The sequence below is a fragment of the uncultured Pedobacter sp. genome, assembly GCF_913776295.1.
Lineage (GTDB): Bacteria > Bacteroidota > Bacteroidia > Sphingobacteriales > Sphingobacteriaceae > Pedobacter.
Genome location: NZ_CAJYOJ010000022.1, coordinates 1 through 57,671 on the forward strand (window position 1 = coordinate 1; position 57,671 = coordinate 57,671).

48 protein-coding genes (1 of these 48 running past the window's edge) are annotated in these 57,671 nt (G+C 38.9%); 24 read left to right on the forward strand and 24 right to left on the reverse strand.

Annotated elements, in window-relative coordinates; all coding sequences use genetic code 11:
* Positions 1–522: 522 nt before the first annotated feature.
* Together QZ738_RS04425 and QZ738_RS04430 are read right to left on the reverse strand one after the other, a co-directional pair.
* On the reverse strand, positions 523–1,362 hold the full coding sequence (locus QZ738_RS04425; protein ID WP_293785049.1) for an aminotransferase class IV: 840 nt from the start codon (positions 1,360–1,362) through the stop codon (positions 523–525).
* 3 nt (positions 1,363–1,365) lie between these two features.
* Positions 1,366–2,394, reverse strand: a complete 1,029-nt coding sequence (locus QZ738_RS04430) for an RluA family pseudouridine synthase (protein WP_293785170.1) — start codon at positions 2,392–2,394, stop codon at positions 1,366–1,368.
* Positions 2,395–2,488: 94 nt separating this feature from the next.
* On the opposite strand from QZ738_RS04430, the gene QZ738_RS04435 reads away from it, so the two are divergent.
* Positions 2,489–3,517: a DUF6588 family protein gene (locus tag QZ738_RS04435; protein ID WP_293785051.1), complete on the forward strand. Its 1,029-nt coding sequence runs from the start codon at positions 2,489–2,491 to the stop codon at positions 3,515–3,517.
* A gap of 65 nt (positions 3,518–3,582) precedes the next feature.
* Positions 3,583–4,452 (forward strand): 1-aminocyclopropane-1-carboxylate deaminase/D-cysteine desulfhydrase, encoded by an 870-nt coding sequence (locus QZ738_RS04440; RefSeq protein ID WP_293785053.1) that lies wholly within the window; start codon positions 3,583–3,585, stop codon positions 4,450–4,452.
* A gap of 14 nt (positions 4,453–4,466) precedes the next feature.
* Here QZ738_RS04440 and QZ738_RS04445 read toward each other — a convergent pair whose 3' ends face one another.
* Positions 4,467–4,856 (reverse strand): helix-turn-helix domain-containing protein, encoded by a 390-nt coding sequence (locus QZ738_RS04445; protein ID WP_293785055.1) that lies wholly within the window; start codon positions 4,854–4,856, stop codon positions 4,467–4,469.
* A 97-nt stretch (positions 4,857–4,953) separates the two neighbouring features.
* Between QZ738_RS04445 and QZ738_RS04450 the strand changes: the two genes are divergently transcribed.
* Complete coding sequence (locus tag QZ738_RS04450) at positions 4,954–5,484, forward strand: NAD(P)H-dependent oxidoreductase (RefSeq protein ID WP_293785057.1); 531 nt, start codon at positions 4,954–4,956, stop codon at positions 5,482–5,484.
* A 33-nt stretch (positions 5,485–5,517) separates the two neighbouring features.
* Here the strand turns inward: QZ738_RS04450 and QZ738_RS04455 are convergent, their stop codons facing one another.
* From QZ738_RS04455 to QZ738_RS04500, 10 genes are all read right to left on the reverse strand, one after another.
* Positions 5,518–6,375 carry a polysaccharide deacetylase family protein gene (locus QZ738_RS04455; RefSeq protein ID WP_293785059.1) on the reverse strand — a complete coding sequence of 286 codons (858 nt, stop codon included), beginning with the start codon at positions 6,373–6,375 and terminating at the stop codon, positions 5,518–5,520.
* On the reverse strand, positions 6,368–8,167 hold the full coding sequence (locus QZ738_RS04460) for a biosynthetic peptidoglycan transglycosylase (protein WP_293785061.1): 1,800 nt from the start codon (positions 8,165–8,167) through the stop codon (positions 6,368–6,370). Before QZ738_RS04460 ends, QZ738_RS04455 begins: the two co-directional genes overlap by 8 nt.
* Before the next feature lie 2 nt (positions 8,168–8,169).
* Entirely contained in the window at positions 8,170–9,123 is a 954-nt protein-coding gene (locus QZ738_RS04465) for an HlyD family efflux transporter periplasmic adaptor subunit (protein ID WP_293785063.1), read from the reverse strand.
* 35 nt (positions 9,124–9,158) lie between these two features.
* Positions 9,159–11,384: a peptidase domain-containing ABC transporter gene (locus QZ738_RS04470; RefSeq protein ID WP_293785065.1), complete on the reverse strand. Its 2,226-nt coding sequence runs from the start codon at positions 11,382–11,384 to the stop codon at positions 9,159–9,161.
* On the reverse strand, positions 11,384–12,730 hold the full coding sequence (locus QZ738_RS04475; protein ID WP_293785067.1) for a hypothetical protein: 1,347 nt from the start codon (positions 12,728–12,730) through the stop codon (positions 11,384–11,386). The genes QZ738_RS04470 and QZ738_RS04475 overlap by 1 nt, the downstream gene beginning before the upstream one ends.
* Before the next feature lie 40 nt (positions 12,731–12,770).
* Entirely contained in the window at positions 12,771–13,850 is a 1,080-nt protein-coding gene (locus tag QZ738_RS04480; RefSeq protein ID WP_293785069.1) for a hypothetical protein, read from the reverse strand.
* A gap of 30 nt (positions 13,851–13,880) precedes the next feature.
* Positions 13,881–15,056 (reverse strand): lanthionine synthetase LanC family protein, encoded by a 1,176-nt coding sequence (locus QZ738_RS04485; RefSeq protein ID WP_293785071.1) that lies wholly within the window; start codon positions 15,054–15,056, stop codon positions 13,881–13,883.
* A gap of 9 nt (positions 15,057–15,065) precedes the next feature.
* A complete protein-coding gene (locus tag QZ738_RS04490) occupies positions 15,066–18,302 on the reverse strand; it encodes a lantibiotic dehydratase (RefSeq protein ID WP_293785073.1) in 3,237 nt (1,078 codons plus the stop codon).
* A 171-nt stretch (positions 18,303–18,473) separates the two neighbouring features.
* Positions 18,474–18,674, reverse strand: a complete 201-nt coding sequence (locus QZ738_RS04495) for a class I lanthipeptide (RefSeq protein ID WP_293785075.1) — start codon at positions 18,672–18,674, stop codon at positions 18,474–18,476.
* 113 nt (positions 18,675–18,787) lie between these two features.
* Complete coding sequence (locus QZ738_RS04500) at positions 18,788–21,142, reverse strand: outer membrane beta-barrel family protein (protein ID WP_293785077.1); 2,355 nt, start codon at positions 21,140–21,142, stop codon at positions 18,788–18,790.
* A 370-nt stretch (positions 21,143–21,512) separates the two neighbouring features.
* Between QZ738_RS04500 and QZ738_RS04505 the strand changes: the two genes are divergently transcribed.
* The 4 genes from QZ738_RS04505 (at position 21,513) to QZ738_RS04520 (ending at position 25,555) form a co-directional block, all read left to right on the forward strand.
* On the forward strand, positions 21,513–22,250 hold the full coding sequence (locus QZ738_RS04505; protein ID WP_293785079.1) for a LytTR family DNA-binding domain-containing protein: 738 nt from the start codon (positions 21,513–21,515) through the stop codon (positions 22,248–22,250).
* 241 nt (positions 22,251–22,491) lie between these two features.
* Entirely contained in the window at positions 22,492–23,592 is a 1,101-nt protein-coding gene (locus QZ738_RS04510) for a sensor histidine kinase (RefSeq protein ID WP_293785081.1), read from the forward strand.
* 227 nt (positions 23,593–23,819) lie between these two features.
* Positions 23,820–25,151: an L-lysine 6-transaminase gene (lat, locus tag QZ738_RS04515; protein ID WP_293785083.1), complete on the forward strand. Its 1,332-nt coding sequence runs from the start codon at positions 23,820–23,822 to the stop codon at positions 25,149–25,151.
* 2 nt (positions 25,152–25,153) lie between these two features.
* A complete protein-coding gene (locus QZ738_RS04520) occupies positions 25,154–25,555 on the forward strand; it encodes a hypothetical protein (protein WP_293785085.1) in 402 nt (133 codons plus the stop codon).
* A gap of 530 nt (positions 25,556–26,085) precedes the next feature.
* Here the strand turns inward: QZ738_RS04520 and QZ738_RS04525 are convergent.
* The 4 genes from QZ738_RS04525 to QZ738_RS04540 all read right to left on the reverse strand — a co-directional run bounded on the left by QZ738_RS04525 (position 26,086) and on the right by QZ738_RS04540 (position 29,690).
* On the reverse strand, positions 26,086–27,447 hold the full coding sequence (locus QZ738_RS04525) for an acyl-CoA dehydrogenase family protein (protein WP_293785087.1): 1,362 nt from the start codon (positions 27,445–27,447) through the stop codon (positions 26,086–26,088).
* Between the two features lie 385 nt (positions 27,448–27,832).
* On the reverse strand, positions 27,833–28,549 hold the full coding sequence (gene bshB1, locus QZ738_RS04530; RefSeq protein WP_293785089.1) for a bacillithiol biosynthesis deacetylase BshB1: 717 nt from the start codon (positions 28,547–28,549) through the stop codon (positions 27,833–27,835).
* Positions 28,550–28,556: 7 nt separating this feature from the next.
* On the reverse strand, positions 28,557–29,069 hold the full coding sequence (locus QZ738_RS04535; protein WP_293785091.1) for a glutathione peroxidase: 513 nt from the start codon (positions 29,067–29,069) through the stop codon (positions 28,557–28,559).
* A 6-nt stretch (positions 29,070–29,075) separates the two neighbouring features.
* On the reverse strand, positions 29,076–29,690 hold the full coding sequence (locus tag QZ738_RS04540) for a DUF4294 domain-containing protein (protein ID WP_293785093.1): 615 nt from the start codon (positions 29,688–29,690) through the stop codon (positions 29,076–29,078).
* A 109-nt stretch (positions 29,691–29,799) separates the two neighbouring features.
* On the opposite strand from QZ738_RS04540, the gene QZ738_RS04545 reads away from it, so the two are divergent.
* The 6 genes from QZ738_RS04545 (at position 29,800) to QZ738_RS04565 (ending at position 36,206) form a co-directional block, all read left to right on the forward strand.
* Complete coding sequence (locus QZ738_RS04545) at positions 29,800–32,007, forward strand: bifunctional (p)ppGpp synthetase/guanosine-3',5'-bis(diphosphate) 3'-pyrophosphohydrolase (RefSeq protein WP_293785095.1); 2,208 nt, start codon at positions 29,800–29,802, stop codon at positions 32,005–32,007.
* A gap of 183 nt (positions 32,008–32,190) precedes the next feature.
* On the forward strand, positions 32,191–32,685 hold the full coding sequence (locus QZ738_RS04550; protein WP_293785097.1) for a Fur family transcriptional regulator: 495 nt from the start codon (positions 32,191–32,193) through the stop codon (positions 32,683–32,685).
* 38 nt (positions 32,686–32,723) lie between these two features.
* Positions 32,724–34,004 carry an adenylosuccinate synthase gene (locus QZ738_RS04555; protein ID WP_293785099.1) on the forward strand — a complete coding sequence of 427 codons (1,281 nt, stop codon included), beginning with the start codon at positions 32,724–32,726 and terminating at the stop codon, positions 34,002–34,004.
* A gap of 335 nt (positions 34,005–34,339) precedes the next feature.
* Positions 34,340–34,567, forward strand: coding sequence for a hypothetical protein (locus QZ738_RS04560; RefSeq protein ID WP_293785101.1), 228 nt, complete (start codon positions 34,340–34,342; stop codon positions 34,565–34,567).
* A gap of 60 nt (positions 34,568–34,627) precedes the next feature.
* Positions 34,628–34,867, forward strand: a complete 240-nt coding sequence (locus tag QZ738_RS21290; protein ID WP_367268562.1) for a type II toxin-antitoxin system RelE/ParE family toxin — start codon at positions 34,628–34,630, stop codon at positions 34,865–34,867.
* An 82-nt stretch (positions 34,868–34,949) separates the two neighbouring features.
* Positions 34,950–36,206: an anthranilate synthase component I family protein gene (locus QZ738_RS04565; RefSeq protein ID WP_293785103.1), complete on the forward strand. Its 1,257-nt coding sequence runs from the start codon at positions 34,950–34,952 to the stop codon at positions 36,204–36,206.
* Between the two features lie 420 nt (positions 36,207–36,626).
* Here QZ738_RS04565 and QZ738_RS04570 read toward each other — a convergent pair whose 3' ends face one another.
* The 4 genes from QZ738_RS04570 to QZ738_RS04585 all read right to left on the reverse strand — a co-directional run bounded on the left by QZ738_RS04570 (position 36,627) and on the right by QZ738_RS04585 (position 39,569).
* Positions 36,627–37,433, reverse strand: coding sequence for a M48 family metallopeptidase (locus QZ738_RS04570; RefSeq protein ID WP_293785105.1), 807 nt, complete (start codon positions 37,431–37,433; stop codon positions 36,627–36,629).
* A 98-nt stretch (positions 37,434–37,531) separates the two neighbouring features.
* Positions 37,532–38,179, reverse strand: coding sequence for a glycerol-3-phosphate 1-O-acyltransferase PlsY (plsY, locus tag QZ738_RS04575; RefSeq protein WP_293785107.1), 648 nt, complete (start codon positions 38,177–38,179; stop codon positions 37,532–37,534).
* Positions 38,180–38,228: 49 nt separating this feature from the next.
* Positions 38,229–39,071, reverse strand: coding sequence for a carboxylating nicotinate-nucleotide diphosphorylase (gene nadC, locus QZ738_RS04580; RefSeq protein ID WP_293785109.1), 843 nt, complete (start codon positions 39,069–39,071; stop codon positions 38,229–38,231).
* Between the two features lie 132 nt (positions 39,072–39,203).
* Complete coding sequence (locus QZ738_RS04585) at positions 39,204–39,569, reverse strand: DUF4783 domain-containing protein (protein WP_293785111.1); 366 nt, start codon at positions 39,567–39,569, stop codon at positions 39,204–39,206.
* Positions 39,570–39,774: 205 nt separating this feature from the next.
* Between QZ738_RS04585 and gpmI the strand changes: the two genes are divergently transcribed.
* Both gpmI and QZ738_RS04595 read left to right on the forward strand, forming a co-directional pair.
* Positions 39,775–41,298 carry a 2,3-bisphosphoglycerate-independent phosphoglycerate mutase gene (gene gpmI, locus QZ738_RS04590; RefSeq protein ID WP_293785113.1) on the forward strand — a complete coding sequence of 508 codons (1,524 nt, stop codon included), beginning with the start codon at positions 39,775–39,777 and terminating at the stop codon, positions 41,296–41,298.
* On the forward strand, positions 41,298–41,846 hold the full coding sequence (locus QZ738_RS04595; protein WP_293785115.1) for a hypothetical protein: 549 nt from the start codon (positions 41,298–41,300) through the stop codon (positions 41,844–41,846). Before gpmI ends, QZ738_RS04595 begins: the two co-directional genes overlap by 1 nt.
* Before the next feature lie 35 nt (positions 41,847–41,881).
* Here QZ738_RS04595 and QZ738_RS04600 read toward each other — a convergent pair whose 3' ends face one another.
* Complete coding sequence (locus QZ738_RS04600) at positions 41,882–42,502, reverse strand: tetratricopeptide repeat protein (RefSeq protein ID WP_293785117.1); 621 nt, start codon at positions 42,500–42,502, stop codon at positions 41,882–41,884.
* Positions 42,503–42,818: 316 nt separating this feature from the next.
* On the opposite strand from QZ738_RS04600, the gene lon reads away from it, so the two are divergent.
* Both lon and QZ738_RS04610 read left to right on the forward strand, forming a co-directional pair.
* A complete protein-coding gene (lon, locus tag QZ738_RS04605) occupies positions 42,819–45,290 on the forward strand; it encodes an endopeptidase La (RefSeq protein ID WP_293785119.1) in 2,472 nt (823 codons plus the stop codon).
* Between the two features lie 83 nt (positions 45,291–45,373).
* A complete protein-coding gene (locus QZ738_RS04610; RefSeq protein ID WP_293785121.1) occupies positions 45,374–46,324 on the forward strand; it encodes a lipid A deacylase LpxR family protein in 951 nt (316 codons plus the stop codon).
* A 184-nt stretch (positions 46,325–46,508) separates the two neighbouring features.
* Here the strand turns inward: QZ738_RS04610 and arfB are convergent, their stop codons facing one another.
* Positions 46,509–46,916: an alternative ribosome rescue aminoacyl-tRNA hydrolase ArfB gene (gene arfB, locus QZ738_RS04615; RefSeq protein WP_293785123.1), complete on the reverse strand. Its 408-nt coding sequence runs from the start codon at positions 46,914–46,916 to the stop codon at positions 46,509–46,511.
* 74 nt (positions 46,917–46,990) lie between these two features.
* Here arfB and cmk point away from each other — a divergent pair, with 74 nt between their 5' ends.
* From cmk to QZ738_RS04645, 6 genes are all read left to right on the forward strand, one after another.
* A complete protein-coding gene (cmk, locus tag QZ738_RS04620; protein WP_293785125.1) occupies positions 46,991–47,671 on the forward strand; it encodes a (d)CMP kinase in 681 nt (226 codons plus the stop codon).
* A gap of 266 nt (positions 47,672–47,937) precedes the next feature.
* Positions 47,938–48,768, forward strand: a complete 831-nt coding sequence (locus tag QZ738_RS04625; RefSeq protein WP_293785127.1) for a DUF1080 domain-containing protein — start codon at positions 47,938–47,940, stop codon at positions 48,766–48,768.
* A gap of 48 nt (positions 48,769–48,816) precedes the next feature.
* A complete protein-coding gene (locus tag QZ738_RS04630) occupies positions 48,817–50,310 on the forward strand; it encodes a YgcG family protein (protein ID WP_293785129.1) in 1,494 nt (497 codons plus the stop codon).
* 185 nt (positions 50,311–50,495) lie between these two features.
* On the forward strand, positions 50,496–51,479 hold the full coding sequence (locus QZ738_RS04635) for an SH3 domain-containing protein (RefSeq protein WP_293785131.1): 984 nt from the start codon (positions 50,496–50,498) through the stop codon (positions 51,477–51,479).
* A 541-nt stretch (positions 51,480–52,020) separates the two neighbouring features.
* Positions 52,021–53,955, forward strand: a complete 1,935-nt coding sequence (rpsA, locus tag QZ738_RS04640) for a 30S ribosomal protein S1 (RefSeq protein ID WP_039482263.1) — start codon at positions 52,021–52,023, stop codon at positions 53,953–53,955.
* A gap of 378 nt (positions 53,956–54,333) precedes the next feature.
* Positions 54,334–56,001, forward strand: coding sequence for a beta-N-acetylhexosaminidase (locus QZ738_RS04645; RefSeq protein ID WP_293785136.1), 1,668 nt, complete (start codon positions 54,334–54,336; stop codon positions 55,999–56,001).
* Here QZ738_RS04645 and QZ738_RS04650 read toward each other — a convergent pair.
* On the reverse strand, positions 55,998–56,924 hold the full coding sequence (locus tag QZ738_RS04650; protein ID WP_293785138.1) for an AraC family transcriptional regulator: 927 nt from the start codon (positions 56,922–56,924) through the stop codon (positions 55,998–56,000). The genes QZ738_RS04645 and QZ738_RS04650 overlap by 4 nt on opposite strands.
* 332 nt (positions 56,925–57,256) lie before the next feature.
* Between QZ738_RS04650 and QZ738_RS04655 the strand changes: the two genes are divergently transcribed.
* A protein-coding gene (locus QZ738_RS04655) for an aldehyde dehydrogenase family protein (protein WP_293785140.1) crosses the window boundary here: on the forward strand, positions 57,257–57,671 show its beginning. 1,091 nt of this gene lie beyond the right edge of the window; only the first 415 of its 1,506 coding nucleotides appear in the window; its start codon is at positions 57,257–57,259; its stop codon lies off the right edge, out of view.

Consider the following 57,671-nt stretch of genomic DNA (forward strand, 5'->3'; position numbering starts at 1 on the left):
TCAGCCGGTGTTTTTTGTTTCTTTTTGACATCAAAAAGAAAGAGCCCTTCGGCGGCGGCGAGCCGAGGCAAGGCTTAGCCCTGGGGCAAAAAAAGAAATGTATACGTCATTTATATTGATTTTTATAAAATAAATTATCCCTCAGAATGACAAACGATCTACGATAACCAAAGAACCGATGAACGATTAATCACGCTAGAATCATTTTGGAAAGCAGCAACGATAGCTTTTGGGTTAATACAGCCCCGCTCCCGCTTCTGCCAATTTGAAGGAAATTGGCATCCCGCTTTGATCGGGTTTAGGTGGTGCTGTCTGGGAATGGTCCAACGTTAAATAAACCCGACCGGCAGCATTATCCCGATCAGGAGTTTTTCTCTGTTAGATAAATTTTATCGGGATTAAGCAAAGGGCGGGACTAGCGCAACCGAAGCAGCACAAGCTTTGCTTTCCAAAAAAATAATGAATGCTACACTAAATAAACAACCAAATACAAAATGAATCAATAACTAAAAAACTTATAAACTAAATGGCGTTCAACTTCTCCGACAAAAACTTCGAAACCTCATTGAAATAACGTTTTCTACCGTAACCCATCACCCATTGTATACCTTGCGTGGCATTGGTAATAAAAACTTCTTCAGCTTCTTTCAATATTTCCGGATTGATCTGCGCCTCGATTAAAGGCATATCGTTCATTTTGCACAATTGCATAACCGCTATCCGCATTACACCACTGATGCAGCCTTCAGCCAGGGAAGGCGTATAAATCTGTTTGTTGTACACGACAAAAACATTTGCACTGATGCTTTCGCAAAGAAACCCATATTGATTGAGGATCATGGCCTCATCCAGGCGATGCTGGCTTTTAAAAAGTCCGGCCATCACATAAAGCAAAGCATTGGCGGTTTTAAAATTAGAGAGTTTATTAACTGGTTTGGTCATATCGTCAAAAACATCAATGATTAAACCTTTGCTGTTTAACTCATATCTAGAAGCTTTCAGCGGAATACCCTCCAGAATATAACCTGCCTTATTGATTTCGGGTGTATAAACGCCGGCCCCTCCCCTGTAAACAGAAAGGCGGAACCGTACATTACCGTTCCATTTGTTGCGTTTCACCAGATCAGCAGTTTTTTGTCGCAGAAAATAATCGTCCATTAATGCATGACCATCAATTTTTAGCGCTTTCATTCCCGATATTAATCTATCAGCATGCAAATCAGCAAATTGTAATTTATTATTGATCATCCGCATGCTTTCAAACAATCCATCTCCAAATTTGAAACTTCTGTTAGAGGCTGTTAAAAGCGGGGCATCAACCGCCTGCAATTCATCATTAAATAAGAGGTACTCTTGAAGCATATTTTATGATGTTGCGATATAATTTTCCCATTTGGTTAAACCAGCCATAAAATCGGGCGGTAATGACGATTCGAAATGCATGTATTCTTTAGTCGTGGGGTGTATAAAACCCAAACTTTGTGCATGTAAAGCCTGCCTTGGCAATAATTCGAAACAATTATCTACAAACTGTTTGTATTTATTAAACGTAGTGCCTTTTAAAATCTTATCTCCACCGTACATGGCATCATTAAACAGCGGATGGCCAATATGTTGCATGTGGGCTCTGATCTGATGCGTACGACCGGTTTCCAGCTCACAACTGATTAAGGTAACGTAACCCAAACGCTTTAACACTTTATAATGTGTTACCGACCATTTGCCTTTTTCTTCGTCATGGTAAATATCCATTACGCGGCGATCCTTAACGCTACGGCCAATATAGCCTGTAACCGTACCATCATTTTCAATATCGCCCCAAACCAATGCGATATACTTACGGGTAATACTATGATCAAAAAACTGACGGGCCAAATGTGTGATTGATTTTTCATTTTTACTGATGAGCAATAAACCTGAGGTATCTTTATCAATACGGTGTACCAGGCCCGGCCGGCCATCATTGCCAGGTAACTGAGGAAGTTGTTCAAAGTGAAATGCCAGGGCATTAACCAATGTTCCGGTATAATTGTTAAAACCAGGGTGTACCACCATCCCCGCAGGTTTGTTTACCACCAGTAAATCGCTGTCTTCGTAAATGATATCCAGTGGAATATTTTCAGGGTAAACTTCTGTATCTCGAGGCGGATGGGGTAAAACGATAGATATTTCATCAAAAGGTTTAACTTTATAACTCGCTTTTATCTGCTTCTGGTTAACCAGTACATTTCCTGCATCAATTGCATTTTGAATTCGGTTTCTGGAGGCATTTTCTACACGCACCATCAAAAATTTATCGATACGCAGCAAAGACTGCCCTTTATCAACAATAATCTTTAAATGTTCGTATAATTCCTGTTCTTCTGATTCCTGCAATCCGGCCACATTTTCCATGGTGCAAAAATAAACTTTTAACTTCAAGAATTTTTTAATGATTGCGGTTTTGCAAAAAACAGTTTTATCTTTACTCTTAATCAAATTATTACATATGAAAAAATGCTACGCTTTAAAGGCCGTATGTGCCTTATTTTTATGGGTAATGGCTCTAAATGCAAGTGCTCAACAAGATGTTGGAGGACTATTTGTTGGAGGACCGGCCGATGCGACCAAACTGGTTAATGCCTATTTCGACCCGTTATACAAAGGCCTGGGCTTAGGTTTAACTGACGGCTGGTCGAACACGGCCCAATCTAAAGGATTTTTGAAATTTGATGTCCGTGTGTCTGCTTCTGCAGCATTTGTTCCGCAATCTGCCAGAAGCTATGATGTAAATACATTAGGTTTAAGCAATGTTAAACCAGCACCTGGATCATCTTCTATAGGCCCAACTGCATTTGGCGACGACAGAGAAGGTGGCAGAATGCAGATTTATACCAGTAGCGGAATCCCTACCAATAAGTTTTTTAATCTTCCTCAAGGTTTGGGTTTCCATGTGGTACCGTCGGCACAGATACAAGCTACTTTGGGTTTGCCCAAAAACATTGATGTTACCTTAAGGGCCATGCCAAAGATTAAACTGGGAAATGATCTTGGAAGTTTATCAATGATCGGCTTCGGTGCCAAAGTTGAACTGTTACCACTTTTTATGGGCTCAACCCCGGAGAAATTAATCCCGGTTGATATTGCAGTGGCAGGAGGATTCACACAGTATAAATATAATCTGCCTCTGAATATTAATAATACCGCCAATTCAGATCAGCGCATTGATGCTAAATTCAATGGTGTAAACTTTGATGCAATCGTATCTAAAAAAATAATGTTTTTCACCCCTTTTGCCAGCATCGGTTATCAAACTTCGAACACCAATTTAAAAGCACTTGGTACCTATAGATTTGAAGATGGTGCAAACAATGCCACTTATGTTGATCCTATCTCCGTAAAACAAACTGATATTGATGGTATAAGAGGAAGTTTGGGTTTTCAGTTAAAGTTTGGTTTCTTTAAATTTTACGGGTCATATACTGCTGCTAAATACAGTATGGTTAATGCTGGTATAGGATTGGGCATCGGGAAATAAGGACACCCAATACATTATATTTCTTAAAAACACCTGGAATATTCAGGTGTTTTTTATTTTTACACGTGTTCGAAGAAATATTTAGTCCGGTACAAAAAATAGCATTTACACCTTTTAGCAACTTATATGTGAAAAGGGATGATCTTATTGATCCTTACATTTCGGGCAATAAGTGGCGGAAGCTTAAATATATACTGGCCAAAGCAAAAGCCAAAAACAAAACGCACCTGGTTACTTTTGGTGGTGCTTATTCTAACCACCTGGTGGCTACAGCCGCTGCTGCATCGCGTTCAGGACTTAAATCAACCGCTTTTGTACGTGGAGAAGAAGTAAAAAATGAAATGTTGCTGCTGTGCCATTTATTTGGGATGAAACTCATTTTTACCGACCGTGAAAGTTACCGGAAAAAATACCAACTGTTTGATATACATTTCAAGAATGATGACCAGGCATATTTCATAGATGAAGGCGGGGCATCAGTAGAAGCCACTTTTGGCTGCGCGGAAATAATCAGGGAGCTAACCGAAACATACGAGCACATTTTCTGTGCTGCCGGAACGGGAACCACAGCCGCAGGTTTGTTGAGCGGGATTCAGAAACAGGGATTAAATACGAAGTTGCATATCATTCCTGTACTAAAGGGAGCTTCTTTTATCCAAACAGAAATAGCAAAATATACAACGTTATCCGGTCATCTAAAACTGCATCTCGATTACCATTTTGGAGGCTATGCCAAAACCACTCCCGAACTGATTAGCTTTATCAAAAACTTTACGGCAAAAACCGGAGTGCTTCTAGACCCTGTTTATACGGCAAAAATGTTTTATGCCATCCATGATTTAACAAAACAAGGCATTATCGGCAAAGAAGAAAAAGTATTGGCTATTCACACCGGGGGGCTAATGGGCCTTTTTGGAATGATGGATAAGTTCTAGCAGATCTTCTCCGTTTAATGGCTTTTGGTCATGTTTGAACGGTTTGCAGCATCCAGCGCCTTATGCTTATCTCCCCAACTTTCCAATTGTTTGATAACGGCTTTAAGTTCGTAACCGATTGGGGTGAGTTCATATTCTACACGTGGTGGCACCTCTGCATAAATAGTACGTGTAATAATTTTGTTTTCTTCCAGTTTTCGAAGCTGAAGGGTCAACATGCGTTCGGTAATATTGGGCAATAGTTTTTTTAGTTCACCAAACCTGAGCTTGCCATTGATTAACCAGGAGCAGATGACCAATGCCCACTGCCCGCCAATAATATTGGCAGCATAAACTTCTGAACATTCATCAGCCAGCGCCTGTTTATTAGCGAAATTGGTTGATGTTTCCTTTATTTTCGACATTACTTACATTTTTTATAGTACCACACAATTGGTAGCCAATATACCTTTTTCAGGCAAGCTATCTTATTTTTGTACCTGATTATTTAAAACTGCTAGAATGAAAACACTCATTATCGTTATTCATCCCGATATCAAAAACTCTATTGTTAACAAAAGATGGGTTGAAGAACTTCATAAATTCCCTGAGAAATTCCAGGTGCATCAATTGCATGAGGTTTATTCTGACGAAAAAATTAATGTGCCTGCTGAACAAAAGCTGATAGAAGAATATGAAAAAATCGTATTCCAGTTTCCTTACTACTGGTTTAACTGCCCGGCCTTTTTCAAAAAATGGCTGGATGAGGTACTAACGCATGGCTGGGCATATGGAAGCAAAAGCGGCTACAAAGTTGCGGGAAAGAAAATTGCGTTGGCCATTTCATTAGGTGTAGATCAAGAGGAACTCAGTTCTTCCGGTGTTTATAAATATCCCCTTGAAGAACTCACACGTCCTTTTGAGCTTTCCTTTGAATACATTAAGGCCGATTACAGACCATTTTTTGCCTATTATGGAATTGAGCATAATACGTCAGAAGAATGGGTTGAAAGAAGTGTTCCGCTGTACCTGGATTTCCTTGACAAATTGTGAGGTGTTGAAAAATCATCTTGTTCAGGCTACAGTTTATACAATAGGGGGAGTTTTAAAAGTGAATCCATTCTTTTTTAAATACATGATCAATAGCTCCAGATCGGCCTGCGCTTTTTTTCCGTCACCAGGCCTAAATGCACGATCGTGCATAAGCAATACTACATGGTTAGTGGCCGCCTTTGCCATAATCCTATTGGCAAGCACAAACCAACGTTCTGTTAAACGCTCCTCACCGGAATATTTTAGTCCGTAACTTGTAAAGTCAGGGTATAACAGTTTTGAATCGGTGTAATCCATACCGCCCTTTTCGATAATTAATTGTTTTTCTTTCATTATCCTATTGGTTATATTATAATCCATCTTCCATTCTTCATTCCAACCCAACAAGATATAACCGTTTGCCCTTAAAGCCGTTCGGGTATCAGTAGCATCATCTTCAACCAGTGTGGTTTCATCAGCTTCGGTATCTAACCATGTAAATGGCAATGCCGAATTTCTGCCCGGTAACCTGGCCAGATGATCCAGGTAAAACAGCGGATCACCAGCCAATGTATTTTTAAAAAACTGCGCATTTTTTAAAAAATCTTCTAACACAGTCATCCTGCCACCTTCATTATTAATCAAAACACCTTTACTATAATAACTGCTGTAAAAGCCATTTGCATGAGAAAAGCTATGGTTGGCCGCTGTATGTTGTTCGGTTATTTCTTTCAGCACAGCAAATGCTTTTTTTTTATTTCGTTTTATCGAATAAAGTGTATTGACTCCGGTAAGAAAAAATGTCGCATTCACCTGCTGTCGTCTTAGCACTTTCAAAACTTCTTCGGTCCCCGCCTCTACACCATCGTCAAATGTTAAATAAATAATTTTCGATCTTTCTTTGCTAAACATATAACTGTATTTTTCTGGAAAGATCAAGAACTGGAAAAGGTTTTGCAAATACGATCTTTCTGTCGATTTCAATTAAAGGATCAAATGCGGGATGCTGCGAACGCTTGAGTTTAGATTCCATTTCTATCATGTATTTTGAAAGGTTGGTATGGAGCTGGGCTGAACCTGCAAGCAGGGCGTTGTAGAAATGTAGCGGGCGCGGAATGATATAGGTCATTACCACCAGTTCGCTGAGGGAGAGATCATCCGGAGGCTTTGAAAAATAGAAATCGGCCCCCTCTTTCCAGCCATAAACCCCAGGGGCAAATTCTATAATGTTAAGATAGGCCTCCAGAATTAAAGCTTTATCCTGATGAAAAACATTTTCGATCAATATTGAAATAACGGCTTCTTCAAGCTTTCTGAAAAGACTAACTTCAGAACTTAAATAGATATTTTTAACCAATTGCATGGTAATAGTGCTTCCCCCCCTTAATATACGCCCGTGCAAAATATTGGTCGCCAGAGCCTGCCCGAGAAAGTATTGGTCAACACCAGGATGCAAGTAAAAATTAGGATCTTCACAAAGTATGGTAATGGCTTTTATTTTTTCCGGTATGAAATCAAACGACATGTAAGAAGTATTATGGCAATCACCTACTTTGACAGTCCTTGCCATACTTACGCTATCATCAGATTTGTATTCCAGCCCATTCAGTCTACCATTAAAATTCTCTGAAATATTTTTTATTCCAAAGCTGCTGTGCTTAACAGTAACTTCAAACTGTTGCCTGGAAAGATCAAAAATTTCAAATCTCCAAATCAGTCCAATATCAAATTCTGTCTGTTCATCCAGTTCAAACAGTTTATTTACAAAATTAAAGCTAATATCATTTACTGATTTTTTGTTTAATGTTGCAGAAAAAAGAAGAGCCGCCAATGGCCATGAGCTACCAAAAGAAAAAACTCTAAAACTAAAAGGAATGTCCCAAAAAGTACCGCTGGATGACTTAATCTCTATCTTTTTTTTATTCAGGTCAAATTCAATATCCAGTAGAAGTTTTCCGGTGTGAATTTCTGAACTGCTGATCTTTTTCGAATCAAACACTAACCCTTGAATTTCGACTTTCAGCGAAGCATTAAATTCGAATTGTGTTTGGGCAGACAGCAATAATAACTCCATCTTAACTGAATCTGCCCGAACAGCTTTTTTGAATGAAAGCACACTCGCCTCTAGATCTAATCTGCCTGTTAAAGTGTCGACATTCGCATTAATTTCTTCAGTTTTAAACCCCAGATTGACATAACAGTGGATTTTGCCGTTTAAAATACTCAGTTTTTTTACAAGAGGCTCAACCTTCCCAAAATAGTATATTTTCTCAATGGCGATGTTGGGCAAGTTTCTTTGCAATAATCCTCTCGCTTTCACACAATATAACAATAACCTATTAAAGTAGTTAGCATCTTGATGCCCATCGGTATCATCCTTTTTTCGGGCATTGGCATTTTCATCACACCTAACTAACCGCAACGTATCTATATTAAACATTAACCAACCAAAATGGTTATTACTTATCCATTTTTTAAGGGAGAAGGAAAGCAATACGATATCGGATTCCATCCGGTATTTTCCGTTACCAATACGCAGGTCTTTGAACAATAAACCTCTCCACGAAATCCTGATAGCGGAAAAAAATAATGACAGCTTAAATCTGGATCGAAAATTTTCAAATTTTTGATGTAGAAGTGCTTTTACCCTGCCATTTGAACCGAACAGACCTAGTAAAAATATTCTTATGAGCTCCTTTGTCATGTTTAAATCCGTTTAATGATCCGCTGCAACACACTTTTATTCTCAACAATAATTTCTGCATTGCCCAACATCTGTAATTTAGGTTCTACACGGTAACCCTTGGTTGTATGAAGTCCATTTTTCAATTGGAGCTGCAAAAGATAGGTGGTATCTAATGGTACTACAGTGATCTGATTGATCACAGCCCTGAGCATACCGAATTCCTGATAAGGATAATCCTGCAAACTAATCATGGCTTCCTGTCCCTTTTTTAATTTTCCTGCCTTTTTTACCGAGATGGGTACACGCAGAACATAATCTTTTGACTGTGGTACGATCATGGCAACGATACTGTTTGCAGGAACATATTGATTTTCGTTCCAGACGTCAAAAAGTACCACCTTGCCAGCTATGGGGCTGCGTAGAACAAAACGGTTTTCCCAATTGGCAATGAGTCCGCGGATGCGTTTTATTTGCCCATGAAGCTGGGTTTTGCCTTTTTGCGGATGTTCTAAATAATCAGAAACATGCAAATAAAGATCTGAATATGCTGCCTGTACTTCCCCTACCTGAAGATCTCTTTTAATAAAATCCCCAAGACTGCCTTTGTTATTTAGCGCATTCCCATCCCATTGTTCTGTTTGCTTTTTAAGGTAGAACATATCATCAGCTAATGCTGGGTTATCTATGATGCCCAATACCTCATCCTTATTTATGATTGCTCCATCTTTAATATCAAATGCAGTTAATCTACCAGAAGTATTCGAAACTACTTTAACTGGGGGCAGGCTGGAAGAAATATAAACCGGTGCAGAGATAATATCCGGATATTTGATGAGCCATGCAGCTACAACAATCAGGCAAACAATTGCAGCGATGATCATATTTCCTCGCCTAACGGCCCATTTTGGCAGTCGGCCGATAATATCCTGTACCTCTTCGCTATGTACTTCGTCCAAGTTGATTTCCTGCGGCATATTATTCTAAATATTTAAATTGATGCTTCATAGTGCTACTGCCCCAATTCCAATTGGTTTTTCACCAGTTCATAGTATTTTCCTTTTAAGGTAGTAAGTTCCTGATGGTTCCCCTGCTCCACTATCTTTCCCTGCTCCATCACTACAATATTATCCGCATGTTTTACGGTACTAAGGCGATGCGCAATAACCAATACAGTTCTGCTATTAAAGAAATGATTAAGATTTTCAATAATCACCTTTTCATTGTTGGCATCAAGCGTGCTTGTTGCTTCATCAAGAAAGAGGAATTTAGGATCTTTGTATATGGCTCTTGCAATTAATATGCGCTGCCTTTGACCAGAACTCACCCCATTACCGGTATTGCCAATTTTGGTTGAAAGACCCATCGGGAGACCATTTATGAATGGACCTATATTGGCAATGCGTACAGCAGAAAGCAGTTTTTGCTGATCTGTTTCTTCCTGTACGGAGATATTTTGCATAATCGAGTTCGAAAAGATATAACCATCCGACATCACTACACCGCATTGTTCACGCCACCATTTTGGCGACACGGCATTTAACGGAGTTGCCCCAAGATAAATTTCACCGTCTGTAGGCTCGTAAAACTTGAGCAAAAGTTTCATTAAGGTTGTTTTGCCACTACCACTTGCACCAACTACGGCGGTTGTTTTCCCAAATGGAATATCTAGATCTATGTGATTGATCACTTTTGGAGATTCAGGCCCGCCATAACTAAAAGAAACATTGCGCAAAGAAATACTATTCCGTTTTCCTGGCAAATTGTAGCCATTGTCAAAAAGCGTTTCTTCAGGGCTGTACTCTTCTTTCTTTTCTTCCTCTTCCCGGCTATGGATCTCGGCCAAACGTTCTACACTGATTTTCGCGTCCTGTGCTGTTTGAAAAAAGGAAAGGAGCTGCGCAATAGGCGAGTTTAACTGTCCGGTAATGTATGATATACTCAGCATCATCCCTAATGAAATATGTCCATTGATGACCTGTTGTGCCGCAATATACGAAACCAGTATATTTTTAAATTGAGTAAAAAAAGTAAATCCGATGCTCTGATACTGGGCCAAAACGAGCCCTTTTACACTCACTTTGAATAATTTGGCCTGTGTACGTTCCCATTGCCACCGGTGTGCCGTTTCGCTATTATTCATTTTAATTTCCTGCATACCCGTAATAATTTCGAAAAGATTATTTTGATTATCACTCATCCGCTGAAACCTTGCATAGTCCAATTCTCTACGGCGTTTAAGAAAAAAGAATATCCAGGCGATCGATAAAGCAGAACCAATCAAAAATATCAAGAGAATGGGTATACTGTAAATGCCCAATACTATAGAAAATACCAGCAGGTTAACCAATGAGAATAGGGTATTCAAAGATGTCCCGGTTAAAAATTGTTCAATCCTTACATGGTCTGAAATGCGCTGCGTAATATCGCCAACCATTTTGGTATCAAAAAAACGGATGGGTAGTTTCATCAGTTTGATTAGGAAATCGGAAATGATGGAAATATTTACCCTTGTACTCATATGCAATAAAAGCCAACCTCTAATCATCTCAATTGCGGTATTCCCAAAAAATAACATGAGCTGGGCCACCAGAATAAGGCTTACAAAATTTGCATTCTGCAGGTTAATGCCATAATCTACCAAACTCTGTGTAAGAAATGGTGCGATAAGTGAGAGCAGACTGGCCACCACCATCCCGGTAAGCAACTGAACAATATAAGATTTATAGGGACGTAGGTACTGCAGGAAAAATTTAATATTTTTCCCGTCCGATTTTTCCTCTTCCTGTTCGTAAAAAGCGGGTGTGGGTGCCAATAACAGGGCGTGGCCAAACTGATTGCCCTCTCCCAACCATGATTTGATAAACGTTTCTTTGCTTACGCTCACCATTCCATGTGCCGGATCGGCAATCAGAATTTTTCCATTCTTTTTTTTCCTGTCGTAATCCTGTGGTGGCAACACTACGAAATGGTTCTGGTTCCAGTGGAGGATGCAGGGCAATACCGCCTCTTCATCAAGCTGTTTAAAACTTAATTTCGCACCCAGGGTTCGGAAACCAACCTTGGTTGCGGCCTCGCTTATTCCTTTTAATGACACCCCCAAACGTGTAATATGCGATGATTCGCGCAATGTATGCAGCGAAAAATGCTTCCCATAGTGTTTGGCGATCATCCTTAAACAGGTGGGGCCACAATCCATCTGGTCGAGTTGCCTGTATGTGGTAAATTTTCCGGCCATTATAATGCCTGCTTATCTAAGTGAGCGGTTTCATTTAAATCTACAGTAGCAACCAAATCAGAAATCTGCTGTACCAGTTTAATACGGAGTTCGGGATCGCGATAATCTTCAGCGCTAAAAAACGTTTTATCCGCATGGGCAATTTGATCTTTGATCACCGCTTCGTTGTGATTGAACAGGAGTGGAAAACCTAAGGTTTTATAGCTGGTTGACCTGGAAAGCAAAAGCTCAACAGACATCTCTCTATCTAAAGAAAGGTTTTCGAGTTTATGAAAAAGACTTTTAAAAATAACCAGTACCCCTGGGTTACTAAAGCTACTTAACCATATCTGCCCCGGATGAATGGGAATTGCGATGTCGAAATTGGTAAGTCCGCAGCACAAAATTTCGGCACCCACCTGGTAAGCAGACCGGATGCTTTGCATCAAGGCTTTAGGGGTATAATCTGACGAAAAAACATAATCGTCCCAGCAAAGCACAACCATTTCTGCACTTTGAGATTCTGCATTTTTAATTGCAGTTTGAATGGCCCGCCATTGCTCATTTCTTGTGTTAAAATCTTTAAAAAAATCAACGTTTACTTCAAATTCCTTCTGCTGGCTAAAATGCCTCGCAACTACTTCTCTATTATCGGTTTTGTCTTCCCTATTCAGAACCAATAACGGGATTGGCTTTTGCGAAAAAAATAGATGATGGCTTACCTTATATTTTGTTCTTTTATAATGATTGGTAATATAACTAACGGCACCCGCCTTAATGCGGCTATTAACAAAAAGTTGTCCAACCCTTCCCACGTAATTATTTCTGACCGTTACATCCGAATAGCCAAAATCTTTTTGCACAGAGGTAAATGGGAACATGCAGTACTTATTTTTGGTTAATTGCGATATTTTGGTGTCGGCAGCATCTCCGTCCGAAAAATGGGCACACAGCAATTTTTTAAAAAACCGCCTGAAAATAACGGTGAATTGTAATCCAGAAAAACGCTCTACCCAGATTAGCTCGGGCGAGATACCAAGGCCATTACTAAACCAGCTTACCCCACCACAAAGAATGTCGGCTCCCAGCGCATCGGCTTGTTTTATAGACCGATAAAGTATTTCATCTGTATAGTCGGCAGAAAACATGTGGTCATCCTCGCATAGAATAATATAATCTCTATCATTTTTCTCCTGCTGCTTAATCACTTTGATAAGCGTTTTCCATAATCCAAAAGCCCCTGTTTCATGTTCGATAGCATTGGTTAAAACAGGCAAAAATGCTTTCCGTCCATCAAATTCATTCAGGACATGTGCCTTTCGATCTGTCCGTTTTGCTAAATTGATAATATAAGTAGGAATTGGCATGTTAAACTCAGATTTGACGATATGGACGTAAAGTGTAGGATCATAGCGCTTGTATGGCTTCAACAGGTGTCGCGTTTTCGAGTACGACCAAGTTTATTGCGCTTATATCTTTTTTCAAAAACTCTTTTACATTCAGTTCCTTCTCCATATAATTATTAATTGCATGAAGCAGTGCTTCTGATTGGAGATAATGGCTTGTTTTAAGCAGTTCCCTTACCTCAATAAACAGGGATATTTTGAGAATATCGTATTGTCTGCTCAGCGGATCTTGCATAAATAATATAAATTCCCTTAAGAAATCCACATGCTTTCCCTCACGCGACAGGTTGAATAAAAATATCCACTGTGAAATAATCTGCCGGTCGGGAGTATCCATTTCAAATTCGAGCGTGCTAAAAATTTTGCTGAACACATCAACATTCTTCTTTTCCCAACGCTTTTCAAAATGGATCATCAAGGAAACGATGGCCCTGAAACATTCGTAGGCATAGCCTTCCCGTACATAGGGAATTTCTTTCCAGATCGCTATCTCACCGAATATTTTACCGTATAATCCTCCTTTATCCCCATTAAAAAGATAAGAAAGCAGATCTTTGGCCAATGATGCCCCTTTTTCCCAATCTCCATTCCTGAAAAAAACCCTGACAATATTTTTATTTTGTTCGGCAGTTCTAAAAAGTAACGTAAACAAACCTTCCCTCACCAGGTATTCGTTAAGAATGATACATTCGAGGGAGAAATCGAAGGCCTTCTTATAATCTCCTTTTTTGTAAAAATAAAGTGCTTTAACAGAGAGTCCCCATTGTTTCGAAAAAATATAAGGATCTCCACTTAATTTATCTTCAATTTCCTTTTCCAATGCTTCATAAGTATCGAGCGTTAGCCCCTTTGGTCCACCGCGTACAATATCATGGGCAATGTCGCCAAACTGTGCCGAAAGTTTATGTGCAGCATCAATCTGATCCTGATTGCCAATCAGTTCAAATAACTCCTTTTTCTGTAGAATGTTCATCAGCTTATTGTAGTTATAAACCATTGTCGATTCGTTGGTTGAAGCAGGGAAGCGATCACATACTATTAAAAGCTGATCAAAAGCATCATTTATAGAGAGATTTTTCATGACTTTATCGTTTATTAAAAATTCTTTGTTTTAGGCCACCGAAAGAAGGGCATCTATTGGGGGCAGTCTTTCGTCGATACTTCGCATCAATGATATACCGATACCAATAATGCCCCAGCCGAAGCTTACATTCCATAAGTCTCCTGCGCCAACAAGTTTGGTCCGGTAACCTGCAAATTTGTTTTCGTTCACGGCATAATCGGGTATTTTCTGGTACCAGTAATCTGCAGCAGCTTTAAAACGTTTATCTCCGCAAAGCCTGTACAGCTTATCAAAAGTTTCGGCCAGGCCGGCTGCACCGTAGGTTAAACTCGCATCGAAAGTTAAACCATCTTCTTTTTTGCGGGTTAAACAGTCTTCCAGGATTTCTTTTGCCGACCCCATCAACTGTCTGTTGTCTAATAACACCGCCGAACGATAGAGCGCATAACCTATACCTAAATCGCCATAGCAAAGTGAAAATTGCTTGAAATCGGGCTCACTATCACCGATATAGTTGGGAAACAATCCCTTTTTATATCTCATTTTCTGTTTTAGCAAAAAGTTGGACGCCCTCAAAATGATCTCCTGGCAACGGCCGGGTTCGATACCCCTTTCGTAAGCATTGGAAACAAATGAAATGATCAGTGCGCTGCCGTGTGATATGCCCAGGTAGACTTTATTGGCGAGTGTGGGGACATCCCAGTAATAATCTCCATCAGCATCAGTTTTAGCCTTTGCAGCTATCGCCCTGATCAAAATGGAAAGCTGCTGATTTACCGTTTCAATTGGTGGTCTGCTTAAAAAATAATAGCCTGCTGCAAGTGCGCCGCTATTAAGGTCGAAATTCCCCATGGCTATTTTACTGGCCATGAGGTCAGAAAGGATCTGATCGATTTTTAGCAGGTAATCCTCCGCATCAAGTTCGAGCAGCTTATAAGTCTGACAAAAACCGATAAAACGTCCTAAATGCGACAAATGGCAATCAAGGGAATCGGTTTGATATACGCGTTTAAAATTACCCAGATCCAGAGATGCCAGCGCCTGCGAAAAACACTCATTGGCATGATTGAGATACTCCTCCTCCCCGGTATACTTTGCATAGTAACAATAAAAAAGCGAAAGTCCCAATAAACCAGTTTCATACGAAACATTTTTAATTGATCCTGTTTGATTGGCCAGTGCCAGTTTTATATTTTCGATATGTGATGAAATATTGTGCTGCATTGCGGATAGCTAATGATTAATGGTTTCCATGGCCTGAGCGTTGAGAACATACTTGCCCTGTGCCAACGCAGAACGATAATACTTAAACAGATAATGGTAAATTACCAGCTCATGCGCACGTTGCCTGGAAAGAAAAAGCCTGTTTAAGAACATATGAACATAACTTTTGATCAATTGCTGAAGAAACCTTGATCCATCAGTCAGTTGTGCTGTTTTGGTGATAATCGACTCTACAGTTGCGCTATTGATTATACTTCTGGCATCAAAATATAGTTTAAATTCACCGATGCTATTGTTCTCCTTATTTTCCAACACCGATTTAACCTGATGGATACTGATTCTGAATTTATCGTTAAGCGACTTTTCCAATCTCGAAATATCCTCCTCGTTACCACTACCAAACTCATCAGTAAAAAGCGTTTTTAATTCACTGATGATTTCGAGTTTTCCAACAAGGGATAGCGAAAAATCTTCTAAGAGCTTGTTAACGCCATAAATTCCAATTTGCCAACGCAGCTCTTCACCCTCATCGCCTTTTAGCTGATTCAAACAGTTACTTACGGCTATACTATCAGCATGGAAAAAGCTCTCACTTTCTTCTATAGTGGAAGCACCATATCGCTCTAATTCCCTCGAATAAGTATCCACACTGATGTTACTGATTTCTGCATTTTTGAGATATGGATCGAGCAATACGGTCAGATCAGGTAAAAGTGAAAGCCACTGTAACAGGTTAGAGGATCGGTGGAACCTGATTCTCAAATGCCCATCAGGGTCGTTATAACGGAGGAAAAACCATTTATCTATGGCCATTCGTTCGGTTGCATCTAATGCAAAAGGCATAATCAGTTCAGTTAGTAACTTCTCCAGGATTTTGTTCCCACCGTATATCTTTAAGTACAACCAATCGCTGCCAGGGGCAAAATGGCGATCAACTACTATGTCCTGATGCTGTGGATGGCTGAAAGTTTCTTTAAATATAGGTTGTCGTGTTCCCAAAGGAATAATAACCTGATGGTTATAACTTCCTGAAGCGTCTCTGATCAAACAATTTTCAGGCGTATTCAAAAACTCGAATAAATATACATCCTGTTTTTTAAGCCTCCGGGCCACATGCTGGCAACATACGGTATTTTCAAGGTCTACAAAAAGTTCATTATCCCCATCCTGTACCATAACCACATACCTTGGTAGTTTTCGTTGCTTTCTGATTTCATTAAAATAGTCTGATATTGCTTTGGGGTTATTAAGCAGACTTTCTTTTTCGCGTTTTAACTTCCATCTGCCACGTGCCAGTATAAATTTTCCATATTCAATCCTAGGCAAATACTGTTCGTCTGTATAGCCAGTCCAATCCCATTGAAAGCCAGCATTGACCTGTTGTGAACGGACATCCGACAGAAACCTGTAAATAGGCTGTCCGAGATGGGCATTATGCGCATGACTTAACTGTGGCAATATTTCCTTTCCCAATTTTTTAGAGCGAAGTACCAGTCTCTGATTGCGTACCGAAACCAGTAAATCTGAGATACCGATCTGATGGTCCGGATCAAGTGAAGAGCTGCTCATATAGGGAATTTCATACCTCCTGAATTGTGGCCGGAGTACAACATTGCCACCATGTCCTTCTGGCATATGAACCACTTCGGCAAGAATCAGATCTGGATTGGCCAATTCCTCATCTTTAAAGCACTGTTTTAATTTATCATGTAATTTTTCTTCGCCCAGGGCGAAGCGGCCCAAAAGCCGCCCTACTCCAAAAGCATGTAGCTGACTGACCAGAAATTTATAATTTCCCTTATCTAACTCTTCTGTGCTTTGGCTAAGTAAGCTGCCAAAAATGTAAGCACTGTTGCGCTGGGCTTTATGCGCAGAAGTATTGGCTTTGATCAACTGGTCAATATCCTTATCATCAATTGTAAGCACCTTATCGCCTGTTTTGTAATAATACTTCATTTTTTCTGCAACGAGTTTCGAAAAGGCGTTTTTGTTACCCGTACTGTCTCCCAAAGGCATTCGAAGATTTAACCCCTTCAACAAGGGCATATTTTCGGATATACCGCTAACTGCCAAACCATACCCTATTCCGAAATCGGGGTCGATGGCTTTTACCAATGGGATTTCCTGCTGTTCGTATCTTGCGGTAAATTTCCGTATAAAATCTTCCAAATGAGCAGTGATGCTTGGACCTGAAGCCGAGAATAACCGTTCTGATAGGTTGGTGATTTCTTTTACCGTTTTTTTAGACAAGCGGTTATTTTCCATGTTGTAGTAAACATCTTCCTGAATAACGCCCGAAAAGGAATAACCGACCAGTGCTGCTGCTTTTTGACCGGCTTCTATGTGATTTGCTAGCGTGATATTCTTTTTTTGCAGCATACCGTAAGCCTCTTTTAATGGCTTTACCAGCTCAGCAGTGTTTTTAAGCTGAGCCAACCGTTGAATCAGGTTAGTGGTAAAATCGGTCCCGGTAACTGTTGGTGACAGTTCGCTGATCAGCACCTGCATATCAACAAGTCCATTTAAAAATTTGCCAAGTGATTGTCTAGGAATTTCACCCGTATAAAGTAAATTTTCCAATTGTGATAAAGTGGCCCCACCTGCTGATGCCGATAATACTTTATCGATATATGATGAAGAATGGAGCGCGCTAAGGTTGTAGCTTTTTATTCCATCCCGGGTGATGTTCTCCACATAGATGTATCTTTCTCCTGCCTTGTAAAGTGAGTTATTGACATAGAACAATGTCTGTTCCTTGATTTCTTTGATCCTGGAAATCTTTTTTACGAGTTCGGAAATGAATCCCATATCGAACCGCGCATGTTTTCTGATTTTTTCTTTAGCGAAGCTGAATTTTGTCTGTTCATCTTCTATCTCTCCATAGGCACATCCCGCAAAAAGGCCATAGGGAGTGCAACGGGTACACATCCGCGAATAATACCGGTGTAATGACCTGATTAGTCTGTCTTCCTTGTCACCGCTTAAATTGCCTCCTTCCAGCCATTGAACAAGTGCTTTGTACAGGTCGTTGGAGGCAAAATAAATGGCTTCCATAAATAGAGGATCGGAAAATATCTTTTTGGTTTGCTCAACTACGACAGCATCTTTCGGACGATCTACGTATTGATTCAAAAGCGCATTTAATACCAGAACCGATTCGATCGGGAAGGTTGGGGTCCTCAACAGGAAAAAATCATACAGAAAAAATCGCTTGATAGCATTGTTTGTTGGAGGAGGAGTTTCCATGATACAGATTCAAATATTAGTCCTAAAAAGGTACCGATCAAAAAGTACCGATCTCTTTGGGAAGTAAGCAATACCGGGTTTAAAGAGAGGCCCCGAAGACTGGTAATTTCCCAGGGCCTCTAGAAGCAGTTTACAGCATAACCATAAATAGCTAGATTCAAAAGCTATGGTTTAAACAAAGCATTTTGTGTTTCCGGTAGAACAATCACCTGAAGTTCCTCCCGAACAATCGCTACTTCCAGTAGAACAGTCGCCTGAAGTAGCGGCGAAGTTTTCAATAGCGCCACCAACAATTTCCTGTAATTGTTTCTCGTCTAATTTTGCGATTGTTTCTCTGTCCAATGCTAATGGATCTAAATTAATTTTTTTCATGGTCTTAATTTTTGTTTTGATCTCTACTCTATTCAGGTTTTTCGAGTTACACCTATTGTTGCGCTACAATATTTTTATGATCCAGTGGCCGGTGCCAATCGGGATTATTCCATTTAGTTTGCCCTTTGGGTTTCCTTAAAGTTGACTGTTTTTTTATTGCCTCTTACTTTTGCCTTACCAAAAGTGTATGTCATCGTGAGGCTAAACCTTCTCGAATCGTAATAGTTATTATAATACTGCGTAAAATTGCTATAGTAAAGTTTCCCTCTGCTCATTGTGCCTTTGAGGATATCATCTCCAGCTGCATTAAACTGGAGCTTTCCATCAGCCATGGTAAAGCGGATGCCCGAAGCCAGCGAAGTCCTGCTTTCGCTGTATACATTGCCTTGCTTGGCCGGAAGCGCGTGCCAAAAATTCACAAATAAACTCCAACTCTTATTCAGCACAAAAGTATTATAGGTACTATAGTAAAGTGCTGAACCATCTTCCAGCACTACATCAGCAATGGCAGACTTTGCATGGGCAAAATTAAAACTCAGAAATTCCCTGTTTTCCCACCACGGAAAAAATTTTAACCCAAAAGTGGCTTCAAGGCCGCTGTTGTATTGGGTAAGATAATTCTGATAATTAACTACCTTTAAAGCATTGTTTACTTCGGTTATACGCCCATAACCGTTAATAAGCTTCTGCATGTATAAGGTAAGCGAAAAGATGCCTTTATACAGGTAAGAAACTTCGGTATTATGGTTATACGACGGTTGAAGCTGGGGATTTCCTGTGGAATAAGTATATGGGTTTGAATACCAGCGAAAAGGATTAAGCGCTCTAAAGTTTGGTCGGTTTATCCGTTTGGAATAGGTAAATGACAGGGTATGGTTATCGCTTGCCTTGTAACTGAGATAAAGAGATGGGAAAAAGCGTCCATAGTCGACTTTGTTTTCTTCATTATTTTTTGGCGAATACCCGCTAATTATTGAATATTCGTACCTTATTCCTCCCTTAACTGACCATTTTTTTCCAAGGTTGCGTTGCATACTTAAATAAGCAGCCAGGTTTTGTTCATCATAATCAAATTGGTTGCTTTTGCTTTCATCGATATTTAAATCACCATTTACCTTATTATAATAACCGATATCTGAATTATTGCCGAACTTGGTAAATTTTGTACCCAGTTCCATTAATGCCCATTGGTAAGGCAACGTTAAATCACTCTGAACCGACCATATGTTATAGTTGAGTACACTGGTATTACGCACCTGTTCTGTAACTGGATTCAAATTGGAAATCGTAGTAAAATCTACATTGGTATTTGGCAACGTGGAGAAATAATTGAAACCAGTACTTAGTTTTTTTCCTTTCTTCCCTATTTTTTGATCCCAGTAAATGTTTAATGTTTGCGACACGGCCGGATTTTCCTGATTGGAGCCTGTACTTAGTATAGAGTCGGTTTGGTTTAAAGTTCTATATACGGACACATTATCTATCGCCATTAAATAATTGGTTTTACCGATATCGTAAATGAACCCTAAATTTGCTTTTTCACTGCTTTTATAATCTACCGACAAGTTTGCTCCCAGCCCTCTTTCGGTATCCTTGCGAACATCGCTGCTCAGAATCGAGTTACTGCCAATGATGTCAATTATTTCTGTAGGACGCGTTAGTCGGTAATTTTGCCTGACTTTAAGTGAGCTACTGATTTTTTTCGATTGATAATTTAAATTGGCGCTGCCTGCTACTGCACCATAAGTGGTTTGTGCATAGGTTAAGCTCACATTACCGCTCCAACCAACGTTAGGATTCTTTTTTAAAACAATATTGATCATCCCGCTATTTCCCTGTGCTTCATATTTAGCTGGGGGGGTGGTTATAATTTCGATTTTTTCTACATCATCCGATCTTAATGATTTCAGATAATTGATCAGGTCGGAGCCTGCAATATTCACAATTCTTTCATTGATCATTATCGATACGCCACTTTTGCCAACAATTGATACGCCGTTTACATCAACCCTTAACATAGGGGTTAGCGAAAGTGCCTGGCTTAAATCGGTACCTTTAGCCGCTATCGAATTTCCTACATTAAATACGATCCGATCGATTTTTCGCTCAATAAGTGGTTTGTCAGCTATAATAGTGACATCTTTAAGCATTACTTCAGCAATATTTTTAACCAATAGTGTCAAAACAGTATCTGTTGTTAAATTAAATGCCATCCGGTTTTCTTTACTGCCCACAAAATTTGCCAGCACCTCGTAAGAACCTGGCACAACAGGTAAAAAAGAAAACTCCCCTTTTTCATTTGAAAATGTCGTTTGCAATAATTTATTTTCCATCATCAGTTTGATAGAGGCATCAGGCAATGGCCGTTTGGTAGTATCACTGATGATCCCGGTGATTTTTAACTGTCCATAACCATTGATATAAGCCAACATCATAAAAGCAATAAGTAAGGTTTTGTAAATTTTCATAATCTATTTAGGTTTTCCTCACAAATGACATTTTTCGCAACAACATGTTGCATGTCTAATCGTACAGCCTTACCTTTTTCAGAATATTTAATAATTGAATGATTAACAATTTCATATTTTAAGCTATACAATGAAAATGATTTCCACTAAAGGGTCATATTTCGGGATAAAAAGGTGGTATTATGGGATAAGTTCCAGGAGTAAATCCCGGCATCATTGATCTTTTGCTCAGATGGCACTGAGTTCTGATAAAAAAGAAGTATTTAAATCCTGATTTGTTTGCAATGCATAGACATTGCATGTAACTTTATAACTATAGCATAACAATACAGAAAGACACAACAAATAAATTTAATAACCCTACGTTGGAATGAAACTGAAATGTGTAATAATTGATGATGAAATAGAAGCAATTGAGGAAATCACTGAATATATCGCTAAAACGCCTGAGCTTGAATTAACCGAAAGCTTTACAAGCCCACTGCTTGCGCTCAACTACATCAGGAATAATAGTCCTTTCGATATTATTTTTATGGATGTGGACATGCCGGAACTAACGGGCATAGAGCTCTCTAAATTGATACGCAAATATACCGACAAACTAATCCTGACCACTTCGCATTCCAAATACGCGCTAGATGCTTTTGACGTGGAGGCAGATCAGTTTTTACTTAAGCCTTTTAATCTGAAGAAGTTCGTTTCTGCTATCGAAAAAGTATTGAAAAAAGACATTACCGATCGGAGGGAACAAGATGCACAACAGGATTACATCTTCGTGAAGAGCAAAGAAGAAAACCTTAAACTGGTTAAACTTAAAATCAACGATATCGTTGCAATAGAAAGTTTATTGAATTATGTTAGGATTTATATGCCAAAAACAAATATTGTAACCCATATGAGTTTGAAAGAGGCGAAGGATCTATTTTTAAGATATAACAGCTTTATACAACTTCACAGAAGCTTTATAATTTCCAGCGACCATATAGAAGGGATTGAAGGTAACAACCTTACCATGAGCAATGGAAAAAAAATTACAATTGGCGACAGTTACAGAACTGTACTGAATGATTTTTTACATCGAAAAACCTTAAGACCCACATCAAAGTAATCGAGTGGGTCTATTTTGGTCTACATAGGCGGATGTCCAGTTACGGTTACAGTGATAGATGTTAAAGTTGGGTCAGAAATGGGTAAGCTTTTTTGTTTCCGAAAAACAAACAGTAATCGTTTTTTAAGTTTTGTTGTTTGCATAGCGTTAAATTTTTGCCCAAACTAAATCCTTTCTCGCTTGGAGTAAAAAAGTTTGGACGAAGGGGTATAATTATGCTACAGATAGATGTTTTTTTAGGATGAGTAAGATTTTAGAGTGTTTACGTACCTACAGGCTACATATTTTGATATGGGCTATTTATATTGCCTACGAAGTTGTTGTTACGGGTTTGTTTGCAGGTGTTTTTGGATCGTTAGTCAATTATATAATCCATTACCTCCTTAACATTTCGCTTTTTTATGTTAATGCTAAGCTCATATCCGGTATTAATGTGCATAACGGAAAAATAAACTACCTGAAATATCCATTGTTGTTTATTCTTGAAATTATGGTTTACACGTTACTTCTTGCTGTTTTAAACCGGGCATTTACGGAATATAATCAACCGGTAGGGAAAAATCTGCTGGGTTTAGACAGAAAATTTCTGTTTGGGGCAACCTATCGCTCTATTTTTTTTATAATGGTATCCTCCGGTTATGCATTTCTCATTCAGTTTATCAATGAGAAAAAAAAGTCAGAAATACTCAAAATCAACAACCTGGAAGATATTATTGCTCGCAGAACCGCCGAACGTAATCTGGTATCTGCACAAAATGCTTACCTACGGGCCCAGGTTAATCCGCACCTTTTTTTCAATGCTTTAAGTTTTGTACACAGGAGGATCAAAAAAACAGATGATATTGCAGGCGACATGGTGATTTCTTTAGCGGATATGATGCGTTACGCGGTAGATTCGAACCCAACTCAGGAGTTTACCAAAATTAAGGATGAACTTGAACATATCAGGAGCTTATGCGATATTTTCAGCAAACTAAGCAACGATCATTTTAATCTCCGTATGATATGTGAAGTAGACACGATGGAAACCAGCATCCCTCCCCTGATATTAGTAACTATTGTAGAAAACATGTACAAACATGGTAATTTATCCGATCCTTCCGATCCAGGCATACTTAAGATATATAAGGATGCTAATCTCCTCAGAATTGAATGCGAAAACCGTATATCTGGCCACAAACAATCGCACAGTTTTGGTACAGGCCTTAAAAATCTTGCTGATAGGTTATCTATGTTTTCAAAAGGGGAAAACATACTAAACTTTGAAGAAAAAGACCATAGGTTTATGTTGAAAATTAGTATTGTATGTTTGGAAAGCAAAGCCTTAAAAGTATTTTCTTAAAATCAGATTATAGTTCCTCTTAATACCAAACCGGACGAGATATTTTTCTTTTTTCGCTTTTTTTCACTGAAAAAGTTTTCCACATCTGTGGAGTCCAAAACCCGATTTCGTCTATAATCATACTTTAAACTGTTTAAACCTATTTTTTACCCAAAATGCAGAAAAAGTGCTTAAATTTTGATTTTAGGCACATTTAACTAAATTTGGATTATACCAAAACCAAGTTTATGTATCAATTAACTGTACCTGCAGATCGCGTTAACGAATCGTTAAGTAAGCACATTTTGGCCGATGGTTTCGACCTGACTTATGATATGGAAAAAAGTCACGGCGCTTACATTTATGATTCGAAATACAATAGGACTTTACTCGATTTTTTCACTTGTTTTGCTTCGGTTCCTTTAGGTTATAACCACCCCAAAATGGTTAATGACGAAGCTTTTAAAAAGAATCTTTTGCTCGCCGCTTTGGCTAATCCATCGAACTCCGATGTTTATACCCAACAATATGCACAATTTTTGGAAACATTTTCAAAAATTGGCATTCCCGATTATCTGCCCCATGCATTTTTTATTGCGGGTGGTGGCTTAGCGGTAGAAAACGCCATTAAGGTTGCCATGGACTGGAAAGTTCAGAAAAACTTCGCAAAAGGATATACTGAAGAAAAAGGTTTTAAGGTTTTGCACTTTGAAAAGGCTTTTCATGGCCGTACAGGTTACACGTTGAGCTTAACCAATACCTTACCCGATAAAACAAAATGGTTTGCCAAGTTCGATTGGCCTAGGGTAGCTGTTCCGGAGGTTAAATTTCCACTAACAGGAGATCGTTTAAATCATGCCATTGCTACCGAAGAAACTTCATTGGCCCAGATCAAAAAAGCCTTTGCAGCGCATAAAGATGACATCTGCGCCATCATCATAGAACCCATTCAATCAGAAGGCGGAGATAATCACCTACGGGAAGAATTTTTGATTCAGCTTAAAGCTTTAGCCGATGAAAATGATGCCTTTTTGATTTATGATGAAGTACAAACCGGTGTCGGGTTAACCGGTAAATTCTGGTGTCACCAGCACTTTAGCGAAAAAGCCCGACCAGATATTATCGCTTTTGGTAAAAAAATGCAGGTTTGTGGCATTCTTGTTGGCAACAAGGTAGACGAAATTGAAAGCAATGTATTTAAAGTGCCTAGCCGTATCAACTCAACATGGGGAGGCAATTTGGTTGATATGGTACGGTCCTCACAGATTTTACAGATTGTGGAAGAAGATCAGCTTTGTGAAAACGCAGCAAAAGTAGGCACTTACTTAAAAGATCAATTAGAAAACCTATCGCATCAATTTGATCAAATGACAAATGTACGCGGACGAGGCTTATTATGTTCTTTCGATTTCCCGACAAAAGAAATGCGCAATACATTTATTAGCAAAGGACTGGATAATAATGTAATGTTTTTAGGCTGTGGGGAGAGAACAATACGTTTCCGTCCGGCACTCTGTATTGAGCAGAAGCATATTGACGAAGGCCTGACGGTTATGGAAAAAATATTGCCTTTATTGTAGGCATGAAGAGAAAATCGTCGGTTTATTTGCTGCTCGCAGGGGTTTTAGCATTGATCTTTTTTATGGTTAAAGATATGGTCAGTCAACCTGGGATTGACGATATGAAAGCTGGCTTTAAAGAAATCGCCAGATATCGAAACGCCAACAACACCGGTCCGGTACAACGGATTTATGTGGTAAGTGTTAAAGATTCCATCTGGAAAGAAATGGAGGATTATGGTAATTTAATGCCCCATACCAAATACGGAAACACCAAAGTCTATTTTTTTATGCATAATGCAAATGTTCCGCAGAACTTACAGCCCGGAGAGGTGAATTTCGATCCGGTTTTCAACAAGGACTGTATTGCTCTGTATGAAAAAAGTGCGATGAGCCAGGTCGCATTTAATAAACATCCGTTTTAAACAGAAGTTAAACTTCGGGCCAAAACATAAAAATTCATGATTATCTGGAAATGAAGGGTTCTGAGCATTTGGCATTTTCAGTCCCGCTTTCCCTACTGCCAATTTGAAGGAAATTGGCATCCGTTCCAATCGGGTTTATATATCAAGTTTTGTGCCTTGAAACAAGCCATCGTTCAATAAACCTGACAGCAGCGAAAATCCTTTTTGCTTGCCGTACCCTTGAATATACTGTCATGCTGAGGAACGAAGCATCTCTAACCGACGAAAAAGATGCTTCGTGCCTCAGCATGACAAATGCGCAAAAAGATTGAAACGCCCGCCTGCAGTACGGGCAGGAATGGCAGGGCAACAGCACCTATGAAATGCTGACATTTGTTTTCCTAACCTTAAAAAAACCTGCTATTTAGCATACAACATCGGTCTTTGACAAGGCTCAAACTTAAAAGTATCATACGTACCTAAGCTCGAGCCCGACCTTAAACTCACGAAATTCTACAACACTAGCCATTAAATTTTGTGGGTTTTCCAAACTAAACAAAAGCTGAAAAGCCTGTTATAGCCCTACCTACAATGAGTGTATTAATTTCTTTGGTACCCTCATAGGAATAAATCGCTTCAGCATCGGCCACAAAACGGGCTACATTATATTCCAGCAAAATACCATTTCCCCCCATCACTTCTCTTGCTTTACTTACTACATCACGCGTTCTTAATGAACAGAAAACCTTGGCTAGCGAAGCATGTTCATCTTTTAATAAACCCTGATCTTGTAATTGCGATAAACGGAAACAAAGTGTTTGCATCGCCGTTAAATTCGATAACATTTCTACCAGGTGATTTTGAATCAACTGAAAAGATGCGATGGGTTTACCAAACTGTTTTCTGGTGCGCGTATATTCAAGGGCATTTTCATAAGCGCCACGGGCGCAACCTACCGCCTGCCAGGCTACTCCTGCCCTGGTCATCTGCAAAACTTTTGCGGTATCTTTAAATGAATTGGCATGTTGCAGGCGATCAGCTTCCTCTACCTCACAATCGGTTAAGGTAATTATTCCGTTTTGCACAATCCGTAGGGCCATTTTATCATGCATTTTCTCAACGGCAAAACCCGGATTATCCTTTTTAACAATAAAACCTTTTACTTCGCCACTTTCTTCATCGCGTGCCCAAATAATTAAGATATCGGCAAAGGTGGCATTGCCGATCCATTTTTTCTGACCGTTTAATATCCATCTGCCATTTACTTTTTTGCATGTTGTGGTTAGTCCGCCGGCAGCAGCAGACCCTACTTCAGGCTCAGTTAAACCAAATGCCCCGATAATTTTAAACTGCTGCATGAGCGGCAACCATTGCTGCTTTTGTTCTTCGGAGCCACATAAGTAGATCGAGCCCATGGCCAAACCACTCTGCACTCCAAAAAAAGTTGATATGGAGGTATCAATCCGGGCCATTTCCATGGCTAAAATCCCTTCCATCAAATTCGATTTCCCCGGACAGCCGTAACCTTTATAGGTTAAACCACAGATATTAAGTTCTGCCAGTTTTGGGATAATTTCAAAAGGGAATTCCGCTTTGTTCCAGTAATGGTTAACTATTGGTTTTACTTCCTGTTCTAAAAAAGCACGTACTTTTAACTGAAGCGCACGGTCTTCATCCTTTAACGCTTCATCACCCAAATGGTAAAAGTCACCTTCAATAGGCGGCAATTCTTTCTTCTTACCAGATCCGCCCATCATTTTCATCATCCCCTGAATTTGTTTATCATCCAGGCTTGATATCGTCTCGACCATTTTAGGTAAATCGACTTTCTTCGATAAAGCTTCTAACTTATCGAAATCTACATGTTTAAAAAGATGATAAGCGTTTTTGAGAGAAGAAAATATATTGGCCATTATTATTCGTTTTGAGAATAACAAATGAAGGGCGGTTTTGTTGGACTTTCAAAATAACCGCAAAGGGCACAAAGTTTTTCCGCGAAGAAACGCAAAGCCGCATCTTATTTTAACGACAAAAGGCACTGAATTTTGCAGAGGAACACATAGATTTTAACCGCTAAGAGCGCAAAACTTTTTCACAAGACATTTGAGGTTCAGGTCATTAAAAAATGTACCCAGCTCGGTGCTCTTTATGTCTTTCACAGTGAGTCTCTGTGGTTAAGATCAAAGCGTTATTTCAATTTTCCCACAGAGGGCCTTGAAGTTTAACAAATTAAGAAAAATGTGGCCAGCTTGGCGGCCTTTGTACCTTTCTCTCCGAGCTTTGCGGTTAAAAAAAGACCTACCTCAATTCAAACAAATTATCCACACCCAACAATTTCCTGGAAGTAAAGCCTTCGCCAAAAGTGGCACCAATACTTTTTCCAAACTCTCTTGCACGGCCAATTACACTTTCGAAAAATTCAGGTGAGGAGATATAGGTTTGCTGACCTTCTACATCCGGGTTATAAAACTGTGTTTTAAAAGCCTGGATCGATTCGATCTTTTTATCCATATGATCCGAGATATCTACGATGATATCAGGCTTTAAATACCGATCCTGAATAAATTGCAATAACAATCTGGGGCGATGTGCATCTTGTTTAATCCCATCTACTGAGGTTTCTATTTTTGGCAAACCCGATAAAAAAACCGAATCGTAAACCAGGTCGCCTGCTCTCCCATGGTCGGGATGGCGGTCTTCTAACGCATTGCTTAAAATAATTTCCGGCTGATATTTTCTAATGGCTTTAATCACTTCTAAACGGTGAAATTCGTCGTTCTGAAAAAACCCATCTCTCAACCTCAAATTTTCACGGATATGCAAGCCTAAAATTTTAGCTGAATCTGCCGCTTCTTCATCTCTCGTTTCTGCTGTACCGCGTGTACCCAATTCACCTCTGGTTAAATCTACAATGCCCACTTTTTTACCCAGGGCAATATGTTTTAAAATTGTACCTGAACAGCAAAGCTCCGCATCATCGGGATGCACGGCAATCACTAAAATATCTAATTTCATGTTGTAATTAATGGGCATTTTGGTTCAGCAACTGCTGAATTTTCTTTTTGATTTTCGAATTTAAGGGCTTGGTGATTGGTAAAAAATAATCTTCCAGCTCGCCATTTTTGTTCACGAGGTATTTATGAAAGTTCCAACGGGGTTTCGAACTTAATTTGGAGTTTTGTTTCTTATCGCTCAGGAACTGATAAAGTGGGTGGGCATTTTTCCCGCGAACAATAATTTTATCAAAAACCGGAAATTTTACACCATGGTTAATCTCACAGAAAGAGGTAATATCAGATCCCTCCAAAGGTTCCTGCTTTCCAAAATCATTAGAGGGGAAGCCCAGAATTTCAAAATCAGGATGGTTGATCTCGTCTTTAAGTTGCTGTAATTCCTTCAACTGTGGTGTTAAACCGCATTCTGATGCGGTATTTACAATTAGAACAACTTTGTTTTGATAAACAGATAATGGCTGTTCTTCACCATTAACTTTCTTCACTTTAAATGAATAAATATTGGGGATGCTATGCTGCATGATGTGTTATTGATAAAATCCTGAAGTACGGATGATAGATTCTATATCCCTGTCTGTATTCGGATCGTAAGTACTTTTTAAATTGTGTCCTACTACACGGGCAACAATCTGATAAGAAAATGCCGCAAAACCGCCTTTGGTTTGCTTTACGATATCATAAGTTGTTCTGCCCACCTCGCGGTCGATCAGTTTTGTTAAAATCTGCCCCTGAGTAATCGTCAATTCTTTTATTTCGCGGTTAAACATGTCTTTGATTTCCTTATCACACTGCTTAACCAATTGTTTTTGCTCTTTTTTCTCCGAAGTTTTGGCTAAATCCTGCTCCAGTTGTTCGTAACGGCGTTTGGCAAACAAAGCGTAAGGCATTACCTTTAAAACGTTATACCGCAAACGGTTATAAGCGGCCTGTTCTGCCGGCGATTTCCAGATTCTGGCTGCATAAATGTTCACCTCGTTCAATTGCATCCATGGAATCATCACTCCGTTATCATTTGTTGAGGCTACTCTTATGGTATCGCTTTTACCTAATTTTGGGAATACAGGGGTAGTTGGCTCCTGCGCCTGCAGTGAAACACCATAAATCATTACAATACAAAGAAAAAATAGCCCTTTAAATTTCATAAATTTATACTTTTACAAAGTTAGGTGTTATTTCATATATTAGTTGTTTCACAGAACTAATATAAGTTTTATTCATAAATAAGACGCAATTTTTACGCAAAAAATACAAATGAAAACAGAGTTAGTGATTGATTTAGAGGCGGAAAAGCAAGAGATTTTAAAAAGATACAGGGCATTACTTCGGGCAAGTAAATCTACCTTACAGAAAGGAGATAAAAAAGAAATCCGGAAAGCTTTTGATATGGCTCTCGAGAGCCATAAAGATATGCGCCGGAAGTCGGGAGAACCCTATATTTATCATCCCATCGCTGTAGCACAGATTGCTGCCGAAGAAATTGGCTTGGGAACAACTTCCATCGTATGCGCCTTATTGCATGATGTGGTGGAAGATACAGACATCACTTTAGAAGATATTGAACGAGAATTTGGCAAAAAAACCGCTAAAATTATTGATGGATTAACCAAAATTTCGGGTGTTTTTGACACGAATAGCTCATTGCAGGCTGAAAATTTCCGCAAGATGCTGCTTACCCTGGCCGATGATGTCCGCGTTATTCTCATCAAACTTGCCGATCGTTTGCACAACATGCGTACAATGGATTTTATGCCCCGCCACAAGCAGCTTAAAATCGCCTCAGAAACCATTTATCTGTACGCCCCCCTAGCTCACCGTTTAGGTTTATATGCCATAAAATCAGAATTGGAAGATCTTTCGATGAAATATCTTGATCCTGATACTTATAAATTCATCGCCAAAAAGTTAAATGAGAAAAAAGCCGAACGTGCGCTTTTTATCAAAAAATTCGTAGAACCTATTGATGAGATTGTTCATGAACAAGGTTTAGTTGCCGATGTTTACGGCCGACCGAAATCTATCCACTCCATCTGGAACAAGATGAAAAAGAAAAACATCCCGTTTGAGGAAGTTTATGATCTTTTTGCCATACGGATTATTTTGGATTCGGCCCCGGAAAATGAAAAGGCCGATTGCTGGAAAGCGTATTCCATTGTAACCGATTTATACCGCCCAAATCCGGATCGCTTACGCGATTGGGTGTCATCGCCAAAAGGAAATGGTTACGAAAGTTTGCACACTACGGTAATGGGTCCACGCGGGCAATGGGTGGAAGTACAGATCCGTACGCAACGCATGAATGAGATTGCAGAAAAAGGTTTCGCGGCACATTGGAAATACAAAGAATCAAGCAACGACAATGGTCTCGACCAGTGGATCCAAAAGGTACGCGAAATGTTAAGTAATCCCGAAGCCAACGCTTTAGATTTCCTTGACGATTTTAAAATGAACCTTTTCTCGGATGAGATTTTTATTTTCACGCCAAAAGGTGCTTTAATCCAGCTGCCTTTGGGCGCTACTGCATTGGATTTTGCTTTCGAAATCCATACCGATGTAGGTGCAACCTGTATCGGAGCCAAGGTAAACCATAAACTGGTTCCCATCTCCTACAAACTTCAAAATGGCGATCAGGTAGAGATTATCACCTCAAGCAAACAAACCCCTAAAGAAGATTGGCTCAACGTGGTGGTTACCGCTAAAGCCAAATCGAAAATTAAATCATCTCTAAAAGAAGAAAAGCGGAAAATTGCCGAAAATGGCAAGGAGATTTTAGAGAGGAAGCTAAAATCGCTTAAAATTACCTACAATACCGAAAACATCCAAAAACTGAGTTATTTCTTTAAGCTACCTTCCACCCAGGAACTTTTTGTGAATGTTGCCCTCGGAAAAATAGAGCTAAAAGACATTAAAGAGTATTTGTCTAATGGAAAAGAAGTGGAAAGCCGCAGTCCGGAACGACCTGAAAATCTTTCTGTTGATGGCATAAAAAGTAAAATTAAAGGTGGAGAATCTGATATTTTACTCATTGGTGAAGATATGCAGCGTATTGATTATACGTTGGCGGCCTGTTGTAACCCGATACCTGGCGATGATGTTTTTGGATTCATCACCGTGAGTGAAGGGATAAAAATACACCGCACCAATTGCCCAAATGCAGCACAGTTAATGGCCAATTATGGTTACCGGGTGGTTAAAGCCAAATGGAACAAACAACAGGAATTAACTTTCTTAACCGGCTTACGTATTGTGGGTATTGATGATGTTGGCTTAATCAACAACATTACACGCGTTATTTCCACCGATTTTAAAGTAAATATGCGTTCAATTACGGTAGATACCAATGAGGGGATTTTTGACGGTTCGATCATGATTTTTGTAAATGATACCGAACATCTCGAAAATCTGATTAAAAATTTATTAAAAGTGAGGGGCGTTACCGGAGTAACCAGGTTTGATGCTTAGTTAGTCCACATTCCTAAGTCAGGAGTCCGGAGTCGGATGTCAGGGTTTTGAGTCTAAGTCAGAAGTTTTGCCATTTCAACTTCTGACTCCTGAGCTCAGACCTCCGACTTATTACAACATTTAAACAATCTAACCCTCGAACAATCAAACTAATTACCTACCTTTGAATGGAGTTTAAAAACTATGTCTGAACAAAAAACAAATGAGCTCGTTCGCAAGATTTTTGAGGCTTATTTAGAAAACAAAAATCTACGTAAAACACCAGAGCGTTTCGCTATATTGGAAGAAATATATTCAAGAAATGACCACTTTGATGTAGAAACCCTGTATATCCATATGAAAAACCAAAAGTACCGCGTAAGCCGTGCTACGGTTTATAACACATTGGAGTTACTGGTTTCCTGCGATTTAGTTACCAAGCACCAGTTTGGTAAAAACATGGCACAATTCGAAAAATCGTACGGTTATCGCCAGCATGATCACGTGATCTGTATAGAATGTGGTAAAGTAGTAGAATTTTGCGATCCCCGTATTCACCAGATCCAAACCATGGTTGGTGATCTTTTAAAGTTTGATGTTAAACACCATTCGTTAAATCTTTATGGTTTCTGTTCTGATTGCAGCATGGCCAGAAAAGTAAGTGAAACTGCGGCAACAGAAAAAATTGAACAAAATTAAATCAAAATACAAATAAAACCAGCCTAATTTATTAAATAATGACGCAAGTAGATGTACTTCTCGGCCTGCAATGGGGCGATGAAGGAAAGGGAAAAATCGTTGATGTACTCAGTCCAAAATATGATCTTATCGCCCGTTTTCAGGGTGGCCCAAATGCCGGACATACTTTAGAGTTTGATGGCAAAAAATTCGTTTTAAATACCATTCCATCCGGAATTTTTAACGAAAAAACCATGAATCTGATCGGTAATGGTGTAGTCATCGACCCTATTATCCTAAAAAGAGAGTTAGATAATTTAAAAAAAGCTGGTCATGACCCGATTGCCGATGGCAAACTGGTAATTGCCCGTAAAGCACACTTAATTTTACCAACCCACCAGTTATTGGATGCAGCTAACGAAGCGCGCATGGGTAAAAACAAAATTGGCTCCACCTTAAAAGGTATTGGCCCGACGTATATGGATAAAACCGGCCGTAATGGTTTGCGTGTTGGCGATACGACCCTACCTGATTTTAAAGAACGTTATGCCAAACTGGTAGAAAAACATACCGAAATCCTTTCTCATTACGAAGATTTTGAATATGAATTGTCAGAAAAAGAAACATTATTCTTTGAAGCAATCGAATTCCTGAAAACCATTCCACATGTAGATAGCGAACACTATGTAAATGGTTTCCTTAAAGAAGGAAAAGCAGTTTTAGCAGAAGGTGCGCAAGGAACGTTGTTAGATGTGGACTTTGGCTCCTATCCTTTTGTAACTTCAAGTAACACCACCACTGCAGGTGCCTGTACCGGTCTGGGTATTGCGCCGAATAAAGTAGGTGCTGTTTATGGTATTTTCAAAGCCTATTGTACTCGTGTTGGTGGCGGTCCTTTTCCTACCGAATTAGATAATGAAGTGGGTGAAAATTTACGTGCCTTAGGTCATGAGTTTGGTGCAACTACAGGTCGGGCCCGCCGCTGTGGCTGGATTGATCTTCCTGCTTTAAAATATGCCATCATGTTAAACGGTGTAACCGAATTAATTATGATGAAGGCAGACGTATTAGATACTTTCGATACCATTTATGCCTGTACTCACTATGAGTACAACGGTGAAACCATCGATTACATGCCTTATGACATCATCTCTATTGAACCAAAACCAGTATTAAAAGCAATTGATGGCTGGGCTACAGATGTAACCAAAATCACATCTGTGGACGAAATTCCAGCTAAATTGACTGAATATATTGCATTCCTGGAAAAAGAACTGGAAGTGCCGATCAAATTCCTTTCAGTAGGCCCGGATAGAGCGCAAACATTAGAATTACGTTAAAACATTAGATTCGTCATGCTGAATTTAGTTCAGGGTGAGGACGAATAGAAGAAAGCAACCCGAAACCGGGTTGCTTTTTTTTTCCGAATTACTTATCAAAAAAAATCATCATCTCGACCGTAGCAAAGCGAAGTTGGAGATCTATCTAAACAGATTTAGCTTCGCTGAGCACTCGTGGTTCTCAACCGGGTTGCTTTTTTAGTTCCAGAGTTGTCAACTTTAAGAACAATAACGCCAGAAAGTCGGCAACTCATTGCCGATTGATATAATAACTTGATTTCAAAAGTTTGTTTTCATCTCCAATTTAGTTATTTTTGAGTACAAACACTTTGATTATGGCAACTATCTTAGAAAGCGAAATGCTAAATTATTTTACCCAGCTAGATGATGCCGAAAAAACTTCTGTAGTTAAAATGCTTAAAGCGTTTATAAAAGGAAAAAAAGAAAATTCAAAGGTTACCATTGAAGTCTATAATAATGAGCTTTTAGCCGCAGAGCATGAGTTCAAAAATGGCAATTATATTTCTCATGATAAATTATTAAATGAGATTAAAAGTTGGTAACCAAACATCTTGAAATTGTCTGGACTAAGCAAGCCAAAAACCAATTAAGAGAAATCTATAATTAAATTAGCCAAGAATCCGTCCAAAAATGCAATAAAGGTAATAAATGATTTAACCCAAGCAGTAGAAAATATAGTCCAGTATCCTGAAAAACATAAGATTGATCAATATAAAAAGGATAACGACGGGACATATCGTGCTTTTGAAAAACATCATTTTAGGATATCCTATCGAAACGAAAATCAGATCATAAGAATATTAAGGGTTAGGCATACCAAAATGAATCCTAAAAAACACTAATTTTACGATGCTAACCATAATTATCAAGAGATAAAAATTAATTTCTTACAATTACCATCCCTATTTTTACCTTTGCGACAGCTTGGAAACCCCGCAAAACATATCTGATTTTAAACGAAAAGCATTACACTGGGCCAACCAGTTCAAAGTCTGTTGCTTTTTAGATTCAAACGACTATAAAGATGACTATTCGGCATACGATTTCATGATCGCTGCAGATGTGTCTGACGAACTCAAGTGCTCAGCAGGCAATAGTTTTGATGAATTAAAGAATTTTTATGCTGCACATCAGCAATGGATTTTCGGCTATTTCAGCTATGATTTGAAAAACGAAATAGAAGCGCTTTACTCAAATCGTCCTGATGGATTAAATTTTGCAGATTTATATTTCTTTGTTCCAAAATACCTGATTGCTTTTAAAAATGGTAGCGCTGAAGTGCTTATTGGTGATCAATCTGTTTTAGAAGAGATCGAATCTGCAGCTTTTGAAAATAAAAAACAAGCGAAAGCCGTACAGATCTCATCAAGATTATCCAGAGATCAATATATAGTTAAAGTTGAGGCATTAAGAAACCACATCCATAGGGGCGATATTTATGAAATCAATTTTTGTCAGGAGTTTTTTGCTGAGAATGCTGAAATAAACCCCATTCATACTTTTGAAGCCTTAAATCATGTCTCTCCAACGCCATTTGCAGGTTATTTTAAAGTTTATGATAAATATATCTTATCTGCCACACCAGAAAGATTTTTATGCAAAAGCGGATCGAAACTGACCTCACAACCCATTAAAGGCACTGCCAAAAGAAGTTCTGATCCTGAAGAGGATAAAGCTATAAAACTGCAGCTCAGAAATGACATTAAAGAACAGGCAGAAAATGTAATGATTGTTGATTTGGTACGTCATGATCTCACTAAATCTGCAGTCAAAGGTTCTGTTACCGTTGATGAATTATTTGGCATCTACAGTTTCCCACAAGTCCATCAAATGATCTCGACCATTAGCTGTGAATTAAATCCAGAAATCCACTTTATCGATGCCATAAAAAATACTTTCCCTATGGGTTCTATGACGGGGGCACCAAAGGTAAAAGCCATGAAATTGATTGAAGAACACGAAGTGACCAAAAGGGGCATTTATTCAGGCTCTTTTGGCTATATAACACCTGATGGCGATTTCGATTTTAACGTGGTGATCAGAAGTATCTTGTACGATGCTGAATCCAAATATTTATCATTCCAGGTTGGTGGAGCCATCACTTACGAAAGTAATGCCCTTTCAGAATACGAAGAATGTTTGCTAAAAGCGAGTGCGATTTTAAAGGTTTTAGGTGGTTAATCAGTTCATTTGTTCAATGGTCATTAGTTTATTTGCCAGTGGTTAACTTTCTAGTCTCGGCGTCTCGCTACAATGTAATCGATATCATTATGCCATACTGATTGTAGCGTCTCGCTACGACTTAAAATTAAATAAAAGAGCAATCATTCTGAACGTCGTGGAGAAATCTTTTAAACGAAAAAGGTCTTAGCGAGATGCTAAGACCAGATACTGTTGAAAAAACCATACTGGTTGTAGCGTCTCGCTACGACTTAAAATTAAATAAAGAGTCTATAATTCTAAATGCCGTGGAAAAATCTTTTAAACGAAGCAGGTCATAGCGAGACGCTAAGACCAGACGCGTGTTTGCTTCACACTAAACCCTTCACCCTTCAAGCCCTCTGCCTTCAACCCTACGCCCTATACCTTCAACCCTAAATCTTATCTCTTATAATACTGTTGCGCTTCAGGCAAATATTTTTGAATCTGTGCAATACGGGTAGCATCACTTGGGTGGGTACTTAAAAACTCAGGTGGTCTTTGTCCGCTCGCAGAGGCCGAAGCCATCCTATTCCAGAAAGCAGTAGCATTTTGAGGATTATATCCGGCCATGGCCATAAAAATCAAGCCTAATCGATCAGCTTCCAACTCCTGGTTACGGCTAAATTTCAACATCGCAACAGGGGTACCTACACCATATAAGGTATTAAAAATGGATTGTGTTTGCGGATTTTTAGACAGCGCTACGCCTGCAGCAGCCCCAATCCCCTGAGCAACCATTTCCTGCGACATCCGTTCTACTGAATGGCCCGCAATGGCATGGGCAATCTCATGCCCCATAACGGTAGCTAAGCCGGCATCATTCTGGGTAACAGGCAAAATACCTGTATAAACTACAATCTTACCTCCAGGCATACACCAGGCATTTTTTTCATTATTTTGTACAACATTAACTTCCCATTGATAATCAGCAATCAGATTACCATAGTTGTTGCTGTTCATATATGATTTTACTGCATTAATTAACCGATTCCCTACGGTTTTAACCTTCAAAGCCTGAGCATTTGAAGCAGGTAAAACGGCTGATTTATTTTCTGTTAAAAAAGTATTATAAGCCTGGAATGCCATTGGCAAAACCTGGTCGTTACTTACCAGATCAAATCGGCTACGGCCCGTTAAAGGCACGGTAGAACATGAGTTAAATAATAAAATCCCAGCAACACTGGCTGCTAAAAATATTTTTTTCATAAATGCGATTTTTTTAAATGATTCGTAAACTGATAAGCAAAAGCCGTTGATTAAACAGCAAGCCCATAAATAAGTTTTAAAGAAATGTGTTTTGTGGGTTAATTCGTTTTCTTTCTAAACAAATACACTTTTGATTCTTTGCCTTTCAGCAATCTTTCGAGGTTTTTTTGATGGGTAACCAGAATTAAAATACAAACCACCATGCCGTAAAGCACTTCAGATTTGATGGAAACCTGAAACAGGAAAACGACACTTAAGGGAAAGGTAAATCCTGCACAAATGGAACTTAATGAAACATATTTAGTTAATAGCAGCACGATCACAAAAACCAGAACGCAAAGCATAGATGCTTCAAAGTTGACTGCCAAAATCATTCCAAAAAGTGTAGCTACACCTTTACCACCCCTAAAACCGGCAAAAACAGGAAACAAATGCCCCATAACTGCGGTTACTCCCAAAGCAAGCTGATAGTTAACAAAAACAACTGAATTTTGTGGCCCGGTTACCGACATGCCAATCAGATAAGCTAAATTGGTTGCGGTATAGCCTTTCGCAATATCGATGATCATCACGGCAATTCCGGCTTTTTTGCCCAACACCCTAAAAGTATTCGTTGCACCAGCGTTGCCACTTCCATATTCCCTTACGTCAATGCCATAAAAGGCCTGACCTAGCCATACAGCTGTTGGTATAGACCCGAAAAGGTAAGCAACTAATAACGCGCTGAGAGAATAAACCGTAACCATAGCCTACAATGTTACAAAAAATAAGCTTTTAATTTTAGAGCAAATCAATTTAGTACGCTTTTAAACTCATATCCAGGCTTTTCACAGAATGTGTAAGCGCACCCATCGATATAAAATCTACTCCACAAGCGGCGTATGCAGTTACATTCTCTTCAGTAATCCCACCGGAAGCCTCGGTCACAAATTTCCTGTCGATTAATGCAACAGCAGCCTTTAAATCTTCGAAACTAAAATTATCCAGCATAATCCGGTCTATACCACCAACAGCTAAAACCTGTTTCAACTCTTCCAGGTTCCGCACCTCAATTTCAATTTGAAGTGATTTATTTTGATCTGTCAGATATTTTTGAGCCGCTGTAATGGCATTTGAAATCCCTCCTGCATAATCTACATGGTTATCCTTAATCAGGATCATATCATATAAACCTATGCGGTGATTTACTCCTCCGCCAATCCTTACTGCCCATTTCTCTAAATAACGCAAACCAGGAGTGGTTTTACGGGTATCTAAAATCCTGGTATTGGTCGCTTTTAACAGCGAAACGATGCGATGGGTTTTAGTAGCAATGCCGCTCATGCGCTGCATACAGTTTAACACCAATCTTTCGGCTATTAAAATAGAATGTGTACTTCCCGCAACCGTTAAGGCGATATCACCAACTTTAACGGCCACACCATCTTGCAGAAATACCTCAACTTTCAAGCCGGGATCAACCTCCTTAAATATTTCAATAGCCAGTTCAATTCCAGCTAAAATACCATCTTCTTTGATAATCAGTTTTGCTTTTCCTTGGGTTCCCTGCGGAATGGTGGAAAGTGAAGTATGATCGCCGTCCCCAACATCTTCGGCAAGGGCATTTTTGATGAATTGATGTATCAGTTGAATATCCAAAATATAGATTTTAGTGCCGCAAAAATAAGAATTATTTGTTAGCAGGCAATTTCCTGAAAGTTTAATGTGAATGGTAAATCTAATTTAGCCTGAGATCCAGAAAGCTTCTAACACCAAACCTATTGCTAAAAACTAATCCTTTGCAGGCTCTATTCTTAATTCGGTAATAGAAAAGCTGGTATTGAATTTTTTCATGGTGATAGAAACCCTGAAAGTTTCTTTGGCAGTACTCAACATGATTACACCAAAACGATAATTTGGATTGGTATTGATTTTATGGAAAATACTTGTTTTTACCGGAGGATGTTTGATAAAAAAATCCCTCAGAATCTGTTCGCCCTGTGCTTTTGAGTATACATCTTCTTCATCAATAATGATCAGTTCGATGGTTGAGGCAAAATCTTTGGCAATTTCTTTAGCGTTACCAGCCTTAAAATACGACGACAAATCATCAATTATATCAGCCTGAAAGGCATTAGGATGATATAACGACGACAAACTAATTATGAGTAAAAACAAGCTCCGGATCATTTCTGTATTTTATACAGAACCCTATAGCTAAAATTATGCCATTAGCATATCAAAAAAAGGATTTCTTCATTTGTATCCGCCTCAATAAAGTTATATTTGCCATGCAAACAAAATACTAAACATGGTATCCATGAAAATGTTTTGACATAGATCAATAAATTTTACAATAAAAATGGTAAACGATAAAAAACTCGCACTGATAATCCTTGATGGCTGGGGTTATGGAAAACAAGATAATTCTGATGCTGCGTATGCTGCCAATACTCCTTTTTTCGACTCGTTATTACAGAAATATCCAAATTCTAAACTGGAGGCATCTGGTGAAGCTGTAGGCTTACCTGCAGGACAAATGGGTAATTCAGAAGTTGGACACATGAACTTAGGTGCCGGCAGGGTAGTTTACCAGGAGCTTGGAAGAATCAATAAAGCGATAGCCGACAGGGAATTGCACCACAACCCTGTTTTAGTCAGTGCATTCGATTACGCCAAGCAGCATCATAAAGCAGTTCACTTTATCGGGCTGGTTTCGAACGGTGGTGTACATGCACATATAGAACATTTAAAAGCCTTATGCGATGCCGCGAATGAAGCAAATGTACCTAACTCTTTTGTACATGCTTTTTTAGATGGCCGTGATACGGATCCAAACTCTGGTCTGGGTTTTATCTCTGACCTCGACAATCACTTACAAAATTCTAATACTAAGCTGGCTACCATGGTTGGCCGTTATTACGCCATGGACCGCGATAACCGTTGGGAACGCGTGAAACAAGCTTATGATGTAATGGTTAATGGCGTTGGCGAAAAAACACAAAATGCTTTAGCTGCAATCAAAAAATCTTACGCTGATGGTATTACTGACGAGTTTTTAAAACCAATTGTGTTAACGCAAGATAATGGTACTCCCGTAGCAACCATTCAAAATGATGATGTGGTCATCTGTTTCAATTTCCGCACAGACAGGGGACGTGAGATTACCACAGCTTTGACGCAAAAAGATTTCCCGGAGCAGCAAATGCATAAATTGCCATTGTATTATGTTACCATGACTACCTACGATGAGAGTTTTGAAAAGGTAAATGTAATCTTCACCAAAGATGATTTAACCCAAACCATTGGCGAAGTATTGGCCAATAACAATAAAAATCAGATCCGTATTGCCGAAACTGAAAAATACCCTCACGTAACTTTCTTCTTTTCTGGCGGCAGAGAAGCTGAATTTGCCAATGAGAAACGCATATTAATTCCTTCGCCAAAAGTAGCAACTTACGATCTTCAACCTGAAATGAGTGCTGCTGGGATTACGGATGCCATCACCAAAGAAATGGAAACAGGATGGGCTGATTTTATCTGCTTAAACTTTGCCAACCCGGATATGGTGGGCCATACCGGTGTTTTTGAAGCCGTGGTTAAAGCAGTGGAAACTGCTGATAAATGTGCCGAAACCGTAGTAAACAAAGGTTTGGAAAATGGTTATTCGTTCATTCTCCTGGCCGATCATGGAAACTCAGAATTTATGGTGAATGCAGATGGATCGGTCAATACTGCACATACCACCAACCTGGTTCCCTGCATTTTAATTGACAAAGACTATAAAACCATTGCAGATGGTAAATTGGGCGACATCGCCCCTACTATCCTCAAAATAATGGGTGTGGCTATTCCAGCAGAAATGACAGGAAATGTTTTAGTATAATGATTAAAAAACTTTTTATTCCGGTACTTGCTTTGGCATTGCTTTCCTGTAACCAGCGAAAAGAAGCTGAAGCAAATACCAGTTTAGTATATTTCAATATAAAAGGATATTTTGAAAAAGAAATTTCGCGTTTACAAAAACTAAACCCCACTGTAAATAAAACCGTTAGTGTAAACGGGACAATTGAAAGCAAAAGTGCTAAAATTGCCGACTGGACAAAGGAATTTGCTATTTTTGTTAATGCCGACATCAATAAAACATCCTGGAAAGGAAGTTTTAAAACAACAGAAAAAAACGGGGTAGCTATCTATACTTCAGATCATGATAAGATTCCCGTTAAAAAAGTTTCAATCACCTGGAGAGGTCGGGAAGTGGGTAAAATAGAGATCGTTATCGATAATAAAAATATCGTTTACCGATCTCAGGATACATTAACTTACTTTCCTGATAGCTTATACAGCTACAAAAAACAACAGAAAATCAGACTTTTAAAGGATAAGAAGTATGCTGTTATTGGAATCCTGGAAAAAAAAATGGGACCCGAATAGGTCCCATTTTTTTAATTTAAAATTCAAAGCTGTATTTATTTCAGGCTTGCAATCTGCGCCTTATCGTAAGTTACCCAATCAATAATATCTTTTCTTAAAGGCTGCAAAGTAAGCACCTTCTGAAAATCAGCGATAGAGTTATTGAATAAAGCTATACAAGCTGCTTTTTCTTCTTTTTTCTTTGCTTTAAAAGATCTGAAAATTGCATAATCCTTATAAGCTAAACCACGGTTCTGAAACATTTGCGCATCTTCATCACCGTTAATCTCAATGGCTTTTGTAAAATCCTTAAGAGAGGCCAGATAGAAGTTTTCGCGCATGGTATTTAACGATTCTTTAGGATCGTTAGCTATTTTCAACCTTGCAATACCACGATAATAGTATGCCGAAACCTCTGAAGGTTTGATGTTCAATAAGCGGCTGTAAGTGGCAATACATTTTTCGTATTCGCGGTTTTGGAAGTAAGAATATCCAAGCATTTGAAGTACGTGTGCATTATCGGGAGTTTTAGCGTCAGCCTTTTCTAATTGCATAGCCGCGGTTTTATAATCACCTTTCATCATCGCCTGCATGCTTCTTTCGTAACTGCTCTGCGCGAAACTGCCTGTTGATGTGAAAATCATTAATCCTAAAATCGCCTTTTTAAAATAGTCCATGTATGAGTGATAAGTTAACCAATTTAGCCCCTAAACAAATTTATAGGGGAAATTTTTTGCAATATAATCCTATTCTGATAATTTAAAAGTTTTTAATTTTCTTTCATTAAAAACCATTTGCCCTAAACACTAGCTTAAACGCTAAAAAATACTTTATATGATATGGGCAAAAATATTTATATTACTCTGCCTTTTTAACATATGATTAATATTATTTTCATTTTGGCACAAGAGTTGAATTTGTAAAAAGAATACTAAAATTAAACAAATTAAATACGACTAAACTGCCAGTTTGTCGTTAGCGGAAAATGTGATAATGAGTAAACAAGATATATTTGATTTCCAAACAGCAATGCCAATCATAAATGAAGATACCGAGTTTTTTCCCTTAATGTCTCAACAGGATGAAGAGGAAATGAACAATGAGGAAACGCCGGAAACCCTGGCCATATTGCCTTTGCGAAATACCGTTTTATTTCCAGGAGTCGTTATTCCGATTACCGTGGGAAGAGACAAATCGATTAAGTTGATTAAGGAAGCTTACAAAGGAAACAAGATCATTGGCGTGGTTTCTCAAAAAGACGTTTCTATTGAAGATCCTACTTTTGAGCAGCTTAACACTGTGGGTACTGTGGCCAATATTATTAAACTGTTGCAGATGCCGGATGGAAACACGACAGTCATTATTCAGGGTAAACAACGTTTCAGTTTGATTGAAGAAGTACAGAACGAACCTTATATCAAAGCAGTTGTTAAAAAATTTGTAGAGCAAAAACATAAGGCAGATAAAGAATTTAAAGCCCTGATTGCTTCTATTCGAGAGATGTCTGCGCAGATTATCCAGCTTTCACCAAATATCCCGAGCGAAGCCAGTATTGCACTGAAGAACATTGAAAGCAATTCATTTTTGATCAATTTCATTTCATCAAATATGAATGCCGAAATGGCTGATAAGCAAAAAATCCTTGAAATGGATAAATTGCAGGAAAGAGCGCAAAAGGTAATGGAACTCTTGATGGTAGAACTGCAGATGCTTGAACTGAGAAATCAGATCCAATCAAAAGTACGTACCGATTTAGATAAACAGCAACGCGATTATTTTTTAAATCAACAGCTAAAAACCATCCAGGAAGAACTTGGCGGTAATGCTGCCGATTTAGAATTCGACGCATTACAGGAAAGGGCTAAAAAGAAAAAATGGACGCAGGCCGTTGCCGATCATTTTGATAAAGAAATCGATAAACTAGGTAGAATGAATCCTGCCGCACCTGATTATTCGGTACAGTTAAACTACCTGGAATTACTTTTGGATTTACCCTGGAACGAGTTTACAAAGGATAATTTCGACCTAAAAAGAGCACAGCGCATTTTAGATAAAGACCATTTTGGTTTAGAAAAAGTAAAGCAGCGTATTATCGAATACCTGGCTGTACTAAAACTAAAACGCAATATGAAAGCGCCTATTTTGTGTTTGGTTGGCCCTCCGGGGGTGGGTAAAACATCTTTGGGAAAATCGATTGCAAAAGCATTAGGCCGTAAATATGTGCGCATGGCTTTAGGCGGCATCCGCGATGAAGCAGAAATCCGCGGCCACCGCAAAACCTATATTGGTGCGATGCCGGGCCGTATCATTTCATCTATTAAAAAGGCCGGAGCAGATAATCCTGTTTTCGTGCTGGATGAGATTGATAAAGTAGGTACGGATCACCGGGGCGATCCATCATCAGCCTTGCTGGAGGTTTTAGACCCCGAACAAAACAATGCTTTTTACGATCACTATGTAGAAGTGGATTATGATTTGTCGAACATCCTCTTTATTGCTACAGCAAACTCTTTGAGCACCATACAGCCTGCTTTGTTAGATCGTATGGAGATTATTGAGGTGAATGGATATACCATTGAAGAAAAAATAGAGATTGCCAAAAAATACCTGTTGCCAAAACAGAAAGAAAATCATGGCTTGCAGACCAAAGATATTTCCATTAAACCTGCCCTGATTGAAAAAGTAATTGAAGATTATACCCGGGAATCGGGTGTACGTGGTTTAGAGAAAAAAATAGGCTCTTTAGTACGTGGCGTAGCTACAAAAATTGCTATGGAAGAAACCTACAACGTAAATCTGGACAATGATGATGTGGAGCGTATTTTAGGTGCTCCTATTTACGACAAGGATTTGTACGAAGGCAATGAAGTAGCCGGAGTTGTAACGGGTTTAGCCTGGACAAGTGTTGGTGGAGATATTTTATTCATCGAATCGAGTTTAAGTCCTGGAAAAGGAAAATTATCCTTAACAGGTAACCTGGGCGATGTAATGAAAGAATCAGCGGTGATTGCACTGGCTTACTTACGCGCACATGCTGCAGAATTTGGCATCGATTATACTTTGTTCGATAATTGGGATGTACACGTACACGTTCCGGCAGGTGCTACGCCTAAAGATGGTCCATCGGCCGGAATAACGATGTTAACGGCGTTAACTTCAGCCTTTACCCAACGTAAGGTAAAACAGCATTTAGCCATGACCGGCGAGATTACTTTGCGCGGAAAAGTGCTTCCGGTAGGTGGCATTAAAGAAAAAATACTGGCCGCCAAAAGGGCTAACATTAAAGAAATTATCCTTTGCAGAAGCAATCGTAAAGATATTTTAGAGATTAAAGAAAGTTATATTAAAGATTTAACTTTCCATTATGTAACTGAAATGAGCGAAGTGATTGAATTGGCATTGACTAAAAACAAAGTAAAAAAACCTTTAGATTTAAGTATTAAAATTGCACCAATTGTAAACTAATTTATAATCTTTTAACAGAGAACAATCAAAAATTCATTTACAATAAATACTTTTATAGTCCCGGTAATGATCGGGACTTTTTTATGAAATCACTTTTATTCGCACTGGTTTTTTCTTTGGCCGTATCTACTGGTTTTGCCCAGTCTTTTAAAAACGAATTCGGTTTTAAAACCGAAAATGATGCTTACCTGGCTACTTTAAATGATCGTTATTATACCAACGGCTTATTTATTTATTTCAGAAGAGCACTTAACACCGAAAAGTTATCAGATAAGATCGAAAAGAAAACCTACGAAATTTCTGCCGGACAAAAAATGTATACCCCATATTGGGGCCAGGTACCGAAAAAAGAAGATCAGGACAGACCTTTTGCAGGTTACCTTTACCTGGGTGGTGCATACTCGGTTTTTTATAAAGATGAAAGTGTTTTAAAAACGAGTGTAGAATTAGGTACAGTTGGGCCTAACTCACTTGCCCAGGATGCGCAACGTTTTCTTCATAAAACAGTTGGCTTTTATACACCAGCAGGTTGGGATTATCAGATCAAAAATGAGCTGGCCGTCAATCTGGCTGCCAACTACAGCAAATTAATTTTTAGACCTGAAGATCCAATCGTGGATATCAGTGCGCAGGGTTATGCCAATTTAGGTACCACTTTTTCAGGTTTGGGTACGTCACTGCTTTTTAGAGCCGGTAAAATCAATCAATTGTTCAATAGTGCTTACCATCATGCAGTAATCGGAAATTCGAAAACAAAAAGCTTAAATAATTCCGAATTTTTCTTTTATGTAAAACCGCAGCTCAATTTTGTTGCTTACGATGCCACGATACAGGGCAGTCTTTTCAACAATGATAGCCCTGTTACGTTTGGTGTAAAACCGATCGTTTTTGAACAACAGTTTGGGGTGAATTACAGCTCAAAAAGGTTTACAGCTGATTTTAATGTAATATTTAAAACAAAAGAAGTTAAAAGTGTGGCCAAAGCACAAAATTATGGTGGCTTGAGTTTGTATTATAGATTTGGAAAGATTTAGGTGAACTGTTTTATCGCTAGCTATTTACAGATATATCACCATACTTTAGCATCTCGGTATAAACCCTGAAATAAATCCGATGATTATCGGATCAGGATGACGATTCTTTTTTGTGATGTCAGATATTGCTATCTGACATTGTAGATCCTTCAAATGTCGAGCGATGAAAAATCTTTTTTAACAATTAAACACCTATAATTCTCCGGTTTTTCTTCTTCTCAGCTGTTAAGGCCTTATTTTTTAATCTCTTTTCGATAACGCCTTTAGGAATTTTGGTCGGTTTTCTTTTTTTCTGAACCCTCAATGCTTTTTTGAGCAGATCAATCAATTTAACAATGGTCTTTTCCTTATTGAGCAGCTGGCTCCTATCCTCCTGCGAAACGATATGCAGCAAACCTTCGTTATCCAGGCTGCCTTGCAATTTTACTCTTAGCAGCGCTTTGTCCTCATCAGTAAAATACACAAAGTTTTCTATATCAAAAACCAGTTCTACCTTACTCGAAACCTTATTTACATGCTGGCCGCCTTTCCCCCCACTACGTGACGTTTTAAAAATGGCTGATCGTAAAATTTCTTCTCTGCTAGGTAACATAAGGCAAAAATATAAAGAATATCGATCTAAAAAAAGTTAGCAAACCCATCGGCTTTTTTTACCTTTGTAGCAGAATGAAGAAAAACTTGGTTATAGCTATTGATGGCTATTCATCTTGCGGAAAAAGTACATTAGCGAAAGCATTGGCTAAAAAATTAGGTTTCATTTATGTAGATAGCGGGGCCATGTATCGTGCCGTTACCCTATATTTTTTGCGCAACAGCATAGATGTAAGTAATGATACCCAGGTTGAAGATGCTTTGCAGCACATTGAACTGAATTTCCATTCGCGCGATTATGAATCGCATATTACCCTTAACGGTGAAGAAGTTTCAGATGAAATCCGCTTAATGCCGGTTTCTGAAAATGTAAGCGAGGTTTCTGCGCATAAAATTGTTCGCCATGAAATGGTGAAACAACAACAACGCATGGGAAAATCGAAGAACATCGTCATGGATGGCCGGGATATCGGCACCACCGTTTTTCCATATGCACCTGTAAAATTCTTCATGACAGCCGACCCCAAAATCAGGGCTGAACGCAGGTTTAAAGAACTGGAGAGCAAAGGCAATAACGAAACTACTTTAGAAGAAGTTTTTGAAAACCTCGCCCACCGCGATTATGCAGATACTACCCGAAAAGAAAGTCCGTTGGTTAGGGCCGATGACGCCATTATTTTAGACAATACCGATCTGACACCGCAAGAACAATTGGATTTTGCGATGGAGAAAGTAAATCCTTTTTTAGTTCATTAGTCAGTAGTTCACTGGTCAGTAGTTCATTAGTTCATTAGTTCATTGGTCATAGGTTCATAGACGATTAACATTGACAAATTCTGAAAGAATCATCGGCATCTCGACTAGCGAAGCGTAATGCCTGCCCGTACAGGCGGGGAGAGATCTATCGGGATAAATTTTATTTCGCAGATATTCGGATTACTTAAATCCCTGCCCAAAGCTATCCATCAAACTTTAACTTCAGAAAAAAATTTATATTTTTAGCACCAAAACCAACTGTTGCTATGAAATTAAAATCAGTTTACCTTACTGCATTATTTCTATCCTTCTTTATTTTAAATGCAAATGCCCAAAAAGGCTGGATCAATCTCTTTAATGGAAAAGATTTAAAAGACTGGAACATTAAAATTTCCAAACACGAATACAAAGAGAATTATGCCAATACTTTCCGCGTAGAAAATGGTATAATGAAAGTAAGTTATGATGGCTACAATGAATTTGACCAGCAATACGGGCACATTTTCTATAAAAAACCTTTTTCAGCCTATCTTTTAAAAGTAACCTATCGTTTTGTGGGCGAGCAGGCTAAAGGTGGCGAAGGTTGGGCAACCCGCAACAGCGGCGCCATGCTGCACTGCCAGGATCCGGCAACGATGTTAAAAGACCAGGATTTCCCAATCTCTATCGAAGGGCAGATTTTAGGCGGAGATGGCGAACATGAACGCCATACTAGTAATGTATGCACACCCGGAACGCTGATTAACTATAATGGTAAATTATTTACCCCACACTGCTTGGATTCTAAATCTAAAACCTATGCTGGCGACCAATGGGTAACTGCAGAATTTTTAGTCTTAGGTGATTCCGTGATTAAACACATTATAGCAGGCGAAGTTGTTTTAGAATATACCAAACCTCAAATTGGCGGCGGCAATGTTTCGAATTTTGACCCCAAAGTTAAAATTGATGGTAAACCGCTCACTTCAGGTTATATCTCCCTTCAAAGTGAGAGTCATCCAATTGAATTTAAAACGGTACAGCTGTACGATTTGGCACCATACATGAAAGACAAAGCGAAATTGGATAAGGTATTGGCTAAAATATTAAAGGAGTAAACCATAATGGCAACCGTTTGTTAAATGATGAAGCTATAAAAGTTTACGATGCTCACAAAACATTTAATCAAACCGCTTACCCTCTTCATTTTCCTTTTTTTAGGTAATTTTGTTATTGCACAAACGGCCTATCAAGTAAAAGATATTCCCGATCCAAAAAAAAATGGGGGTGGCTATGTTAGCGATCCCGATAACATTTTAGGTGCGGGAGCAGTTGGCCAACTGAACAATACCATTGCCGACTTTGAGCTTAAAACCCATGTTCAGGTGGCGGTAGTGGTGGTTAACGATTTTGCCCATGAGCAGGAAGATTTCGACTTTGCATACGAACTGTTCAATACCTGGGGAGTAGGCTCAAAAACCAGCAATAATGGCTTGTTATTATTTATTTCGAAGACGCGGCGAAATTACAGGTTTATTACCGGTACTGGTGCAGAAGGTGTTTTGCCTGACGTAAAACTTAAACATATTGCCGAGCAGCAACTGTTGCCCGCTTTTAGAAAAAATGATTTTGCCACAGGCATTACAAACACTATCAATGCCATTGGAGAGATTATTTTAAATCCCGAAAACAAATCGGAGCTGAACCAATTGTTCACGCAGAAAAAAAGAGATAGTGATTTTGAAAATTTCCTGCTACCTACCGGGATCATTATACTGCTTTTTTGGGGGGCATTTAAAATGGTAGACCGGCAGGCTAAAAACGCATTAAAAGACAAACCTCAATCAGAGGGCTTCCAATATGAAAAGGTAGGAAAAGGCTGTGCGGTGGCTATGATGGTCACGTTTGTAGTTGTTTTTATATTTATCTTTTTTGGAGGCTTTGGATTAGTTGAAAAAATAAGACCACAAAATATCCCTGTTATTTTGTATGTTATTTTGGCAATTGGACTTTTCGGCAGATACCTTTTCCACATTTCGGCATTACGAAGCGTCCATAATGACGATCAAAACTTTTTTAATTCGGTAGGTAGTTTTCATAAAAAGAACTTTTGGCTGATTGTCTTCTCACCCCTCATTTTAATCAGTATCCTAATGTATTTATTTAAAAGGGCTAAGAATATGAGTCGTTTTAAAGCTGTACTGGATAGTAAGGGACGGGAAATGGTGCGTTTGGACAGGGATATCAATATTGAGGGTGAACCATTTTTAACGAAGGGCCAGCGTAGAGAGGAGATAGTAAAAACATACGATTATGATATCTGGGAAAGCGTTGATCATAAAGAACACATCGTTAAAGCTTGGCCTGCCGAGGCTTACAACAGCTATACTGAATGTCCTGACTGTTATTTCCGCACCTACCAGGTCAACAAAAAGGTAATTACTAAAAAAGCTACCTATAATCATGAGGGGCAGGCAAAAATAATAAACGAATGTAGCTTTTGTAAAAAAACAGAATTTGTAAAATGGATGACCCTGGCCATGTTGGTTAAATCGAGTTCTTCCTCCGGTTCTTCTTCATCTGGCAGTTCATCATCTTCATCATCAAGCAGCTGGGGCGGTGGAAGTAGCAGCGGTGGTGGCACTGGGGGAAGCTGGTAATTAGCTTACCTTTTTATAAGTGAACATCCGCCTGTACAAAAGATGTATTTGAAGAAAGATAATCCCTTTTTTCAAACTTATCCTTACCTATTGAAAGTATTTTCTAATTTTGAAACACTTAGCACGGTGTTTGCTTATAGCGTGTTTGCGATTACTGATTAAACTGTTCGCAGAAACTTATATTTATGACTAGAATTTTCTTCCTCCTCATTGCGCTTTCTATTTTTGCTAACCGATTAAACGCACAAGATCAGTATCGTGTTAAGGCCGATCAATTGCGTGTTAGAGAAAGCAGCAATCCAAATAGTAAGATTGTTGGAAATATAGCTCAAAATGAGAAGATTACGGTTTTAGATGCCAGCGACACCAGGTTTTACAAAGTAAAGTTTAAAAACCGCGAAGGCTGGGTAAGCAAAGATTTCGTTGAAAAAATTGCTCCGGCAGCCAGCCCTACAAGTCCACAGACAACTAATACACAGCCTGATGCTGCTGCTTCCCAAACGGCAGCAAACACTGACATGTATCGGGTAACTGCCGACGATTTAAGGGTTAGGCAACAAGCTGATCCGAAAAGTAAAATTGTGGGATATCTACCTAAAAATGAAAATGTTGCCGTTATCGATTCTTCTAATACCAGCTTTTATAAAATAAAAGTAACCAATGGCGAAGGATGGGTAAGCAAAGAATTTTTGGTCAGGATTTCGCCTGTAAAAGCGAAAGTCGAAAAAAAGAACGTCACAGCATCCGTACCCCAGGAAAAACAAGATTACACAAACATCATCTTTTTTGCCGTAGTAGCGCTGATACTGATTACCATATTATACTTTTCGATTAAATATGCCAGCGGCAATAAGTTTTTGATCGGGTTTTCGGTAATTGTGATTCTGGTCATCGGGTATTTCTGTTATATCACCTTTATACAGGCAAAAGTGGTAACAGGTACCTTTGCCAGCAATGAAGATATACAGTACAAATCATTTAATTTCAAATCAAAAGATTCTGTGACCGTTACCGATGCCTATACCGACTCTGTTTTCACCTCTAAATACGTGATTGATGGCGATATGATTAAATTGTACGACCAGCAAAACACCATTATGCTTTTAATAAGGGATGAAAAAACATTAATTGGAGAAGGTTTTACCAGGGGGACTTTTACGAAGAGATAAATCAGGGATCACCAAATGTTCCTCGGGAATGAAAAAATGTACATTTTTTTTCTACCGATAATTCACCTCGCCGGGACGATTATTCTTAACAAATCACCAGTTGCGGCCTAATTGGGCGATTTGCAATAGAAGACAAACCGGCAAACTTTACAAGCCGTCCCATCGGGATGCTTGCCAGGTAGCAAATAACCGATGTTATTTGTGTTTCGTTCCGTAGGAACGTTTGGTAGGTGTTTGTGCACACCCCCTTATTTATAAACCTGATAGAGCGGAATAGCCCGGAGTGCAGCGAGGACTATAAGCGATAGCGGGACTGCTGATTCCGATGAAATGCGGAATGTTCATTTACTAATAAGGATGAAAAATCAATTCAAACCTTGTAATTCCCTAGTAGCAGATCCAGAAATAAATTCAGGATCACGGACCGATAAATTATAATCAGCTAAAAATCAGCAAGATTTATTAAAAAAATCTTTTCTATTAATTAAAATATTTTTACCTTTGCATTCCCTAAATAGGGAAAAAAGGAGACAATTAATTAATGGCTAAAAAACAAGTAGCAGAAAAAGAATTAGCAGCAAAAACAGCTGAACTTCAGGGAGAAGGCGGACGCCTGACTGAAAAAGAAACTATTGAATCAGAAGCTGATTCAGTTTCGATCGAATCGATCAAATCATCATTAGCAACACCAAGCGAAGATTTCGACTGGGATGCAGATGAAAAAGTTTTTGGTAACTACAATGAAGCAGACCGTAAAAAGTTTGAAGATATGTATGCCGGAACATTCAACCAGATCACTAAAGGTGAAATTATCAGCGGTATCGTTGTTTCAATCAACAACAAAGATGTAGTATTAAACGTAGGTTTCAAATCAGACGGTTTGGTTTCTACTTCAGAATTCCGTGATACACCAGATCTAAAAATCGGCGATTCAGTTGACGTATTCGTTGAGGCACCAGAAGATGCTAACGGTCAATTGATCCTTTCACGCAAAAGAGCAAAAACCCAAAGATCATGGGAAGCAATCAATGAGGCGCTTGAGAACGACAGAATCATCAACGGTTTCGTTAAGAGCCGTACAAAAGGTGGTTTGATTGTTGATATCATGGGCGTTGAGGCTTTCTTACCAGGATCTCAAATTGATATTAAACCTATCCGCGATTACGATGTATACGTGGGTAAAACAATGGAATTTAAAGTTGTTAAAATTAACCATGAGTTTAAAAACGTAGTTGTTTCTCATAAAGTGTTAATTGAAGACGATTTGGAAAGCCAAAAAGTAGAGATCGTTTCTAAATTAGAAAAAGGTCAGGTATTGGAAGGTACTGTTAAAAACATTACTGATTTCGGTGTGTTCATCGATTTAGGCGGTGTTGACGGTTTACTTCACATTACTGACATTTCTTGGGGCCGCATAGAGCATCCAAAAGAAGTATTATCATTAGATGAAAAAATCAACGTGGTTGTTTTAGATTTCGATGATGAGAAAAAACGTATCGCTTTAGGCTTGAAACAATTAACTCCACACCCTTGGGAAAACTTAAGTGCTGACATTCAGGTTGGTTCAAAAGTAAAAGGAAAAATCGTAACTGTTGCAGATTACGGTGCTTTCTTAGAAATCATCCCAGGTGTTGAAGGTTTAATCCACGTTTCGGAAATGAGCTGGTCGCAAAACTTAAGAAACCCGCAAGAGTTCTTAAAAGTTGGTGACGAGATCGAAGCTGAAGTATTAACTTTAGACAGAGACGAGCGCAAAATGAGCTTAGGTATTAAACAATTATCTAACGATCCATGGCAAGAAGTTGCTGCTAAATTCCCGGTTGGAAGCAAGCACAAAGCAACTGTTAAAAACATGACTAACTTCGGTGTATTTGTTGAAATCGAAGAAGGTATCGATGGTTTAATCCACATCTCTGACTTATCATGGTCTAAAAAAGTTAACCACCCTAATGAATTTACTAAAGTTGGTGATGTATTAGACGTTGTTGTTTTAGAATTAGATGTTGATAACCGTAAATTAAGCTTAGGTCACAAACAACTGGAAGAAAACCCTTGGGATACTTTCGAAACGATTTTCACTTTAGATTCGGTTCACCAGGGTACTGTTGTTAAAGTAACTGATAAAGGTGCTGTTATTGCTTTACCTTATGGTGTAGAAGGTTTCGTACCAACTAAACACATGGTTAAAGAAGATGGTACTTCAGTTAAAGCTGAAGAAACCAATGACTTCAAAATCATTGAATTCAACAAAGAAGCAAAACGTATCGTAGTATCTCACGCCCGTATCTGGGAAGAGGTTAAAGCTGAGGCTGTAGCAGAAGAAAGAAATGCTAAGAAAAAAGAAGCTAAAGCTGCTGTAACTGCGGTTAAAAAAGTTAAAGATTCTGTAGAGAAATCTACTTTAGGAGACTTAGACGTATTGGCTCAATTGAAATCACAATTAGAAGGTGAAGAAAGCAAAGCTAAAAAAGGCTAGTTCTTTTTAACTGAATATTTAATCCCGATAGCGAAAGTTATCGGGATTTTTTTTGCGCCATCCTGTAAGGTTTTTGAAACCTCACAGGATTTTTTTTATCCTACAATCTATACCAAGTAGCCACGGAAACACGGAGTGCACGGATCTGATACTTAAGTGGTCATTGCGAGGAGGTACGACGAAGCAATCTTTCATATTGGCGATTCCTGCAAGAAAGATTGCTTCCCCGAAAGGTCGGGACAGGCTGTCGGCTGAAAAAGTCTCCTCGCAATGACGAGTTTTTTTATTATGTAACATAAGTAATCCGTTCTGCTATCTTATTCCATACATCTCTCCTTTTATCACTACTTTTGAAATTGTAACCCAGCCTTTTTCATTATGAGAAAAATTATCTTGTTGTTTCTGACCGTTATTTCGTTTAAACTTTCTGCACAGGAAATTAATATTATCCCACAGCCCGTACAATTGAAGACCAATCCGAATGAGCTGCCATTTAAAATAGATAGCACTACTGTATTATATTCAAACGATTCTTCTGCCACTGCATCGATAGAATTCCTACAAAACTATCTTAGTTTAAACTATAACTTCAAACTCAAAACAACTAGAATTCCGGATATAAACCGAACCAACGCTATAAATTTGATACTAAGTGATAAAATTTCTAATCCAAAAGAATACATCTTAACGGTTACGAATAAAGCAATTATTATAGGCGGTAGATCTGACACAGCCATCTTCCAAGGTATCCAAACCTTGATTCAGCTATTGCCAACTTCAAAACACTTTCCACTTCAAATTCCTGCGGTTTCTATAACCGACTATCCCCGCTTCGACTACCGCGGCATGCACCTCGATGTAAGCCGTCATTTTTTTGATGTTGCCTTTGTAAAACAGTACATTGATTATTTAGCACTGCATAAAATGAACTATTTCCACTGGCATTTAACTGATGATCATGGCTGGCGGATTGAAATCAAAAAGTATCCAAAACTAACCGAAGTTGGTGCCTGGCGCAATGGCAGTATTGTTGGCTTATGGCCGGGAAAGGGAAATGAAAATATTAAATATCAGGTATTACCTAACGAAATTAAAATTACGCCAAAAGATGCCGTTATTAAAACGGATGGCATACGCCATGGTGGTTTTTATACCCAGAAACAGGTTAAAGAAGTGGTGGATTATGCGGCTAAACGTTACATCACCATTATTCCCGAAATTGAAATGCCAGCACACAGCATGGCTTTATTGGCGGCCTATCCTGAATTAGGTACTGAACCGAACAAAAAATATACAGTTGCCGAAACCTGGGGAATGATGAACAAATACAACAATGTACTGCAGCCCTCCGACACTACTTTTAAGTTTTTAGAAAATGTTTTAACAGAGGTAATGGAATTATTCCCCTCTCCATATATCCACATTGGTGGCGATGAAGCTTCTAAAGTATGGTGGAAACAATCAGCTGTTTCTCAACGGATCATGAAATCCAATGGTTTAAAAACCGAGAGTGAACTGCAAAGTTATTTTATCCGCAGGATGGAGAAATTTGTAAACAGCAAAGGTAAAACCATTATTGGGTGGAACGAAATTTTACAGGGCGGCCTGGCACCAAATGCCGTGGTAATGAGCTGGCAGGGAGAGAAAGGAGGCATTGAGGCGGCCAGGCAAAATCATAAAGCCATCATGACGCCAGAAAATACCATGTATTTTAACCATAGGCAGTTCGTAAAAGAAGATAGCCTGGCTGCAAATAAGTTTTCGCCCCTGATTGATGTTTACAATTATGAACCCATACCTACTGAATTAAATGCCGAACAGGCAAAATACATTTGGGGTGCGCAGGGCTGTTTATGGACCGAATACATCACCACTCCTGCTAAAGTACAATATCAGCTTTTCCCAAGGTTAGATGCCCTGAGCGAAATTTTGTGGAGTCCGAAAGAAAAACGAAATTACCCGGATTTTCGGAAACGGCTTAAAGAACAGTTTAAGCGCTATGATTTAATGGGCATTACCTACTCGAAAAGGTATTTAGAAAATTAGTGGATGATCTGTTTTGCCAACTGTACCTGATAAGTGCCAGGTGTGATCCCCACAATCTTTTTAAATGCCCTGATAAAATAATTCGCATCGTTAAAACCGAGTTCATAACTTATCGAAGCCACTTTTGCACCGGGCCGGGTAAGCAAGGTTTTGGCTTTGTTAATTTTTTCAGCCAGGATAAAATCATTAGGACTAATCCCCAATTCGCGTTTAAATAACCGATAAAAGGTTGCCTTGCTCATACAAGCCTTATCGCTCAGGCTATTGATGCTGATTTTTTCGTTCAGGTTAGCCTTAATGTAATTCAGCACAAAGGCCAATGGATTTTGATTGATGTTATAACCTTCGTCGCTGATGGTTTTAAGATTTTGAGTCTGCATAATGCGCACCAGCAATTCTTTCAAGGTTAAATCGGCCAGTACATCTTTTTCCTTGCTACGTTCGGAACAAATTCGGATGACCTTATTAATGAGGTAGGCAATTTCTTCATTGTTGTAAAAGTGGTACTCATCATAATTCAATAACCACTTTTCATTACTTCCCTCCTTTGGGAAAAACTCGTTTAAATAAGCAATCGTTTTTTGGATCTGTTCCTGATCAATAGCCAGGGCAATACATTGCGTAGGATTTTGATTGGTAGCTTCCGGAAAATCAATTTCCATGGTAACCGACGGAGGAACAATAACCGTCTGCCCGGGAAAATAATCAAATCCCGCTTTATCAAACAGGTGCATTACTTTTTTCCCTCTCAGCATACTCGTAATCACAAAATCATTAAAAGTAAGGGGAACCTTATAAGATTGGGTATAGGTTTCGAAAACATTTAATTCACAACGCTCCAAAGTATAAGAGGTCCTGTTCTCAACCAGTGTCTGTAAAGTTTCCGTGGTACTGAGTTTTACCTGATTTAATGTATGTTGCATAAACCGATATAATTTGGTTAGACTTAATTACTATAACCAAATATAATGATTTCTAACTTTCAAATCAGTCATTCGAAAACCCTGTTATCAGGCAACATAATATTATTTCCACTGGCTGAACCGTGAAGCAGCTAGCGTTATAAAATGGTTACAAAACCTGAAACAATAATGCTATCGATTGATCCGATTATCCTATCTGTACCAGGTCATTTGCCTTTAGGTTTGTATTAACCAAATCTTATTACCGTAAAATCATGATGAGCCATACCATTAAAAATTCTATGTCAAACCTGCTCAGAATGGTTTTTAAAATTTAATCATCAATAATAATTATGGAAAATTTAATTGAGAAACCTTCTTTCAAATCCCACTACGATAACTATATCGGAGGGAAGTTTGTAGCGCCGGTAAAAGGTGCGTATTTCGATAATATATCACCCATTGACGGTAAAGTTTTTACCAGGGCGGCCCATTCTACCAAAGAAGATTTAGAATTAGCCGTTGATGCTGCGCATGAGGCCTTTAAAACATGGAGCAAAACCTCTTCTACCGAAAGAAGCATCATCTTGAATAAGATTGCACAACGGATGGAGGATAACCTCGAATACCTGGCCACTGTCGAAACCATCGACAACGGAAAAGCGGTTAGGGAAACTTTAGCTGCTGATTTACCGCTTGGTATAGATCATTTCAGGTATTTTGCCGGTGTGATCCGTGCAGAAGAGGGTTCGTTGTCGGAACTTGATC

Bases quoted from the DNA above. Each gene is read 5' to 3' on its own strand.
- QZ738_RS04425 (WP_293785049.1), bottom strand. From the start codon at position 1,362: ATGCTTCAAGAGTACCTCTTATTTAATGATGAATTGCAGGCGGTTGAT.
- QZ738_RS04430 (WP_293785170.1), bottom strand. From the start codon at position 2,394: ATGGAAAATGTGGCCGGATTGCAGGAATCAGAAGAACAGGAATTATAC.
- QZ738_RS04435 (WP_293785051.1), top strand. From the start codon at position 2,489: ATGAAAAAATGCTACGCTTTAAAGGCCGTATGTGCCTTATTTTTATGG.
- QZ738_RS04445 (WP_293785055.1), bottom strand. From the start codon at position 4,856: ATGTCGAAAATAAAGGAAACATCAACCAATTTCGCTAATAAACAGGCG.
- QZ738_RS04450 (WP_293785057.1), top strand. From the start codon at position 4,954: ATGAAAACACTCATTATCGTTATTCATCCCGATATCAAAAACTCTATT.
- QZ738_RS04455 (WP_293785059.1), bottom strand. From the start codon at position 6,375: ATGTTTAGCAAAGAAAGATCGAAAATTATTTATTTAACATTTGACGAT.
- QZ738_RS04460 (WP_293785061.1), bottom strand. From the start codon at position 8,167: ATGACAAAGGAGCTCATAAGAATATTTTTACTAGGTCTGTTCGGTTCA.
- QZ738_RS04465 (WP_293785063.1), bottom strand. From the start codon at position 9,123: ATGCCGCAGGAAATCAACTTGGACGAAGTACATAGCGAAGAGGTACAG.
- QZ738_RS04470 (WP_293785065.1), bottom strand. From the start codon at position 11,384: ATGGCCGGAAAATTTACCACATACAGGCAACTCGACCAGATGGATTGT.
- QZ738_RS04475 (WP_293785067.1), bottom strand. From the start codon at position 12,730: ATGCCAATTCCTACTTATATTATCAATTTAGCAAAACGGACAGATCGA.
- QZ738_RS04480 (WP_293785069.1), bottom strand. From the start codon at position 13,850: ATGAAAAATCTCTCTATAAATGATGCTTTTGATCAGCTTTTAATAGTA.
- QZ738_RS04485 (WP_293785071.1), bottom strand. From the start codon at position 15,056: ATGCAGCACAATATTTCATCACATATCGAAAATATAAAACTGGCACTG.
- QZ738_RS04490 (WP_293785073.1), bottom strand. From the start codon at position 18,302: ATGGAAACTCCTCCTCCAACAAACAATGCTATCAAGCGATTTTTTCTG.
- QZ738_RS04495 (WP_293785075.1), bottom strand. From the start codon at position 18,674: ATGAAAAAAATTAATTTAGATCCATTAGCATTGGACAGAGAAACAATC.
- QZ738_RS04500 (WP_293785077.1), bottom strand. From the start codon at position 21,142: ATGAAAATTTACAAAACCTTACTTATTGCTTTTATGATGTTGGCTTAT.
- QZ738_RS04505 (WP_293785079.1), top strand. From the start codon at position 21,513: ATGAAACTGAAATGTGTAATAATTGATGATGAAATAGAAGCAATTGAG.
- QZ738_RS04510 (WP_293785081.1), top strand. From the start codon at position 22,492: ATGAGTAAGATTTTAGAGTGTTTACGTACCTACAGGCTACATATTTTG.
- lat (WP_293785083.1), top strand. From the start codon at position 23,820: ATGTATCAATTAACTGTACCTGCAGATCGCGTTAACGAATCGTTAAGT.
- QZ738_RS04520 (WP_293785085.1), top strand. From the start codon at position 25,154: ATGAAGAGAAAATCGTCGGTTTATTTGCTGCTCGCAGGGGTTTTAGCA.
- QZ738_RS04525 (WP_293785087.1), bottom strand. From the start codon at position 27,447: ATGGCCAATATATTTTCTTCTCTCAAAAACGCTTATCATCTTTTTAAA.
- bshB1 (WP_293785089.1), bottom strand. From the start codon at position 28,549: ATGAAATTAGATATTTTAGTGATTGCCGTGCATCCCGATGATGCGGAG.
- QZ738_RS04535 (WP_293785091.1), bottom strand. From the start codon at position 29,069: ATGCAGCATAGCATCCCCAATATTTATTCATTTAAAGTGAAGAAAGTT.
- QZ738_RS04540 (WP_293785093.1), bottom strand. From the start codon at position 29,690: ATGAAATTTAAAGGGCTATTTTTTCTTTGTATTGTAATGATTTATGGT.
- QZ738_RS04545 (WP_293785095.1), top strand. From the start codon at position 29,800: ATGAAAACAGAGTTAGTGATTGATTTAGAGGCGGAAAAGCAAGAGATT.
- QZ738_RS04550 (WP_293785097.1), top strand. From the start codon at position 32,191: ATGTCTGAACAAAAAACAAATGAGCTCGTTCGCAAGATTTTTGAGGCT.
- QZ738_RS04555 (WP_293785099.1), top strand. From the start codon at position 32,724: ATGACGCAAGTAGATGTACTTCTCGGCCTGCAATGGGGCGATGAAGGA.
- QZ738_RS04560 (WP_293785101.1), top strand. From the start codon at position 34,340: ATGGCAACTATCTTAGAAAGCGAAATGCTAAATTATTTTACCCAGCTA.
- QZ738_RS04570 (WP_293785105.1), bottom strand. From the start codon at position 37,433: ATGAAAAAAATATTTTTAGCAGCCAGTGTTGCTGGGATTTTATTATTT.
- plsY (WP_293785107.1), bottom strand. From the start codon at position 38,179: ATGGTTACGGTTTATTCTCTCAGCGCGTTATTAGTTGCTTACCTTTTC.
- gpmI (WP_293785113.1), top strand. From the start codon at position 39,775: ATGGTAAACGATAAAAAACTCGCACTGATAATCCTTGATGGCTGGGGT.
- QZ738_RS04595 (WP_293785115.1), top strand. From the start codon at position 41,298: ATGATTAAAAAACTTTTTATTCCGGTACTTGCTTTGGCATTGCTTTCC.
- QZ738_RS04600 (WP_293785117.1), bottom strand. From the start codon at position 42,502: ATGGACTATTTTAAAAAGGCGATTTTAGGATTAATGATTTTCACATCA.
- lon (WP_293785119.1), top strand. From the start codon at position 42,819: ATGAGTAAACAAGATATATTTGATTTCCAAACAGCAATGCCAATCATA.
- QZ738_RS04610 (WP_293785121.1), top strand. From the start codon at position 45,374: ATGAAATCACTTTTATTCGCACTGGTTTTTTCTTTGGCCGTATCTACT.
- arfB (WP_293785123.1), bottom strand. From the start codon at position 46,916: ATGTTACCTAGCAGAGAAGAAATTTTACGATCAGCCATTTTTAAAACG.
- cmk (WP_293785125.1), top strand. From the start codon at position 46,991: ATGAAGAAAAACTTGGTTATAGCTATTGATGGCTATTCATCTTGCGGA.
- QZ738_RS04625 (WP_293785127.1), top strand. From the start codon at position 47,938: ATGAAATTAAAATCAGTTTACCTTACTGCATTATTTCTATCCTTCTTT.
- QZ738_RS04630 (WP_293785129.1), top strand. From the start codon at position 48,817: ATGCTCACAAAACATTTAATCAAACCGCTTACCCTCTTCATTTTCCTT.
- QZ738_RS04635 (WP_293785131.1), top strand. From the start codon at position 50,496: ATGACTAGAATTTTCTTCCTCCTCATTGCGCTTTCTATTTTTGCTAAC.
- rpsA (WP_039482263.1), top strand. From the start codon at position 52,021: ATGGCTAAAAAACAAGTAGCAGAAAAAGAATTAGCAGCAAAAACAGCT.
- QZ738_RS04645 (WP_293785136.1), top strand. From the start codon at position 54,334: ATGAGAAAAATTATCTTGTTGTTTCTGACCGTTATTTCGTTTAAACTT.
- QZ738_RS04650 (WP_293785138.1), bottom strand. From the start codon at position 56,924: ATGCAACATACATTAAATCAGGTAAAACTCAGTACCACGGAAACTTTA.